38 protein-coding genes and 1 pseudogene (2 of these 39 only partly in view) are annotated in these 57,671 nt (G+C 51.4%); 10 read left to right on the top strand and 29 right to left on the bottom strand.

Annotation, left to right across the window (positions count from 1 at the left end):
* From OH144_RS01200 to OH144_RS01115, 18 genes are all read right to left on the bottom strand, one after another.
* Positions 1 to 1,230: the 5' end (the start) of a hypothetical protein gene (locus OH144_RS01200; protein ID WP_266204465.1), read on the bottom strand. The gene continues 2,259 nt to the left of window position 1, outside the view; only the first 1,230 of its 3,489 coding nucleotides appear in the window; it begins with the start codon at positions 1,228 to 1,230; its stop codon lies off the left edge, out of view.
* On the bottom strand, positions 1,220 to 4,924 hold the full coding sequence (locus OH144_RS01195) for a sensor histidine kinase (protein ID WP_266204464.1): 3,705 nt from the start codon (positions 4,922 to 4,924) through the stop codon (positions 1,220 to 1,222). The genes OH144_RS01200 and OH144_RS01195 overlap by 11 nt, the downstream gene beginning before the upstream one ends.
* Positions 4,925 to 5,151: 227 nt before the next feature.
* Entirely contained in the window at positions 5,152 to 5,418 is a 267-nt protein-coding gene (locus tag OH144_RS01190) for a hypothetical protein (protein WP_266204463.1), read from the bottom strand.
* A gap of 29 nt (positions 5,419 to 5,447) precedes the next feature.
* Positions 5,448 to 6,002, bottom strand: a complete 555-nt coding sequence (locus OH144_RS01185) for a DUF420 domain-containing protein (protein ID WP_266204462.1) — start codon at positions 6,000 to 6,002, stop codon at positions 5,448 to 5,450.
* Entirely contained in the window at positions 5,980 to 6,597 is a 618-nt protein-coding gene (locus OH144_RS01180) for an SCO family protein (RefSeq protein WP_266204461.1), read from the bottom strand. The genes OH144_RS01185 and OH144_RS01180 overlap by 23 nt, the downstream gene beginning before the upstream one ends.
* Positions 6,598 to 6,652: 55 nt before the next feature.
* The gene (locus tag OH144_RS01175) at positions 6,653 to 6,994 is read right to left on the bottom strand and encodes a cytochrome C oxidase subunit IV family protein (RefSeq protein WP_266204460.1); all 342 of its coding nucleotides are present in this window, start codon (positions 6,992 to 6,994) and stop codon (positions 6,653 to 6,655) included.
* A gap of 74 nt (positions 6,995 to 7,068) precedes the next feature.
* Positions 7,069 to 7,815, bottom strand: a complete 747-nt coding sequence (locus tag OH144_RS01170; protein ID WP_266204459.1) for a cytochrome c oxidase subunit 3 — start codon at positions 7,813 to 7,815, stop codon at positions 7,069 to 7,071.
* Positions 7,816 to 7,838: 23 nt separating this feature from the next.
* Positions 7,839 to 8,429: a cytochrome c oxidase subunit 3 gene (locus tag OH144_RS01165; protein ID WP_266204458.1), complete on the bottom strand. Its 591-nt coding sequence runs from the start codon at positions 8,427 to 8,429 to the stop codon at positions 7,839 to 7,841.
* A 2-nt stretch (positions 8,430 to 8,431) separates the two neighbouring features.
* Positions 8,432 to 9,286: a heme o synthase gene (gene cyoE / locus OH144_RS01160; protein WP_266204457.1), complete on the bottom strand. Its 855-nt coding sequence runs from the start codon at positions 9,284 to 9,286 to the stop codon at positions 8,432 to 8,434.
* Positions 9,287 to 9,327: 41 nt separating this feature from the next.
* The gene (locus tag OH144_RS01155; protein ID WP_266204456.1) at positions 9,328 to 10,404 is read right to left on the bottom strand and encodes a COX15/CtaA family protein; all 1,077 of its coding nucleotides are present in this window, start codon (positions 10,402 to 10,404) and stop codon (positions 9,328 to 9,330) included.
* 9 nt (positions 10,405 to 10,413) lie between these two features.
* Positions 10,414 to 12,240 (bottom strand): cytochrome c oxidase subunit I, encoded by a 1,827-nt coding sequence (locus OH144_RS01150; RefSeq protein ID WP_266204454.1) that lies wholly within the window; start codon positions 12,238 to 12,240, stop codon positions 10,414 to 10,416.
* A gap of 32 nt (positions 12,241 to 12,272) precedes the next feature.
* Complete coding sequence (locus OH144_RS01145; protein WP_266204453.1) at positions 12,273 to 13,322, bottom strand: cytochrome c oxidase subunit II; 1,050 nt, start codon at positions 13,320 to 13,322, stop codon at positions 12,273 to 12,275.
* Positions 13,323 to 13,346: 24 nt separating this feature from the next.
* The gene (locus OH144_RS01140; RefSeq protein WP_266204452.1) at positions 13,347 to 14,615 is read right to left on the bottom strand and encodes a quinol:cytochrome C oxidoreductase; all 1,269 of its coding nucleotides are present in this window, start codon (positions 14,613 to 14,615) and stop codon (positions 13,347 to 13,349) included.
* A gap of 25 nt (positions 14,616 to 14,640) precedes the next feature.
* On the bottom strand, positions 14,641 to 15,306 hold the full coding sequence (locus OH144_RS01135) for a c-type cytochrome (RefSeq protein ID WP_266204451.1): 666 nt from the start codon (positions 15,304 to 15,306) through the stop codon (positions 14,641 to 14,643).
* On the bottom strand, positions 15,306 to 15,830 hold the full coding sequence (locus tag OH144_RS01130) for a DUF3341 domain-containing protein (RefSeq protein ID WP_266204450.1): 525 nt from the start codon (positions 15,828 to 15,830) through the stop codon (positions 15,306 to 15,308). The genes OH144_RS01135 and OH144_RS01130 overlap by 1 nt, the downstream gene beginning before the upstream one ends.
* On the bottom strand, positions 15,823 to 17,253 hold the full coding sequence (gene nrfD, locus OH144_RS01125; protein WP_266204449.1) for an NrfD/PsrC family molybdoenzyme membrane anchor subunit: 1,431 nt from the start codon (positions 17,251 to 17,253) through the stop codon (positions 15,823 to 15,825). Before nrfD ends, OH144_RS01130 begins: the two co-directional genes overlap by 8 nt.
* A 20-nt stretch (positions 17,254 to 17,273) precedes the next feature.
* The gene (locus tag OH144_RS01120) at positions 17,274 to 20,261 is read right to left on the bottom strand and encodes a TAT-variant-translocated molybdopterin oxidoreductase (protein WP_266204448.1); all 2,988 of its coding nucleotides are present in this window, start codon (positions 20,259 to 20,261) and stop codon (positions 17,274 to 17,276) included.
* Between the two features lie 44 nt (positions 20,262 to 20,305).
* Entirely contained in the window at positions 20,306 to 21,583 is a 1,278-nt protein-coding gene (locus OH144_RS01115) for a cytochrome c3 family protein (protein WP_323134767.1), read from the bottom strand.
* A gap of 575 nt (positions 21,584 to 22,158) precedes the next feature.
* On the opposite strand from OH144_RS01115, the gene rpsF reads away from it, so the two are divergent.
* The 6 genes from rpsF to OH144_RS01085 all read left to right on the top strand — a co-directional run bounded on the left by rpsF (position 22,159) and on the right by OH144_RS01085 (position 30,220).
* Positions 22,159 to 22,527: a 30S ribosomal protein S6 gene (gene rpsF / locus OH144_RS01110; RefSeq protein ID WP_266204447.1), complete on the top strand. Its 369-nt coding sequence runs from the start codon at positions 22,159 to 22,161 to the stop codon at positions 22,525 to 22,527.
* Positions 22,527 to 22,778, top strand: a complete 252-nt coding sequence (gene rpsR, locus OH144_RS01105) for a 30S ribosomal protein S18 (RefSeq protein ID WP_073853377.1) — start codon at positions 22,527 to 22,529, stop codon at positions 22,776 to 22,778. The genes rpsF and rpsR overlap by 1 nt, the downstream gene beginning before the upstream one ends.
* Before the next feature lie 12 nt (positions 22,779 to 22,790).
* Positions 22,791 to 23,234, top strand: coding sequence for a 50S ribosomal protein L9 (rplI, locus tag OH144_RS01100; RefSeq protein WP_266204446.1), 444 nt, complete (start codon positions 22,791 to 22,793; stop codon positions 23,232 to 23,234).
* Positions 23,235 to 23,486: 252 nt separating this feature from the next.
* Positions 23,487 to 24,467 carry a GSCFA domain-containing protein gene (locus tag OH144_RS01095; RefSeq protein ID WP_266204445.1) on the top strand — a complete coding sequence of 327 codons (981 nt, stop codon included), beginning with the start codon at positions 23,487 to 23,489 and terminating at the stop codon, positions 24,465 to 24,467.
* 158 nt (positions 24,468 to 24,625) lie between these two features.
* Entirely contained in the window at positions 24,626 to 26,692 is a 2,067-nt protein-coding gene (locus OH144_RS01090; RefSeq protein WP_266204444.1) for a thioredoxin domain-containing protein, read from the top strand.
* A gap of 225 nt (positions 26,693 to 26,917) precedes the next feature.
* Positions 26,918 to 30,220 (top strand): amidohydrolase family protein, encoded by a 3,303-nt coding sequence (locus OH144_RS01085; protein WP_266204443.1) that lies wholly within the window; start codon positions 26,918 to 26,920, stop codon positions 30,218 to 30,220.
* Between the two features lie 101 nt (positions 30,221 to 30,321).
* On the opposite strand, the gene OH144_RS01080 is transcribed toward OH144_RS01085, so the two are convergent.
* Positions 30,322 to 31,212: a hypothetical protein gene (locus tag OH144_RS01080; RefSeq protein WP_266204442.1), complete on the bottom strand. Its 891-nt coding sequence runs from the start codon at positions 31,210 to 31,212 to the stop codon at positions 30,322 to 30,324.
* 25 nt (positions 31,213 to 31,237) lie between these two features.
* Positions 31,238 to 32,416 (bottom strand): serine hydrolase domain-containing protein, encoded by a 1,179-nt coding sequence (locus OH144_RS01075; RefSeq protein ID WP_266204441.1) that lies wholly within the window; start codon positions 32,414 to 32,416, stop codon positions 31,238 to 31,240.
* Between the two features lie 108 nt (positions 32,417 to 32,524).
* Between OH144_RS01075 and OH144_RS01070 the strand changes: the two genes are divergently transcribed.
* Positions 32,525 to 33,124, top strand: a complete 600-nt coding sequence (locus tag OH144_RS01070) for a DsbA family oxidoreductase (RefSeq protein WP_266204440.1) — start codon at positions 32,525 to 32,527, stop codon at positions 33,122 to 33,124.
* 73 nt (positions 33,125 to 33,197) lie between these two features.
* On the opposite strand, the gene OH144_RS01065 is transcribed toward OH144_RS01070, so the two are convergent.
* The 4 genes from OH144_RS01065 to OH144_RS01050 form a co-directional block, all read right to left on the bottom strand.
* Positions 33,198 to 33,992, bottom strand: coding sequence for a tellurite resistance TerB family protein (locus tag OH144_RS01065; RefSeq protein ID WP_266204439.1), 795 nt, complete (start codon positions 33,990 to 33,992; stop codon positions 33,198 to 33,200).
* Positions 33,993 to 34,077: 85 nt separating this feature from the next.
* Positions 34,078 to 34,266: a hypothetical protein gene (locus OH144_RS01060; protein ID WP_266204438.1), complete on the bottom strand. Its 189-nt coding sequence runs from the start codon at positions 34,264 to 34,266 to the stop codon at positions 34,078 to 34,080.
* Positions 34,241 to 34,399: a hypothetical protein gene (locus OH144_RS01055; RefSeq protein WP_266204437.1), complete on the bottom strand. Its 159-nt coding sequence runs from the start codon at positions 34,397 to 34,399 to the stop codon at positions 34,241 to 34,243. The genes OH144_RS01060 and OH144_RS01055 overlap by 26 nt, the downstream gene beginning before the upstream one ends.
* Before the next feature lie 150 nt (positions 34,400 to 34,549).
* Entirely contained in the window at positions 34,550 to 34,798 is a 249-nt protein-coding gene (locus OH144_RS01050) for a hypothetical protein (RefSeq protein WP_266204436.1), read from the bottom strand.
* A 187-nt stretch (positions 34,799 to 34,985) separates the two neighbouring features.
* On the opposite strand from OH144_RS01050, the gene OH144_RS01045 reads away from it, so the two are divergent.
* Entirely contained in the window at positions 34,986 to 36,875 is a 1,890-nt protein-coding gene (locus tag OH144_RS01045; RefSeq protein WP_266204435.1) for a CocE/NonD family hydrolase, read from the top strand.
* Between the two features lie 445 nt (positions 36,876 to 37,320).
* Here OH144_RS01045 and OH144_RS01040 read toward each other — a convergent pair whose 3' ends face one another.
* The 3 genes and pseudogenes from OH144_RS01040 to OH144_RS21605 form a co-directional block, all read right to left on the bottom strand.
* Positions 37,321 to 39,621 carry an Ig-like domain-containing protein gene (locus OH144_RS01040; protein ID WP_266204434.1) on the bottom strand — a complete coding sequence of 767 codons (2,301 nt, stop codon included), beginning with the start codon at positions 39,619 to 39,621 and terminating at the stop codon, positions 37,321 to 37,323.
* A gap of 554 nt (positions 39,622 to 40,175) precedes the next feature.
* Positions 40,176 to 46,481: an Ig-like domain-containing protein gene (locus OH144_RS01035; RefSeq protein ID WP_266204433.1), complete on the bottom strand. Its 6,306-nt coding sequence runs from the start codon at positions 46,479 to 46,481 to the stop codon at positions 40,176 to 40,178.
* Between the two features lie 174 nt (positions 46,482 to 46,655).
* A pseudogene (locus OH144_RS21605) lies at positions 46,656 to 48,050 on the bottom strand (IPT/TIG domain-containing protein); the annotation flags it as partial.
* A 905-nt stretch (positions 48,051 to 48,955) separates the two neighbouring features.
* Between OH144_RS21605 and OH144_RS01030 the strand changes: the two are divergent.
* On the top strand, positions 48,956 to 51,544 hold the full coding sequence (locus OH144_RS01030) for a M14 metallopeptidase family protein (RefSeq protein ID WP_266204432.1): 2,589 nt from the start codon (positions 48,956 to 48,958) through the stop codon (positions 51,542 to 51,544).
* A gap of 285 nt (positions 51,545 to 51,829) precedes the next feature.
* Entirely contained in the window at positions 51,830 to 53,014 is a 1,185-nt protein-coding gene (locus OH144_RS01025; protein WP_266203304.1) for an IS4 family transposase, read from the top strand.
* A gap of 848 nt (positions 53,015 to 53,862) precedes the next feature.
* Here the strand turns inward: OH144_RS01025 and OH144_RS01020 are convergent.
* A complete protein-coding gene (locus OH144_RS01020) occupies positions 53,863 to 54,807 on the bottom strand; it encodes a PorP/SprF family type IX secretion system membrane protein (protein ID WP_266204431.1) in 945 nt (314 codons plus the stop codon).
* 27 nt (positions 54,808 to 54,834) lie between these two features.
* A protein-coding gene (locus tag OH144_RS01015; RefSeq protein ID WP_266204430.1) for a T9SS type B sorting domain-containing protein crosses the window boundary here: on the bottom strand, positions 54,835 to 57,671 show its final stretch. It continues 7,267 nt past the right edge of the window; only the last 2,837 of its 10,104 coding nucleotides appear in the window; its start codon lies beyond the right edge, outside the window — the gene reads right to left on this strand; it ends in the stop codon at positions 54,835 to 54,837.

The raw sequence follows: 57,671 nt of genomic DNA, 5'->3' as shown, positions 1-57,671 counted from the left end.
CAGGCTGTCGCCTATACTTGCCAGCAGGCGTTTCTGCTCCGTGTTCAGGTTCAGGTTCAGCAGACTGTTTGGGTTATCGCTCTCGTTGTAGTAATTGCCGTATACTTTCAGCTTGCCCAGGTTCTGGTAGTGGTTCAGGTGGTAGATGCCCCGGCTGTAGTTCTGGTCCGAGTACTCAAAGTCTACCCGGAGCCTTGAGTTCTTGGTGATGACGTGGCGGGTGGTGAAGGTAATCTCCGCCTGGTTGTAGTCGATCACATAGTCGTAGTCATAGCCCCGCTGCAGCAGCACTCCATCCAGGAACACCCGCTCCGAATTGGCCAGCACAATAATAAACAGTTCATTGTTTGGGCCCCGCAGGCGGTAGGGGCCCAGCACGCCCTCCTGCGGCTTAATGGTCTGGGAGGCAAACTTTCCCTTCGACACGGAGGCGGCCACGGTTGTTACACCCTGCCGCTCCGGGCTCTTCCCGGTGATATAGCTAAAAGCCCCGCCCTGCACGTTTTTGTAGAACTGCATGAAGTAGGAAGGCTTGCTTTTGAGTACCACATCGCCGGCGGTAAGCTGCCACAGCCGGTGCTGCAGCGTGATGTATACTTTATCGAACTCCTGCAGCTGCTGTGTGTTGCCCTCCGGCTGAAACGGGATGTTCTGGTCCGTGATAGCCGCCGTTATACTGATGTCGTCGGTCAGTTTTCCGTCCAGCTGCAGGTTAAGGGCAGAGTTCACAAACACGTTCTGCGTGTTGCCAAAGGATACTCCCCTGGAAATGCTACCTGTCTTGTTGAGGCCCGGTGTCCGGAAAATCTCTTCTTTGGTGCTGATGTCCTCCTGGTAAAAGTTATCCCGCGAAGATTTAAGCTCCAGCTTGGCTATGTCGCGCTTGAAGGCCGGCTGCGTCAGATTCAGAGGCATTACCCGAAAGCAGATGAGCACCGAATCCGATAGGGCCTGCATAGTGCCCAGCGAATCCAGGGCCACCGAATCGGGAGCCGGAAAACTGGTGAGGGTAAGCTCGTTAGAAGTGTAATTGTAGTCGTAGCGGAACTGCTCCTTTTTAGGGTGCTGCAGCGTAATGGAACTGGGCATCAGCGTGAGCGTATCGAGCTGCTGCGGCATGTCGGTAACGGGAATCCATTTACAGCGCTTGTTGCTGAGCGGCACCTGTGCAAGCAGCGGCAGGCCCAGCAGCCAAAGCAGCAGCCCTATGCCCAGGCCTTTAGTGCTCATCGGCCAGCGGTAACTGGATGTAGAACGTGGTACCTTCCCCCTCCTGCGACTCGAACCAAATCCTCCCCCCAGCGTTCTCGATGCCGCGCTTGGCCACGGCAAGCCCGATACCCGAGCCAGTATACTTGGTACTGAAGTTCGGGATAAACACCTTACCCTGTATCTCTTTCGGAATGCCGCTACCATTGTCTCTGATCGAGATCAACACCTGCCTGTTGCCCTGCAGTTCCAACCCTACCTGTATCTGTGGCCGGCGGCTCGTAGGCACCGCCTGAATAGCGTTAAGCAGCAGGTTGTTGAAGGTGCGCACCATCAGGCTTTCATCCGCTTTCACGATCACTTCGCCCTCCGGAATCTGCCTGGTAAGAATGGCCGTGGCCGGGTCGTTGTGCAGATCGGTGGCTTTCTGCAGCGCGGCGGCAACATCCATGGGCTCGGCCTTCGGTTCGGGCATGGACGTAAAGCTGGAGAACGAGGAGGCGATATCGTTGAGGATGTTGATCTGCGTGATGAGCGTATGCGAGATCTTGTCGATGAGTTGCTCGGTGTTCGGGCGTTTTTCGGCAATCGCCTTTTGCAGGTACTGCAGCGAAAGCTTCATGGGCGTGAGCGGGTTCTTGATCTCGTGGGCCACCTGCCTTGCCATCTCGCGCCAGGCGGCCTCTTTCTCCTGCATTGCCAGCTCCTGCTTGTTCTGCTCCAGCGTCAGCAGCATACGGTTATACTCGTTCACCAACATGCCGATCTCATCAGCCCCCTTATAGGCCAGCATCTCATTCTTACCCGTCAGGGAGGTGCGCTTCAGCTTGTCGGCCAGCATGCGCAACGGCACGGTAAGGGCTCGGGAGGCGAAGAAGGTAAGCACCATAAAGGTGATAAACATCACCGAGAAGATATTCATGGTCGTGGTGATCAACTCGATGAGCTTCTGGTCCAGCTCTCTTTCAGAGTCAAAGAACGGAATGCCGATAAAGCCTGCCAACTCTGCCGGGTGCTCCTCGTCGCGCAGCGGCAGGTAGATGGAGTTAAAGCTAAGGTTGCCCGCCTGCTCCTCCAGCAGTACCCGCAGCGCCTGCCGCTCCGCTATGGCCGCGAAAGCCTCCGGGTTCACCAGTTTCGAAAGAAGCCCCGCCTCGAAGATTAGCGGCTGGCTGGTTACCAGCAGCTGCCCGTTGCGGTTGTATATATTCACGTCTGCCTCGGCGATGGCGGCAATCTCGTTTATACTTCGCTGCAGTTGCCGCTGCCGCTGCAGCAGCCTTCTGCTCAGCTGTTGGGAGAGATGCTCCTGTATGGCCTCGCCCCGCTGCTCATACCGGATCATCAGGTCTTTTTTGTAGGAGCCTGTCACCAGGCTGGCCGTAGCAATGCTGACCAGCAGCATTGGCAAGAGTATTCCGAAGTTCAGGAACAGCTGTATCTTGGTGCTGAAGTTAGGGCTGAACTCCCGCAGCCGGTGGCGCTGCAGCAACAGGTAAAGCAAGCCGCAGAAGAGCAGGCCGCCAATAAAGACTAGGAACAGGAACGAGAAATTAGACAGCACCTCGCGGCCGCCATACTTGTCGGTGGTGATGATCAGCGTCTGTCCGTTGTTGCCCTGCACGCCATAGTGGTGGGAGTCGTCCTGGGGCAGGCCTTGCCGGTATAACTCCGGGCGCCTGAGCAGGCTGAAGTCAAAGTTGGTGGCATAGTCATATTCGCCCTCGCTGTAACGCAGTTTGTTGCCGCTGTAGATGGCATAGCTCAGCATATCGAGCCTGAATGGCTGGTTTTGCTTCTGCTCCACCAGCAGTTCGGGCACCACACTGTTCGGTAGCAGCCGTTTCAGGGTTAACTGCAGGGCAATGGTGCCTTGCTGCACACTGCTGATCGGCACCCGGATCAGCTTCAGGTAGGTGCGGGCGTTGAAGCGTGCCGGGTCCTTTAACAGGAAAAGCTCTTTATGCTCTGTGCGGGTCTGCGGCCGATCGTACTGCCGCCGCAGTTCCTGCAGGGTGGCGACGGTCGTGTCCACGGCTTCCAGCGTCCGCCCCTGCCCGTCAAAAAGCATGATGCTTATTTCATACTTGTCAAAGTAATCGCTCAGGTACTGGCGGGTAATCTTTCGCTTGATGAAGGAAGCATCCACATAAGGCCCCATCATCTTCATTTTTATCAGCTCATCAGAGGCGATCTGCGCCGCCACCTGGTTGAGTTGATACTCCCCAAGAACGTCATTATCCTGCATGATGTTAAAGGCAAGGTTCTGCTTATAGGTCTTCAGGTCGTTGTGGTAGTGCGCGTATTGCGCTACCGCACCGGTCAGGGCACTCACGATCATCACCAGGAAGAACAGAAGGTAAGTTCGGTAGGCCAGGCTTACAGCATGGTGGTGCTGCGCGGCAAGTATAATGATCGCCCAGAAAATAACCCCCAGGAGCGCCACCGCGAAAAGCTCTACGGCAAATACGGCCGTAAAAAGCAGCAGCAGGGCTGCCACCACCAGCAGTGTTTTATAGGGCCACGACTTCTGCTCCTTCGGCACCAGCACCGACACCACCGTAGCCAGGATGTAGGTGAACATGCACAACGCTACGGTGTGCACCAGCATGATGCCGTAGAGCACCATTTTATACTTGGTAAAGGCAAGCGACTGCGTTACATCCAGAACCAGCGGGGAGTTATGGTAGATGCTGTAATAGAACTTGAAAAGCAGTAAAAGTAGAAAAAAGAAGACCAGCCAACTAAAGATCAGCAGCGTGCGGCCCTTCTCCTGGGGCAGCGCCAGCAGTTGCGTCGCCACCCGGTTCCTGCGGAAAAGGTAAATGCCCGCCCCCGCAACGGTTGCCAGCAGCAGCACATTCAGCAACAAATCACCTACCGACGGCGACCAGAACGAGGCGGCATACAGTTTCGGGTCAAACAGCTCCACCTCGATAACGGCAAAGGGCAGGTTCAGGAGCAGGAGCGCCACGCGCATGCCCCCCAAGAGCAGCAACAGCAGCAGTACCCCCTGGCTGTAGGCGCGCCGCTGGATGAAATAACGGCTGACACCGACCGCAAAAAGTATAAAAAAGAGCAAGCCAAGTATAAACACCGCCAGTTGAACCCTTACATAGCCGATAGTTTTATGGGTTTCCTCAAAGTTGAGCGCAAACAGGAACTGGCCATCGCTGGCATATACCTGCGGCAGGGATGCCTCCGGTTGAAGTATAAGCTGCAGGTTCGCCTGCTGAAAAACTTCTTCATCAAGCTTGGGGGTCAGGTACGCGTTTTTGATGCGGTAATCCACCTGAAGGGGAATGTAGACATCGATGGTGTAGCGCTGCCTTTGCTGGCGAACCACCACAAACCTGCCGTACTCGTTTTCTATGGCAAGTATGGCATCCCGTCCCTCCGGGATATCAGGTTGTGGCGCTATCGTATGGTCTGACCAGAACACCAGTTTCCCGGACCTGTAAATGAACACGGGGTATTCGGCATTTTGCAGCAGGCTGGAGAAAGAAACGGTATTTTCGCCTAAGGTAGCAGCTAGCTTATCGGCCTGGTGCTTGGCTTTTTCTATGCAATGCTGCACACGCCTGGTTATTTCCGCCGCCTCCTTCTGATGGTCCTGCCGTTGGGAGGATAGCACATCAAAATGCAGCGCCGCCATGGCCAAAAAGCACAAGGCCGAGGCGAGTAAGAGGAATAACAGAGCGAGCTTCCGGTTCAAAATTGAGCAGTTTATCTACGAATGTAAGCAAAACGAAGGATAACCGCCAGCACCTCAAGAACCGTGCTAACGTTTTGGCACGCTGCCTTTGTTTAGGTCTGGCTCCGGTAATGATCTCCTGAAGTATGATTAGACTCTAGCTGCATGCCGCTAACGCATAAATGCCTTTGCACAGCGGCTATGGCAGCGGTGCAAAGGCATTTATACTTTGAGAGGGGAGGCTCCCCTTAGGCTTTGTTTGTGTTCTTGCGGCTATTCTTATACCACAAGAAACCGACGGTTCCTATCAGCAGGTAGGGCACCACCATCAGGTAAAGAATCCCCATGTTCAGGCCACTTCCAACCTCATTGCCGGACTCGTCACTGCCCGTTCCAACGTTTGACTCCACGGTGGCGCGGCACATGGCGCACTGGCTGTAGGCATCTGTGGTGGCAAACATAAGTATAAAGGCGAGTGCCACTGCCGTTACGATTCTGTTCAGTTTCTGTCTCATCACGCTAGGTTGTAATAGTAATAAGTTATTTATGCATAGTAGGGTGATATCAGCAAGTACACCAGCACGCCTGTTATGGCCACGTATAACCAAACGGGGAATGTCCATTTAGAGATACGGCGGTGGCGCCTGAGTTGATTCGTAATGCCAAAGTACACGGAGAGCAGCACCAGCGGCACTATCACGACCGCCAGCACGATGTGTGTCAGAAGGATGAAGTAGTAAATGTACTTCAAAAGCCCCTCCCCGCCATAAATGGTACGCTGCCCCAGAAAATGGTATGTTACGTATGATACCAGAAAAATAGCCGACAGGCCAAAGGCCACCAGCATCGCCGTGCGATGAGCCCTGGTGTTTCCGCGCCGCACATTCACGTAACCTATCACAAGCGTAACAGCGGTCAGGGAGTTAAGGGTGGCGTGAAAGCCAGGCAGGTAAGAAACATCCACATCCGCAGCCCCTGACTTGGGCATGAAGAAAAGCAGGGCCACCACCACCGGGATAATCACGGAAAGGACCGCGATCAGCGTCAGAAATTTGCGGTCGTGCGCACTCGTCAGGTTACTTTCTTTTACTGTACTCATCCAGCAATACGTTTATTTCAAGTATAAGTCGGTCCACGTCCTCGGGGTCTGTGCCCTCGTACACGCCGCGGATCATCTTCTCTTTATCCACCAGCACCAGGCGGCCACTGGCCGCCACCTCTCCGTTCTGCTGCTTCGCCGCCGCATGGAACCCCTCTGTCAGAGAACCGGCTTGGGCCTTATCGGCGGCCAACAGGTACCATTTATCTTCCTGCACCTTATATTCCCGGGCTATACGCTGCAGGGCCAGCATGCTGTCCGGGGCAGCATCCACTCCAAAGGAAACAAGCGTAAGCTGCGGATTGTTTGCAAATGCCTCCTGCACGCGCACCAGTTGCGAGAAAACCCTCTGACAGGAGTCTGCGCAGGGCAGGTTAAAGAAGCCGGCCACGTAGATGCTCTCGTCCAGGGCCTCCTGCGATAAGCTGTCGCCTGTATGGGTACCTAGTTTAAAGTAAGGCACCTGCTGAAAAATGGTGTCACCGGCGGAATTGTACACGATCTCCCCCGCGTCGTCTACTTTTGGATAGTAGGTTTTAAGGGAGAAGTGGTGCGTGCCGAAGACACTGATAAATATAAAAATAAGAATAGGCACTAATAATAGGAGTCCTAGTATTAGTGCCTTAATTGGATTCATCAAGAAGGTATACTTATTTAAAGTAATTGGTGATGGACTCGTAGTAGTAGCTTCCCTCTGCCAGCAACGCTACCATCAGCCAGATAACGAGGGCCAAGGGGATAATGATGGACCAGATCAGCGACTTGGTTTCGTGCTTCAGGTGCATGAACTCCGCCACGATGTAGAATGCCTTGAAAAGCGTCAGGATGATAAAGATGGCGTTTCTGGCCGTCCCGGCATCCATGGTGAAGGCAAAGAGGAATTCAAGCGCGGTAAGTCCTACAAGTATAAAAAACGTTTTCCAGATAGCCTTTGTCTGCGGCTTAGGAATCTCGCCGGTGTGATGAAAATCGTTTTCTGTATGATGTGCCATAATCCAATGATATGTTTTGTATAGCGGCACCGCTCGCTTAAACCTTGCGGTGCCGCTATGTTATTTCTTAATTTTTAGATCAGATAGAAGAAAGTGAACACGAATACCCACACAAGGTCCACAAAGTGCCAGTACAAACCGATCTTCTCCACCATTTCATAATGGCCACGTTTGTGATACACCCCGTTCACCGTACTGATAAAGGCGACAAGTAAGAGTATCCATCCGATGGTTACGTGCGTACCGTGGAATCCTGTTATAAAGAAGAACAGGTCTGCGAACAAGGGCGGGCCATACTGGTTAACCGTCAGGTTAGCGCCGAATATACGCGTGCCGTCAGCCAGGATCATGCCTTCTTCCGTACCAGCTATAAAGTGCGACCACTCCCATGCCTGGCAACCAAGGAAGGTAGCACCAAACAGAATCGTCCAAAGCAGCCACTTCTCCACGTCTTTCTTGTCCATGCGGTGCCCCGCCTCTACTGCCAGTACCATGGTAACAGAGCTGAGGATCAGGATCATCGTCATCAATGCAACGAATGCCAGCGGCAGGTCTACCCCATGAAAGCCAGGGAAGGCATTGAATACTTTTTCAGGTATCGGCCACCACTCCGTAGAGAAGGTGAAAGCCTCTGGCTCACCTGTATAAGGCATGTGCGCATGGCGGGCCAGGCCGTAAACAATAAGAAAGGCACCAAAAGTAAACGCATCTGAGAGCAGGAAAAACCACATCATGAGTTTACCATAGCTCGCTTTCATTGGTTCGTTACCACCGTCCCATGTACCTGTATTAGGTGCTTCCAGCGTAGTTGAAGTAGACATAGTTTATGTATTGAAAAACGTGTTTAGTGATTTATTCTTAAGAATATATACAAATATAGCCAAAGTCCTCCTAAAAAGTGCCAGTACACCGTGCACAATTGTATCCGCAGCAGGCTTTTGGAATGCACCTTATACTTCAGGCTGCTCACGAAAACGATCAGCACAAAAATCAGCCCCGTGATCAGGTGAAAACCGTGTACCCCTGTAAGCACATACAGAAAAGAGCCGGAAGGGTTACTTCCCGTTCCTCCAAAGTATATATTGTTTTGCACCAGGTCTACCCAGCCATACCACTGCCCTATCAGGAAAGCCACACCCAGGCCCAGGGTCAACAGCAGCAGCAACTTTACCCGGCTGATGTTGTCCTGCTTAGCCGAGTTATACGATAACTGCATCGTAACAGAGCTCAGCAAGATCAGAACAGTGTTGATCAGAAGGATGTTGGGCAGATCGAACTCAAGCCAGTTTCCTTCCTCCCTTCTTACGATGTAGGCGCTCGTAAAAGCTGCAAACATCATGATAATACTTATAATAATCAACCACAGCGAGAACTTTAATGGATGCACTCCACCACGGCTGTTACGCTCATCTATTGGGAAATTAGCCATTGCCATACCTAAATTTTATCTAATACAAAGGCTATCTGCACGATAGGCAGATATAAAAACGAACCAAACATAATGCTCATGGCGGCTTTCTTAGAGCAGGTGCGCATCAGGTAAAATGTCTGGGCAAGAAACAACACGCCGCATACTACGGCAATCATCGCCGAAGTAATCCCGGCCATCCCGAACTGCAGCGGCAGCAGGCTCAACGGGATCAGCACCAGTGTATAACTCATGATCTGAATCGCGGTCTTCAGGTTCTTTCCCCCCGCCATAGGCAGCATCTTAAAGCCGGCCTTTTTGTAGTCATCATCCAGCACCCAGGCAATGGCCCAGAAGTGCGGGAACTGCCAGAAGAACTGTATGCCAAATAGGATGATGGCTTCTACCTCGATGGCCCCGCTAGCCGCCACCCAGCCAATAAGCGGAGGCATGGCCCCCGGAATGGCCCCTACAAACACACAAATCGGGCTGATGCGCTTCAGTGGCGTATAGATAAACCCATACAGCACCAACGACAACAGCGACAAGGCGGCAGCCAGGGGATTAAAGTATAGAGCAAGCAGCAACGTTCCTGCCAGTGCCAACAAAAAGCAGTAGATGGCAGCCTCTGTTACAGTTAACGCTCCGGTAGGGAGCGGCCGTTTGGAGGTGCGCTTCATCAGTTTATCCAGGTCCTTCTCCAGAATCTGGTTTATAATATTGGCAGCGCCAGTTACCAGCATTCCCCCAAGCATCACCAGTGCTATGTCATACCATCTGGCGTTAGGGTATCCAAGTATAAAACCGATGGCACTAGAGAAAGCAACAGTTAAACTTAAGCGAAACTTTAATAGCTGAAAATATGCCGTTGCTTTGTTAGCCATGGTAGAAGCTTGCAGTAGTGTCTTGGTATTGCTCGTGTACATTAGTTATGAACAACTACTTGCGGAGTTTTCGCCTTGCGAGAGGCGTAATAATAAACGATCAAAAGCTGAAACTGCACCCCGAATAGCAGGGCAGCAAACGTAAGATGCAGTGGTTGAAGCACCGGAGGAATGGCAAAATAGGCCATGATGATTCCGATGACAATCTCTGCCCCGACTAGCGCCAGCATTACGTGCGTCAGTATCCTTATCTGACGGTTCTGTAAGCGATAGAGCAGCAGGGCCACGTAAATATGCAAGGCCGCCAACAGTATGGAGAACGACCGGTGGATATAGAAACTAGTTCCGAGGTTATCTACCCAGGAAGCTCTTTCAGCTCCACCCATTGTAAAGGAGATCAGATCCACTTCCTCCCGCACCTGGGTTCCTATCAGGATCTGCCCGAAGGTTAGAAGCGCTAAGCTCCACAAGAGCAGGTTAAGCTTAGGGGAGAAACTGTACCCGGTAAGCACCTGGTCCTTATTGGCACGGGCAACGGCGTACTGCAGCATCGCTACAATAACCAGCGCCAGCGCCATATGTATGGTAATGGTAACGGGCAGCAGGTTGGTCGAGACCACGATGGAGCCCAGCCACCCCTGAAACCCTACCAGCAGAAAGCTGATTAGGGACAGGTAAAATACTGGCTTGTCTTCCTTCAGGTAAGGTATGGAATACACCACCGTCAGAAAAATAAAGATGCCTATCAGCGCCCCCACCAAACGGTTTATGTACTCAATCCAGGTCTTCGTGACGTTGAACTCTGTCTCGATGTACTGACTCGGATGGGAAAAAATAGTGGCAGAAACTTTCTCGAAACCTAACCCATCCAGATAACCGGCCAGCTTCTGATTCTTCTCTATCCGCTGTTGCTTGTATACTTCCAGGTAATCATCCGGAAGTTGGCTAACATCAGTCGGGGGAACCCAACTACCGAAGCACTTTGGCCAGTCCGGACACCCCATGCCTGACCCCGTGCTGCGAACGATTCCCCCGACTAATATCAGGAAGTAGACAGCAAAAACTGTCAATACCCCAATATTTCTAAATCTTTTATACTGAAAAGATTTGATAGCCATTAATACGCTTTATTCGAAATCCTTCTCGTTGGGCAGGTTAGAAGACTGCGTCTGCGAGTAAGGTACTGTTTGTAGAATGTAATCTTCAGCAGCGCCTGGCTTGCTATAGTCATAAGGCCATCTGTAAACAGTTGGTATCTCACCTGGCCAGTTTCCATGGCCTGGAAGAACTGGTGTCGTCCACTCCAGCGTATTAGAATGCCAAGGGTTCTCGGTGGCTCTTCTTCCGCGGAAGATGCTGTAGATGAAGTTGAACAGGAAGATGAACTGTGCTGTAAAGCCGAGGATAGCGGCAATACTGATGAACGTGTTCATATCCGTGAAGATGTTGAACGTCTCAAAGCCTGTCCAGTTGTAGTATCTTCTTGGGAAGCCGGCGATGCCGATGTAGTGCATTGGCATGAACACCAGGTAAACAGAGACAAATGTGAACCAGAAGTGAACGAAGCCCAGCTTCTCATCCATCATGCGGCCAAACATCTTCGGGAACCAGTGGTACACACCGCAGAACATACCAAAGAAAGCCGCTGCACCCATCACCAGGTGGAAGTGCGCCACCACGAAGTAGGTATCGTGCAACTGGATGTCCAGGGCAGAGTTACCCAGGATGATGCCCGTCAGACCACCGGAGATGAAGAGCGACACGAATCCGATGGCAAACATCATTGCCGTTGTAAAGCGTATGTTACCTCTCCAGAGCGTGGCGATCCAGTTAAACACCTTCACAGCGGATGGTACGGCGATGATCAGCGTCAGGAACATGAACACCGAGCCCAGGAACGGGTTCATCCCGGTCACGAACATGTGGTGCGCCCAAACTACGAAAGAAAGGACAGCGATACCGAACATGGAGCCGATCATGGCGCGGTAGCCGAAGATGGGCTTACGTGCGTTTGTGGCAATTACCTCTGATACGAGTCCCATGGCAGGCAGAATCACGATGTACACCTCCGGATGGCCCAGGAACCAGAACAAGTGCTGGAACAGGATAGCGCTACCACCAGTGTTTGTTAGTGCCTGTCCTGCGATGTAGATGTCGGAAAGGAAGAAGCTGGTGCCGAAGCTACGGTCAAAGATGAGCAGCAGGGCTGCAGAAAGCAGCACCGGGAAAGCCAGAAGGCCCAGCACTGCTGTCAGAAGGAACGCCCAGATCGTCAGCGGAAGCTTCGTCATGGACATACCTTTTGTACGCAGGTTAATCACGGTCGTGATATAGTTGATGCCACCCAGCAACTGCGATGCAATAAACAGGGCCATAGAGATCAACCACATCGTCATACCGTCGCCAGACCCTTGGATAGCCTCAGGAAGCGCACTCAACGGCGGATACACCGTCCAGCCACCGGCAGCAGGTCCTGTCTCGATGAAGAGCGACCAGAACATGATAACGCTGGCGATGAAGAAGATCCAGAACGAGAGCATGTTCATAAAGCCAGAGGCCATGTCACGGGCACCCACCTGCAGCGGGATCAGGAAGTTACTGAACGTGCCGCTCAGGCCCGCCGTCAGCACAAAGAATACCATGATGGTACCGTGCATGGTCACCAGGGCCAGGTAGAACTCCGGGTTCAACTTGCCATTCTCGATCCAGCCGCCCAGGATAGGCTCCAGGAAGGTGAATGTGGCCTCCGGCCAGCCCAGCTGCAATCGGAAAAGGATCGATAAAAAGCCGCCTATAAATGCCCAGAAAATACCCATGAACAGGTACTGCTTAGCAATTACCTTATGGTCGAGGCTAAAGATATACTTTTCAAAGAAGTTCTGATCGTGATGATGCTCATGCTCCTCGTGAGCGTGATGCACATCCCTGTTAATCGTTATATCTGTACTAGACATTCTTATGTGAGAATTAAAATGCTACAAATCAGTTATTCTACTTCTGCCTTAGCCTCCGCTACAAATTCAGTAGCGCTTTCTTTCTGGAATTTAGCCAGCACCTGAGGGTTTTGCTCCACAAACGGCTTTTGGCTAGCTAACCAGGCCTCATACTCCTCTGGTTCATCGACCACGATTACAAAGCGCATGGCGAAGTGGCCTCTTCCGCAAATTTCCGTACAAGCTAACTCATACTTGAAGTCTGGGTTTCCGGTCTCGTTAGCCATTTCGTTCGTAGTCTTTGTCGGAACAAACCAGAACTTCGTAGGCATACCTGGCACAGCGTCCATCTTTAGGCGAAAATGCGGCATGAACACACTGTGGATCACATCTCTGGATCTGATCTTCAGTAGCACCGGCTTGCCCTTAGGCACATGGATCTGAAGCGGGTTGATGATGTCGTCCTGCGCGTTTGGATCACTGAAGTCAACACCAATCTCATTTGTTGCGTCGATGAGCGTGGTTTTGGCAACGCCAAGCTTGCCATCAGCTCCTGGGTAACGCACCAGCCAGTTAAACTGCTTACCGACAATCTCCACTACCACGGCATCCTCTGGGGCAGCACTAGTGATCTTGGTCCAGGTTTGCCAGCCACCGAATACAAGCACCGCCATCACCACAGCAGGAATCATCGTCCAGACAATCTCCAGCTTGTTGTTGTGGGGGTAGTAGTATGCCCGCTTATCATCTTTGTGCTGATACTTATAGGAATAGAGGAACAGCAGAACCTGCGTGATCACAAACACGATTCCGATGATGATCATCGTTGTCCAGAACAGGTTGTCTGTCCACTCCCCGTGCAGCGAGCCTAGCGGCAGGTTCATCTCATCCCATGCATCCGCAAAAGACCAGGCAAAAGCCGCTCCGCCCAGTACCAGGAAGAGCAGTAGCAGTGTTCCGTTTACACGGTTGCTAACATGAGTAGTACCGGCAGCACGCTCTGAAGAACCCCGGAAGATTGACGTCAGCGTGCCGATCCTGAAAAGCAGGAACAGGATGACCAGTAATAGAAGAATGGATAAACCAATGGCGAAAGTAATCATTATATAACGCTTTTAGTATAGTCTCTAAACATGATGGTGAACACTCTCCTCTAGGAACGGGTGGTTTACTGGCACCAGGGATGCTTTGGAGAGTCCTTTGGTGAAAGCCAGCAGGAACACGCCTAAGAAGATTAGAGCGGTACCGATTTCGATGAACCCTATACCGGCGTCTGTACGCAAGGTACCTGGCATCATCATCAGGTAGAAGTCAAACCAATGCCCTATCAGGATGGCGATTGTAACGATCTTCAGCATGATCATCTGGCGCTTCGCGTCTCTTGTCATCAGAACAAGGAAGGGCAGCACAAAGTTTATGATCAGGTTAAAGAAGAAGATCCATTTGAAATGGCCTCCGTTACCACCCAGTCGCTCAATGAAGTAGATAGCTTCTTCCGGCATATTCGCATACCAGTAAAGCAGGAACTGCGAGAACCAGATATAGGTCCAGAAGATAGAGAAGGCAAACACGAACTTGCCCAGGTCATGCAGGTGGTTGGCGTTAACCATCTTCAGGTAACCGTTCTGCTTCAGGATAATCACCGTTAGTGTGATGGCAGCAAGGCCAGACACCCACCAGCTGGCGAATACATACCAGCCGAACATGGTTGAGAACCAGTGTGTGTCGATGGAAAGCACCCAATCCCACGCAGCGGTAGAAGAAGTGATGCCGAAGATTACCAGGAATACGGCAGAAATACGGATGCTCTTGTGGTAGTAGTTCGTACCACCGTTCAGGTCCTCATTGATGGACTCCTTTCTCAGCCACATGGAAAACCATATCCACAGTGCGAAGTAGATCACCATACGGATAAGGAAAAACGCCGTGTTCAGGTAGGGCGACTTGCCTGCGATGATCGGGTCATACCGCTCATCGTTGATATCATACAAGTACTCGTGTGTCCAGTGGAAGATGTCATGTCCACCGAAAAGGAAAACCAGCAGCATGAGAGCTCCCCCTATTGGCAGGAAGTAGCTCAGTGCAAGAGCAATCCTCTTAATCAATACTGACCAACCGGCATACGCCACATACTGTACCGCCACGAAGAAGGTACCGATCAGGGCTATACCCGTAAAGTATACGTTGTTCAGCCAAAGGTTCACGAACAAGCGCTTTGTCCATGAAGCAGCCTCATGACCTGCCGCCGCAGCCTCACCGTGTCCCTCACCGTGATCTGCTCCTCCGCCTGCGGCCATAAAAATGATGCCTGCTATAAGTAGAACTACACCTACAGCTATCATTAAGAAAAACTTGTTATTCGTTTTTCTGGAAATGATGAGTCTTTCTTCTGTCATTATCCCTTTATTTTATGCCTTAGTCTTAGTTATTAGGGGTTCCGGTTACAGGGTTTGCGGTTCCGGTCTCAGCGGCTTCCTGTGCGGCCTCTTCCGAAGCATCATCAGAAACGGCTGTGCCTGTCTCTCCCTTTTGTAGCTGCTGTACATACATAACTATCTTCCAGCGCTCCTCCGGGTCAACCTGTGAACCGTGAGGCAACATACGCCCTCTGCCGTAGGTGATAACGTGGTAAATGTGTCCTCCCGGAAGTTCCGCAACGCGGCCCGCCGTATAGGATGGCACACCTTTGAACTTCTGCCCCACCAGTCCCTGGCCATCGCCTTCAGCACCGTGGCAAGGCGAGCAGAAGCGGGTATACAGGACCTTTCCTTCTGCCAGGTTTTCTGAGTTTCTGGCAAGCGGGTTTTTCAGCTCTGCTCCTGCCGTCTCGGCGTTGTCTTCTGTCAGGTATGTGTTATACCCTTGCTTTCCACGTGCAACAGTGCCCTTAACCGGCTCACGCATGTTCATGCCGGCCGGGTTAAACTTGTTCTCTTTTATCTGAGAATAGGGATCAAGAGGAACAGAGTGGTACATGTCCGGGGCAAACTCGAGCCCTGGGTCTTGCTCATTGCTGCAGGAAAAGAGAACTGCAGCAGAGAAAAGTATAGCTGAGGCTGTGAAGCCCGTGTTTATAATTCTCTTCATTATTTTACTACCTCCTTCTCATTAACTTCTATTGCACCGTTAGAGCGAAGAAGGTTATTCAGAGCCTCCATATCGGTTGCTCCTTCTTTCACTTCTATAGCCATTACGAATTTGTCGTCTGTAGAGCGTTTATCAAACACGTTCACCTTCAGCGACGGCTTCAGATTAGACACGATAAAGAACGTGATCACCATGCTGAAGGCACTGAAAAGCACCGTTAGCTCGAACGTTACCGGGATAAAGGAAGGAAGCGCGATATGGGGCTTACCACCAATGATCATCGGCCAGTCAAAGCCCATCATCCAGATCTGCATCCAAAGCGCGAAGGACATTCCCGTTAATCCTCCAAAGAAGGCTACGATCGGAAGTCTTGAGCGCTTAATACCTAACACATCGTCAATACCGTGTACCGGATAAGGGGAAAACACGTCATAAATCTTGGTTCCGGCGGCGCGGATATTCTCGATGGCTGTCAGCAGCACATCTTCATCATCATAAATACCTAGAACAAACTTCTTATTCATTGCGATGTGTATTAGAGTTCGAATCCTTGTCAGTAGCATGCATGGTAGCAGCTTTGCTATGGCTGTGCGTTACTTCTGAAGAAGACTTCAGGATCGCTTTCACCTCGGCCATGTTCACTACCGGGAAAAACTTCGCAAACAGCAGGAACAGTGTAAAGAAAAGTCCAATGGTTCCAACGTAAACACCAATATCGATGATGGTTGGAGAGAACATTGCCCATGAAGAAGGCAGATAATCTCTGTGCAACGAGGTTACGATGATCACGAAACGCTCGAACCACATACCAATGTTCACGAAGATGGAAATGATAAAAGTGGCGGTGAGGCTTCTTCTGATCTTTCTGAACCAGAAAAGCTGCGGGGTGATCACGTTACAGGTCATCATGGACCAGTAGGCCCACCAGTAAGGACCAAAGGCACGGTTAATAAAGGCGTACTGCTCGTACTCCACTCCTGAATACCAGGCGATGAAGAACTCGGTAGTATAGGCGATACCCACGATAGAGCCGGTCAGGATGATTACCTTGTTCATCGACTCCACGTGCTCCAAGGTGATGTAGTCTTCCAGGAAGAATACTTTTCTGGTGATAATCATCAGGGTAAGCACCATGGCGAAGCCTGAGAAGATCGCACCTGCCACAAAGTATGGAGGGAAGATAGTGGTGTGCCAACCAGGAATCACTGATGTTGCAAAGTCCATGGATACGATCGTGTGTACCGAAAGCACCAGTGGCGTGGCAAGACCAGCCAAGATCAGGGAAACGGTCTCATAGCGAGACCATGCTTTTGCAGAACCAGTCCAACCGAATGAAAGAACTGCATATGCTCTTCTGGCAATAGGGCCTACTGCTCTGTCACGGATTGTAGCGAAATCTGGTATAAGACCAATGTACCAGAATACTAGGGATACCGAGAAGTAAGTAGAGATCGCGAACACGTCCCAAAGGAGTGGCGAGTTGAAGTTAACCCAAAGTGACCCAAAGGTGTTCGGCAGTGGAAGTACCCAGTAGGCCAGCCACGGACGGCCCATGTGCAGCACCGGGAACATCGCCGCGCAGATTACGGCGAAGATCGTCATCGCCTCCGCTGCACGGTTGATGGAGGTTCTCCACTTCTGACGGAACAGGAGGAGAATAGCGGAGATCAGCGTACCAGCGTGGCCGATACCTACCCACCACACAAAGTTGGTGATATCCCATGCCCATCCAACTGTTTTGTTAAGCCCCCACTCCCCTATACCGTACCATAAGGTGCGGTATACAGAGTAGATAAATATAGCTAAGCCTACCAGTGCAACGGCAAGGGCAGCGGCCCAACGCACGTTGGGCTTCGCCTCCACTTGTCTGCAGACATCTTCGGTGATGTCGTGGTATGTTTTACCCCCCGTTACCAGAGGCTCTCTTATCGGAGATACATGCTGCATAAAGCTCTCAGTATTTAAAGTTAAGCTAAGTTTCTAATTTTAGTCAGGTAAGTCACGTTAGGCTGAACGTTAAGCTCTTCCAGGACGTGGAACGCGCGCTCACCCTGCTGGCGTGAAAGGATCTTGGAGATGCGGCTCTCCGGATCTTTCATGTCACCGAAAACGATCGCCTCGGTAGGGCAAGACTGTGCACAAGCCGTCACGATTTCACCGTCTTTCGGTCTTCTGTTCTCGCGCTTGGCCTCCAGCTTACCTAACTGCACACGCTGTACGCAGAAGGAGCATTTCTCCATCACACCTCTGCCCCGAACGGTCACATCCGGGTTCAGCACCATTTTACCAAGATCGTTGTTCATTGGCTCATTGAAGCCGAACTTATCGTTGTTGGCGTAAGCGAACCAGTTGAAGCGACGCACCTTGTAAGGGCAGTTGTTGGCGCAGTAACGTGTACCTACGCAGCGGTTGTAGGCCATCTGGTTGATACCTTCCGAGCTGTGCATGGTAGCGGCTACCGGGCAAACAGTCTCGCATGGCGCGTGGTTACAGTGCTGGCAAAGCATTGGCTGGAAGATAACCGATGGGTTATCTGCAGGGTGCTCCATCTCAGCGTAGTCTTTTGCCTCATGCTCCTTGGCACTGTAGTACCTGTCAATACGCATCCAGTGCATTTCGCGGCGCATCAGCACCTCGGCTTTTCCTACCACCGGAATGTTATTCTCCACGTTACAGCTCATGGTACAGGCACCGCAACCAATGCAGGAGTTCAGGTCGATGACCATGCCCCAATGGTGGTTCTTGTACTCATAATCATCCCAAAGAGAGATAGTAGCCGGTTTTACAGGTCCCTCGTGCGTAGCAATGCGAACGTATGTTGTTACCTCATTTGGAGTCTCCTTATACTTAGCCAGGGTGTTCTCCTGCACCACAATGCGGTCCATGATCGTATGGTGCGTCTGTGTTTGTGCAATCGGAGAGGTAGCATTTGTTTTCTCAAGCTTAACTCCGCTGGTATACAATACCACGTTGTCGTTCACCGTTGCTATAGGAAAGGCGTTCGCGCCCAAACCTTTCGCAACTGGCATCGCCTCCAGGTCTCGGCCATACCCCATGGCAATGGCCACCGTTCCGTTGGCCTGACCAGGTTGAACGAGCGCCGGCAACTCAATGCTCTCATTGTTGGCGAAGGTTACCTTCAGCACGTCTCCCTGTACTACGCCCATCTCCTCTGACATCAGGCGAGGCATGGCAACATAGTTACCCCAGGTTGCCTTCGACACCGGATCAGGAAGCTCCTGCAGCCAAGGGTTATTGGTGAACTCACCGGTGCCAATGCTTACTTTTTCATACACTACAGCCTCAATAGCAGCCGGCTGTACTTTCCTTACAGCAGTAGGGGCAGCCGCGGCAGTTGTCTTTACCCGCAGCAGGCTTGTGCCGTTCTCCAACACGCCGTCATGCACTGCCTTCTCCCAAGCCTGGTCAAAGTTACCGCCTACAACCGATCTCCAGTTATTGCGCAGGTACTCATAGAAGTCCGTCTTCTGGTCGCTCCACGCCAGCAGGCTGTCTTGCATCTGGCGGGTTGTGAACACCGGGCTGATTGCCGGCTGTGCTAAGCTCAGGAAGCCTCTTCTCGGCTCAAAGTCGTTCCAGGACTCCAGATAATGATGATCTGGTGTCACGAAGTCCGCAAATTTGGCAGTTTCCTCCACCCTGTCGGCAAAGGTAACCTTCAAGCCCACTTTCTTTAGGCCACTCGCTACTCTGGCAGCAAGCGGATGGTCGTATACTGGGTTTGCGTTGTAGAAGAACACGGCACCTACAGAGCCAGCGTTCATTTCCTCTATCAGGCGGATCATGTCCGCATCGTTGCCCTGCTTAGTGAAGAATGGTGCCTCTGTGTTGATGGTAGAGCCTTCAGCGCCCAAGGCATTATTGATGGCTCTCACCATTGCCTGTACACCTGGATCATTGGAGCCAGATACTACCAATGCTCTGCCTCTGTTAGCCTGCAGGTCTTTTACAGCAGCTGCCAGGATTTTGGCATCTACAACTGAGCTAGAAGCACCCTGCCCTGTGATGGCGTTGTGCAGAGCCGTAACCACGGCAGCCTCGTCAGAAGGCTTGATAGGCACACGAACGTCGGCATTGGAACCAGTCAGCGACAGAATTGTCTCGAACTGGTAGTGGCGCGACATCGTTGGGTTATCAGGATTAAGCTTCCTTGTCTGGATATACTGCTTAGCGAAAGGAATCGGAGCTACCCATGTTCCCAGGAAGTCAGCATTTATACTTACAATGATGTTGGCCTTGCTGAAGTCATAACCAGGTATAACCCCTCCATTGGCCTGAAGCAGACCTGAGGCGGAGTTAGCGTCATAGGTTACATGCTCGAAATTGGCAAAGCGAGCACCAAACTCGTTGATCAGTTTCTGTGTGGTCGGGCTGATGATGGTAGAGGAGACAAAAGCCACTTTGCCATTTACGTTGGCAAGGCGAGACTTAATTTGCTTATCTACCTCCTCCCACTTTGCTTCTTTCCCGGCAATCAACGGAAAACGCAGGCGGTTCACATCATACAGACCGAGAAGAGACCCCTGCGCTTTCGGGCTTGTGCCTAGTGGCGTCAGCCCTGAGCTTGGGTTTGGCTCTATTTTGATCGGACGGCCCTCGCGGGTTTTTACAAGAATGCTGTTGTAGTCGCCGCCTTGGTAGAAAGTGGAGGCATACCAGTTGGCTACACCTGGCTCCACGTCCACCGGCTTGTTCAGGTATGGAATTGCCTTGCGCACCGGCGCCTCGCAAGAAGCCAGCGACACGGCTGCCATGCTAAAACCTAGTAGTTTCAGGAAGTCGCGGCGGCGCGTCTTACCGTTCAAAGCAGACTCTCCCCCCTCCACTTCGTTAATCGGCAGGAATTCTGGAAACTCGTTATGAGCATGCTTCTCGAATTCCGGAGCATTTTCCAGCTCCTCAATTCCTTTCCAGTATTTTATTCTGTCTTGCATATTATATCTAGAAAACTCGAATACTTAATTGAAATAGAGATTGATTAATAGTGGCACTTAGAGCACTCCGCACCACCGTTTGAGGACACTGTGAAAGCACCTTTCGAAGAAGCCTCGTGCAGTTCCACCAAGTTATCGTAGTATCCATTGCCTTCTGTGTTCAATGGTGTTTCGCGGTGGCAATCTATACACCAGCCCATGGTAAGAGGAGAATACTGGTAAACCACTTCCATTTCCTGAATCGGGCCGTGGCAGGTCTGGCATTCTACACCGCCCACCTGCGTATGCTGCGAGTGGTTAAAGTACGCCAGGTCCGGCAGGTTGTGGATGCGCACCCACTGGATAGGCTCGTTGCGCTCAATGGCTTTGTATATCTTCTGAATCTCAGCCGACTCTGTCTTGATCTGGCTATGGCAGTTCATACAGATGTTTGCTGATGGAATGCTGGCACTCTTGCTTTCGTACACGGTTGTGTGGCAGTAGTTACAGTCAATCTGGTGCTCGCCGGCGTGCAGTTTATGCGAGAAGGCAATTGGCTGCTTAGGCGCATAGCCCTGCTGTATGCCAATACCCATTACTTTATCTATTGTTAGGTCGAGCAGCACCACCACGAAGATCAGCACCACCAGGGTACGAACAGCCTTGGACTTGTATATCTTAGAGAAGTCAAAGCGCTGGTTTACCACCTCAGCGTCATACTCGTTCAGCTGTCGATTCTTGTTCAGGTAGTTCTTCAGTAGCGATGTGATCAGCAACAGCGTTACCACCAGCACGATCAGCACGATGATCAACACCACCAGCACAATATCCAGGTAACCTCCGATGGCTCCGGCAGAACCGATAGCATCCGTACCTACGTTCTCACCTGCTGTGGCGCCAGGCACTCCCGCTGCCGGAGCAGAAGCAACACCCTTACCAGACGCTATATAAGCAAGGATAGACTTCACCTCATCATCAGAGAAAGCGAAAGAAGGCATCGCCTGCTTATTAAATTGGTTGTAAATGGCAATTGCATCCGCATCGCCAGACTGGATAAGCGCCTGAGAGTTCTTCGTCCAGCTAATCAGCCATGACTCACTGCGTCTGTCTGTCACACCCTGCAGGCCAGGTCCCACAATAACGTCGCTGCCGGCAGAATGACAAACGGCGCAGTTGTTCTTAAACAAGGCCTCTCCTGCCGATATAACCGCTGGGTCCCCGGTAGACACTTCCGCACCTTCGGTAGCACCCGGCTCAACACCTTTTTGGGCTACCTCTGCCTGCTCACTCTCCTGAGCGAAAGCACCGAATGAAACCACCAGGGCTAACAGGAAGGTGTACAAAATTTTAGATTGAGTTTTAAGTATACAGCTAACCATAGCCAAGATCACTTGTGTTTAGTATATGATATGGTGAATTTACTTTATGGGCACAAATCTACTATGCGAATTCCATTAATCAAACATAATAGGTTTATTATTTGGCCTCAGCGACTTCACCCCCTCATTACCACTACACTTGCGATCAAAAACCGTTTTACGGTACTTTCTGAGCCATTTTATTTATAACAATTCTAAATAAGAGCATTCTCGATACTCCAAAACAGCATCAGAAATTTCATATATTTTCAAAAATAAACAACAGTGAAGATTGCACTGTTTTGTTCTCACTTTTATTTGTGTTTAACAATGTTGGAATTGCATTGTATACATTATGGCTCGCGTCATAACATGACCCAAGCCCCGGGACCTAGAGTAAATTCATACTATATATATCATCAAGGAATAGAGGCCGCATAGCCTGTGCCCCTGCTCACCTACTAAGTGCTGTGCTTTACTTATTTATAGCGGCAACTATTGCTAATTATATTTTAGCATCTTACCTTTGCAGGCTAAATTTATAACCATATATCGAACCGATGGAATTGAGAAATTACGAAACTGTCTTCATCCTGACTCCGTTGCTTAACGAGACTCAGATGCAGGAAACGGTCGAGAAGTTCAGAGAGGTGCTAAAGGAAAATGGCGCCGAAGTTATCCACGAAGAAAACTGGGGTCTTCGCAAACTGGCTTATCCAATCCAGAAGAAGTCTACAGGTTTCTATCACCTGATCGAATTCAAAGCGCCTACTAACGTAGTGGACGCATTGGAGCTGGTTTATCGTCGTGATGAAAAAGTAGTTCGTTTCTTGACAACCGCCCTTGACAAGCACGCTGTGGCTTACAACGAGCGCAGAAGAAACGGCGAGTTCAAATCACAAGCTAAAAAAGAGGAGGTTAAAGGATAATGAGCTTAGTTAACGAAAGAGTACACAAACAAGAGAATCGTGAGAAATACTGCCGTTTCAAGAAGAGCGGTATTAAGTATATCGATTACAAGGATGGCAACTTCCTGCTGAAGTTCGTGAACGAGCAGGGCAAGATCCTCCCAAGAAGACTGACAGGCACCAGCCTTAAGTTTCAGCGCAAAGTGTCTCAGGCAGTTGCCAGAGCAAGACATCTTGCCATTTTACCTTATGTAACGGATTCTTTAAAATAAGGAGGTCGAACGATGGAAGTAATACTTAAAGACGACGTTAAAGGCCTCGGCTACAAGAACGACATTGTTGAAGTAAAGCCAGGATACGGCCGTAACTACCTTATCCCACAGGGTCTGGCAGTTATCGCTGACAAATCAAGCAGAAAAGTTGTGGCTGAAAACATCCGTCAGGCTGCGCACAAAGCTGAGAAAATCAAGAACGATGCGCAGGAGCTGGCCAACAGCATCGGCGATGTGACGCTTGAGCTTCCTGCTAAAGTGGGTGAGACTGGTAAGATTTTCGGCTCTGTGACGACCAACCAGCTTTCAGAAGCCCTGAAGGCAAAAGGATATGATGTGGACCGCAAGCGTATCTCTTTTGACCAGGACGTGAAAACGGCCGGTGAGTACACAGCCACGCTGAGCCTGCACAAAGAGGTGAAGCACCAGGTTAAATTCAACGTAGTTGCTGAATAAGCCTACCTGAAAATACTGTAATGAAAGCGTCCTGCCCCACCGGCAGGACGCTTTTTGTTTACCTGCATCTGGTTGGTGGGGTTAGGAAAATACAGGATGTTGCCGGAGATGAGGAAAAATACTTTGTACCTCCTAGCCAAAAAAATCCAACACTTCTATCCTACTCTAAGCCTTGCCCGTTTCATAATATCAAAAAGTCTTTTGTCCTTTGTCAAAAGTTCGTTTGTCTAACTTTCTATATCAGAATAAAGTATGTTCCGGACCGAAGTACAGGTATCTCACTCTTGCCTCGACCTGGCTCTGCAGCACAAGGTGCTTACCGTTGGCTCCTGCTTTGCCGAGGTGATCGGCAGCAAGCTGCAGCAGCACAAGGTGGATGTGCTAGTAAACCCTTTCGGTACGATCTTCAACCCCATCTCCGTGAGCCTGCTGCTGAAGGCTGCCGCTGACCAGGCTTATGCATTTGAGGAGCACCTGGTGCAACAGAACGGCATCTGGTACGCCTACAACCTCCACTCTTCCCTGGCCAGCGCCAGCAAAGAAGAGCTGCTGCAAACCATACAGGAGCGGCTGCACCAAACAGGCCAGCAACTACAAAACACCTCCCTCCTGGTCGTGACGTTGGGTACAGCCATTGCTTACCGCCTGCAGGGGAGCGGCAAGCTGGTAGCCAACTGCCATAAGCTGCCTGCCAAAAACTTTACCCGTGTGCTGCTGACGGTGGAGGAAATGCGAACTGCCTTTGAGGAGATGCTGGCGCAGCTGAAACGGGTACACCCAGGTATAAAAGTGCTGCTGACGGTGAGCCCGGTACGCCACTTGAAGGAAACCATTGAGATGAACAGCGTAAGCAAGGCCAGCCTGCGCGTGCTGTGCCACCACCTGCAGGAGGCACACCCGGAGGTGCTATACTTCCCCGCTTACGAAATCATGATGGACGACCTGCGGGACTACCGTTTCTACAAAGAGGATATGCTGCACCCTACCCCACTGGCCGAGGAATACATCTGGCGGAAGTTTGTGGAGGCATTCTACAGTTTGAACTTCCGACAGTTTTTAGGGCAATGGGAGAAAATACAGCGGGCGGTGGCGCACAGGCCCTTTCAGCCGCAATCGGAGGCGCACCAGAAGTTCCTGCGGAGCACGCTGCAACAACTAGAGGGCCTGGCGCAGCAGTATAAAATCGACGTCAGCAGCGAAACCGAGGCGCTTCAGAAACAGCTCCTGGCTTAGCCATCCCTTCCTGCAGAACACTTTTGCCTGCCTTGTGCGTAGAAATAGCTTTGAGACTTTAAGCGACACACGTAGCACGTATCAAGTAGCACGACTAACATATTAACCTTCATTCATGTAACGTCTTGTGTCTTGATACTTGTGTCGAAAAATAAACTATGGCAGGAGACAAGAAACCCAACAGACTCATACACGAGAGCAGCCCTTACCTCTTGCAGCACGCCTATAATCCCGTGGACTGGTTCCCATGGGGAGAGGAGGCGCTGCAGAAAGCGCGCGAGGAAGACAAGCCGATTCTGGTAAGCATTGGCTACGCCGCCTGCCACTGGTGCCACGTCATGGAGCGGGAGGCCTTTGAGCAGAAAAGTATAGCCGAGGTGATGAACAGGCACTTTGTATGCATAAAGGTAGACCGCGAGGAGCGCCCCGACGTGGACGCGGTCTACATAGATGCGCTGCAGGCCATGGGCTTGCAGGGCGGCTGGCCGCTGAACGTGTTTCTGAACGCCGAGGCCAAGCCGTTTTACGGTGGCACTTACTTCCCGCCCAAACAATGGAAGGCGCTCCTCACTAACATAGCCGAGGCCTATGAAAAGAACCGTGACGAGCTGAACGAATCGGCGGAGCAGCTTGCGCAGTACCTGACCCGCAACGAGTTGGAGAAGTATGGCCTGGAGCAGCAGAACTACCATGTGCGGGAGGATGATTTCAAGCTCATAGGCCATAACCTGAGCAGGCGGTTTGATAAAAAGTACGGGGGCATGGGCGATGCCCCCAAATTTCCGATGCCGGCAAATTACCTCTTCCTGCTCCGCTATCACCACCACACCAGCGACCAGACCATCCTGAACCACCTGCACCTGACGCTACGCGAAATGGCCTACGGTGGCCTTTACGACCAGCTTGGCGGCGGCTTTGCCCGCTATTCTGTGGATGCCGAGTGGCTGGTGCCGCACTTCGAGAAGATGCTCTATGACAACGCTCAGCTCGTAAGCCTTTACGCGGAGGCGTACCAGGCCACGCACGAATCGCTCTACCACGACGTGGTGTACGAGACCATTGCCTTTGCAGAGCGGGAGCTGCTGAGCCCCGAGGGCGGGTTCTACTCCTCGCTGGATGCTGACAGCGAGGGCGAGGAGGGAAAGTTTTATACCTTCACAAAGCAGGAGCTGCAGGATATCCTGGGGGATGAGGAGCCGATCTTCTCCAAGTATTACCACGCCACCGCCTCCGGCAACTTCGAGCATGGCCGTAACATCCTGCACCGCCGCATCCCGGACGAGAAGTTTGCGAAGGAAAACGAGCTGGAGATGGACGTGCTGGAGGAGATCGTGCAGAACTGGAAGCAAAAGCTGATGGACGTACGTGCCAACCGCATCCGCCCGGGGCTGGATGACAAGGTTCTGACCTCTTGGAACGCGCTGATGCTCAAAGGCCTTGCCGATGCCTACTATACTTTCGGGCACAAGCCTTTCCTGGAACTGGCGCTCAAAAATGCACGCTTTATACTTGATAACCTGAAAAAGGGCGACAAGCTCTACCACAACTACAAGGCGGGCAAGGCATCCACCGATGGTTTTCTGGATGACTATGCCTTTCTTATCCGCGCCCTCACCCGCCTCTACGAAGTAACATTTGACGAGCAGTGGCTGCTGGAGGCAAAGCGGCTGACGGATTATACCTTGGAGAACTTCTTTGATGAAAAGGAGAGCCTGTTCTTCTTCACCGACCAAAACGCAGAGCGGCTCATTGCCCGCAAGAAAGAGATCCTCGACAACGTGATCCCCTCCTCCAACTCCGTGATGGCCACAAACCTGCACTTCCTGGGTTTATACTTTGAAGACGAACGCTACGCCTCCCTCTCCGACGAGATGCTGGCACGGGTAAAAGACCTGGTGCTGAAGGAGCCGTCGCACCTGGGTAACTGGGCTGCTTTATACTTCCACAAGCTCACGCCTACCGCCGAGATCGCCATAGTGGGCCCCGAGGCACCGGAGATGCGCGCTGAACTTACCTCTTTTTATCTGCCTAACGTTATACTTGCAGGCGCCACCGAAGCTAGCGGCAGCAAGTTGCCATTGCTGGAGGACAGAACCGCGCTCAACGGAAAAACCACGGTGTATGTGTGCTATAACAAAACCTGCCAGATGCCGGTGCATACCGCCGCCGAGGCGCTGAAACAGCTGAAGGGAGCGGAGCAGTTGCCAAAGTTTCCAACGTTATAGACCTCGTTTTCAATGGCCTTATACGTTGGGAGTGGCTGGTGTAGGCTGCATGCTCAGGCTAGCCATTACATAAAGATTATCAATCCGAAAATTCCCACAGAAGTCATTATGTCTTAAATCCTCCACTCTTCAGCTATATCTGTTGTAACTTCGTCTGAGTAGCTTTTGTCTGTGCGGGCAAATGTGTAAATTAGAGGCTCAAACTAATTAATCTCCAATCTACTGATGACCAAACGTACCTATCTGAGCGTGGTACTAGCTGCGGCGCTTGCTCTCCCTTTCGGCGCGGCACATGCTCAGGACAAAAAGAAAGAAGACGCTAAATGGCAGGTTGACGCCGAACACGGCCCCCAGAAAGAGATCTCCTTCACCACCAACGAAGGCACCTGGATGAGCGTGGACGTAAGCCCGGATGGCAAAGAGATCGTATTCGACATGCTCGGCGATATCTACATCATGCCCATCTCCGGCGGCAAAGCCAAACTCTTGAGAACCGGCCGCCCTTACGAGGTGCAGCCGCGCTTCAGCCCCGACGGCACGTATATTTCCTTCACCTCTGATGCAGGTGGCGGCGACAACATCTGGGTAATGAAGCGCGACGGCTCCGAGGCCAAGCAGATCACCAACGAGAACTTCCGCCTGCTCAACAATGCTGTCTGGACACCGGACGGGGAGTACATCATCGCGCGCAAGCACTTTACAAACACCCGCTCTTTAGGGGCCGGCGAGATGTGGATGTACCACCGCACAGGCGGCACTGGTATCCAGCTGACCAAGCGTAAAAATGACCAGCAGGATGCCGGCGAGCCCTTTGCCTCGCCCGACGGCAAGTACGTATACTTCTCGGAGGACATGAGCGGCGGCTCTAACTTTGAGTATAACAAAGACCCGAACGGCCAGATTTATGTGATCCGCCGCGTGGACCGCCATACAGGTGAGGTCGAGAACGTGGTGTCTGGAAACGGGGGGGCTGTTCGTCCTGTGGTTTCCAGGGATGGCAAGCAGGTGGCCTTTGTGCGCCGCGTGCGTACCAAGTCGGTGCTGTTTGTGCACGACCTGAAGACCGGCGAAGAGTGGCCGATCTACGATAAGCTGAGCCACGACCAGCAGGAGGCCTGGGCTATCTTCGGCGTGTATCCTTACTTCTCCTGGACGCCGGATAACAAATCTATTGTGTTCTGGGCCGATGGCAAGATCAATAAAGTGGATGTGGCTACCAAGCAGGTGGCGAACATTCCGTTTGAGGCCACTGCTACCCACTACCTGGCCGATGCCGTACGCCACGACCACAGCAAGAACGGCGGCGTGTCGCCTGATAAGTTTACAGCCAAGGCTATCCGCCATGCCGTAACCTCGCCGGATGGCAAAACACTGGTGTTCAACGCAGCAGGTTATATCTACAAGAAAGAACTGCCAAACGGCAAGCCGGAGCGCATTACCAAAGGCCAGGATTTCGAATTCTACCCCTCCTTCTCCCCGGATGGCAAGCACCTTGTGTATGCTACCTGGAACGATGATAACTTCGGAGGCTTATACAAGCTCGACATCCGCAGGAAAAACGGCAAGCCAACCAAACTGACCACAGAGAAAGGCTTTTATACTTCGCCGCAGTTCTCGCCGAACGGTAAGTTTATACTTTACAGCAAAGAGGGCGGCAACAGCCACATGGGTTATGCACATGGCAAGGAGAAAGGTATTTTCTACATACCAGCCGATGGCGGTAAAGCTACTTTGGTACAGGAGCGCGGTGCTAACCCGCAGTTCAACGCCACATCCGACCGCATTTTCTTTACCGGCCGCGAGGGCGACAAGTTTGCGTTCAAGAGCGTGGACCTGAGTGGCAAGAACGAGCAGACGCATTATACTTCTAAGTATACCGATCAGTTTTACCCAAGCCCTGACAACAAGTGGATCGGCTTTGTGGAGCTGTTCAATGGCTACATCGCACCATTCACGGCCAACGGCTCCGGCCTCGACCTGAGCGCCGACACCAAGGCCGTTCCGGTGGCCCGCTTCACCCGCGACGCCGGCACCAGCATCCACTGGTCAGCTGACAGCAAGAAAATCAACTGGGTACTGGGGGATGAGTACTTCTCCAACGACCTGAAAAACCGCTTCAACTTTGTAGCCGGAGCACCGGAAGAACTGCCAGCCATTGACACGACAGGTACAAAGATCGGGCTGGAGCTGAAGACGGATATTCCGGAAGGTAAAGTTGCCTTCACGAACGCCCGCATCATCACCATGAAAGGCGATGAAGTGATTGAGGGCGGTACGCTTGTAGTAGACGGTAACCGTATTGTGGCCGTTGGCAAAGACGTGAATGTACCGAAAGACGCGAAAGTGATCGATGCTGCCGGCAAAACCATTATGCCAGGTATTGTGGATGTGCATGCGCACCTGGGCACTTTCCGCCTGGGCATGAGTCCGCAGAAGCAGTGGTCATACTATGCCAACCTGGCCTATGGCGTCACCACCACCCACGACCCTTCCTCCACTACCGAGATGGTGTTCAGCCAGTCGGAGGCGGTGAAGTCGGGCGCCATGGTAGGTCCGCGTATCTACTCTACGGGTACCATTCTATACGGTGCTGATGGCAACTTCAAAGCCGTGATCAACAGCCTGGACGATGCCCGCTCGCACCTGCGCCGCATCAAGGCTGTAGGAGGCTTCTCGGTGAAAAGCTACAACCAGCCGCGTCGTGAGCAGCGCCAGCAGGTAATCCAAGCAGCCCGCGAACTGGACATGAGCGTGTACCCGGAGGGCGGCTCTACCTTCTTCCACAACATGACCATGATCTTGGACGGCCACACCGGCGTGGAGCACAACATTCCGGTAGCGCCGCTTTACAAAGACGTGCTGGAAGTATGGAAAGCCTCTAATGTGGGCTATACGCCTACCCTGATCGTGAACTACGGTGCCACGAACGGCGAGTACTACTGGTACCAGAAAACGAATGTGTGGGAGAAGGATCGTCTGCTGAAGTTCACACCGCGTTCTATCATCGATGGCCGTTCCCGCTTTGTGACACAGGTGCCGGACGAAGAGTACGAAAACGGCTACATGGCCACCTCGAGAGCGGCCAAAGCCCTGACGGACAATGGCGTGAAGGTGAACCTGGGAGCACACGGCCAGTTGCAAGGCCTGGGCGCGCACTGGGAATTGTGGATGCTGCAGCAAGGTGGCATGACGAACCACGAAGCGCTACGGGCAGCTACCCTGAATGGCGCTGAGTACATCGGTATGGGCCACGACATAGGCTCACTGGAAGCCGGCAAGCTGGCCGACCTGATCGTGCTGGACCAGAACCCGCTGGAGAACATCCAGAACTCGGAGCACGTGAAGTATACCATGGTCAACGGCCGCCTGTACGATGCCGCCACGATGGCTGAGATCGGCAACACGAACAAGCAGCCGGGCAAGTTCTGGTGGGAAAGCGACAAATATGCCACCGCTTTCGACTGGCATGAAGGCACCGACACCCGCTTTGAGGGCATTGCCGGCGAGCACTGCACCTGCCGCCATTAAGAAGTATAAGCACAACGTATAAAAAAGCGGCTGCTCCAAATGGGGCAGCCGCTTTTTATACTTTATAGTCTTTCAATTTTTAAACTCCTGTCAGCAGTACGTTAGTGATTGTTCTGCAACAGCAATAACTTCCTCTTTAGCATTGCTAAGAAATTTTGAGGCTTAGAGAAGTATAACAGCTTGTCTTTAGTTGAGGGGTAATATATTCTATATTGATTCATCTTTAGAACTTGCTTTTCTACACCTTCACCCTCCGTGTCTTTTAGAAGCTTAGTAATCTGCTTGTCCATTTTGTCTTTCCCATCATTCCAGCAATAATGGAAGATTTCATTATGGCACTCTTTTACGTTAGCGTTTTGGTTGAGAACTATAGAAAAAGCTAACTGCTCTACTAATAGTAAATCAGCTATTCCCAACAGCTGATCATTCAGGTCAAGCACATCATCAAGGAGATGTCGTTTTTCTGAGGGTAAGCCAATGACTCCTGCATTCCACATGTAATAATTTTCTTTCACATGTATCTTGCTACCAGATTTCAATACAAAATGCTTATTACAGAAATTCTCACAGTAGGTAGCGAACCCCTCCGTTGAGAGTGCTGCTTCCTTTGTATGTAATAAGCATTTACCTGAGTTAAGAGCTAAAAGAAGTTTATCAGGTCGCTTATAAAATATGACATCCGTATCGACGTAAACTATATTTCCCTTCAGCTTTTCCGTTATCTCCTGCAGAAGCATTATTTTAGTTCTAAATAGCTGGTTGTGCTTCCCCTTCCAAGTTTTGAACTTCTTGTCATTTAAATAAACCGTTTCTAGAGGCATGACAGCCTGCAGCTGCAGGAACAGGTCAGGCACATCGGTATAAACTATAACATGCAGAGAGGCAGGCAAACGCATGCGATATACTTTCAGCAAGGATAGTAAAGCATATACAGCCTGCCTGGCATACATATCACCCATTGCCAAGAAAACCATATTATTCAGTGCACTCATACAGAAAACAGCTTACAACCAACAATTACCTCACCGCCTCCAGCACGCGCTTAAACAACTCGTTCTGCTTGCCATCGTGCCAGCGCCATACTATAACGATATCGTGCTCGGGATCTACCCACACCGTGTTTTGGCCGGCGCCTAAGGCGGCGTAACTGGTGGCAGGCGCATCAGGCCAGGCCTTGCCTTCCGGGTTAAGCCACCACAGGTAGCCGTAGTCAGCTTTTACGGGGCCTGGCGTAGTGGCCTCTTTCACCCACTCCGCTGAAATCAGTTGCCTGTCTTCCCAGCGGCCGTTGCGCAGGAACAGGTATCCGAAGCGGGCCTCATCGCGGGTACTGATCCAAAGGCCGCCGCCCCAGCGCGTGCCCCCGCTCACCGATGGCATCTGCTGCCCTTTTATCTCAACTATAGAATTGCGGTAAGGCACCCACTTCCAGGTTTGGGAGGCGCCAATAGGGTCCATGACCTCATCTTTCAATACCTGCGGCAACGGTTTCTCCCACACCCGTAGCAATGACAAAGCAAAGCGGTTAATGCGGGTATCGTTATACTCGTAAAAGGTGCCTGGCTCCTGCAGCGCACGCGGTTTGCGCTCTCCTCGGCCAAAGGCTTCCTCCCCAATAAAATCGTGCTTTTTACCCCACATCTCCCCTTCCCACTCGCTGGTTTGGTGGGCATGGTGCGCCCAGGTTACTTTGCTGTTATGCTCCGAGTCATATCCTCCGTCCTGCACATACTTCGCCACCGGCTCGTTTATGCCTTGGATCTTGCCTCTATCAAGCGTAATCCCAAGAATAGTAGACAGGAAGCTTTTGGCTACGCTGTAAGTCGGGTCTGTCGCTTTGGTATCGCCCCACTCTGCCACAATGTACCCATCCTTAAGTATGATGCCATTGGTATTGGCTCTGCTGGCGGGCAGTGGCCCCAGCGGCTCCCCGAAAATCTCTTTCTGCGTAGAGAAATCCTTCTCTATCTGGGTGGTTTCCTGCTGCTTTGCCCAAGCCACGGCCTCCTGCAGTTTGGCGGCATCCATGCCTACCTCCTCCGGGTTTTTCCGTTCCCAGTCATCTCCCGGACCCGGATAATAGTATAAAGTTTTGCTTTGCTGCTGAACTGGAGTAGTGGCAGTAGGAGTACTTTGAGGCTGACAGGCGGAAAAGCCCAAAGCCACCAACAGCGCGAGGTAAGTATATTTCAGCATTTCTAAGTATGGATATACCACACAATCTACTAAAATTCTTAAAGCTCGCTACAACGAAAGAAACATAAACACCAGTTTGGCAGTTGATAGACCTAACCAAAGTATAAAATGATGCTACAGATACAGGTATACTCCGACTACGTGTGCCCTTTCTGCTTTTTTGGAGAAGTGGTGCTGGAGCGGGCGCTAAAGGGACTGCAGGATAAAGTGCAGGTGGAGTGGATGCCGTTTGAGCTTCGGCCGGAACCTACCCCCACCTTGAAGCCTGCGGAAGATTACCTGCAAACTACCTGGGCCAACGCTGTTTACCCCATGGGCGAGCAACTGCAGGTTCCCATTGTACTGCCCAAAGTTTCGCCGCAGCCTTACACGCACCTGGCTTTCGAGGGCTACCAGTTTGCAAAGGAGCAAGGAAAAGGAGAGGCTTACACGCACCGCATGTTCACGGCTTTTTTCCAGGAGGAGCAGGATATCGGTAAGGTGGAGGTGCTGGTAAGGCTGGCCGGTGAAGTGGGGCTGGATGAACAGGATTTCAGGGAAGCACTGGAGACACGCAAGTATGAGGAGGCGCACCAGCGGGAGCTCAGGAAAGCATACGAGGAAGTAGGCGTTACGGCAGTGCCTACCTTCATCATCGGGGATAAGAAAGTACGGGGCTTGCTGCGGGAAGAGGACCTGCGCCGGCTGATACAACTGGAGCTACAGTAAGTTGAAAGTATAAAAGGCATGATTTTCTTTAAAACCCATGCCTTTTATACTTTCGGTTCTCCACATCAGAAGCTTACCAGCCACCGCGACGTTTGCCACCGCCCAGAATTCCTCCCAGCAGTCCGCCCAGGCCACCGGAGCCCATGCTGCTGTAGCCTCTGCGGCCATTCAGCCCGCCAAGTATGGATACCATGGAGCCCAGGCCACCGGATGATCGTCTGCCCATCATGCCTCCGCCCATCATTCCGCCACCAAGCAAGCCGCCTAACAAGCCACCCATCATACCACCGCCATAGCGCTTGCTCCGCCGGCCACCCATCATCTTGGCAATCACAATAGGGGCGAGTATGCCCAGCATGCCCTGCACCATCTGCGGCGAAATGCCGGCATTCTTTAACGTATCCCCAAAGCCGTTCTTGTTCAGGAAACGCTGCGAGGTCGGGTCCTCGCCCTGCTGCTGCGCTTCACCCGCCTTGTTTACGTACTCCTCCAGCAAGCTGTACTGCTTGTGGTCCACGCCCAGGTAGGTGGCCATTTCTTCAATGCGCTGCTGCTCTTCCTGCGTATACTGCCCGTCTGATTTAGCGAAGCTGATGATGTCGGTGATGAGCGAGAACCGAAGCGGACTGCTTTTCAGCGTATCCAGGCACTTTTGCAGGCTTATCTGCGAGGGGTTCTTCGCCACCTGCTCCACCTCCTGCCGCAGGTTCTCAGGTAGCTCTGCCGCCTCGCCCATCATGTCCAGAAACTCCAGTTCCTCGTCAGAGGCATGCCCGTCGGCGGAGGCCATGGTGGCTAGGGCGCAAAAGTAGGCGCCTTTCTCCTGTATCGAATAGTCTTTTAATAAAGTGGTTGGTTCTTGTTCCATTTGATTTCATGCTTGGTATGCTTTGCTTTAACGGCTAAGTATAAAGCTATGTTAGCACCCCGGCACAGGAAGCTCGGTTTATACTTTACTTAGCCTGCTCATACTGATAGGGCTTACCTGCCTGGGCATCCTTAAAGCCCCGTACCAGATCATCCCAACCGGAAATAACATATACTGCTATGGCCACGGCGGCACCTATCAGCAGGTAGCGCAGGTTCGTTTTCTTCTTTGCTTTCATGTTGCTGTCTTCAAAGTATAATTCCTTCGTCTTCACTCGCCAACTCGTAGCCTTCCAAGAACGCCTGCTTATGCGCCTCCCAATTAAAGGCTACCTCAAGGGCAAACAATGTGAATACTCCTAACAGGAAGAACTTTACATCACGTGCAGTTACATTAAGCTTTTTCATATGCTATTGTAGATTAAATTCACCTCAGAGTCCCTGCTTTTATGTCTGGCCCGCTTTCTAAAAAGCGGCCATTAGTATAAAGCTAAGCGCAAAGTATAAGACCTGACTCAGGTGAGGCTCCAAATTTTCTGTGTGGCTAGATAATAAAGGTTACGCGTGCTTTTGCTTACGTTTCTGGGTGAAACGATAAGCCGTGTACAGCAGCAACAGTGCAACTATAGGAATCGATAAGTAGCCAAGGCTGTAGCCAACGTTGTAGCCTATGTCGCCAATATCGGTCGCCGTTTTCATGCCGGCCAGGAAATGCCCGAAATCTTTGCCGACAAAGTAGATGAATACCAGTGCGGCAGCTGCCAAAACAGCCAGGATAAGGTTAGGATGTATACTTTTTGTTTTCATAGATGATAACTTTATAAGTTTAGCATCCCCCAATATAACAAAATCAGCATAAAAGGCATATAGGTTATACTATATAAGCACAGTTTTATACTTCCGTTTATACTTGCCGCCGCAGCCATACCATTTAAAGTATAGATTGTTTACCTTCAGGGCTTAATCCATACTTCATCACCTGTAAAACTAACCTATGATCAGAACAAAAGACCTGCCAAGGCCACTTTTGCTGCTGCTGGCGGTTTGCCTATTTGCCGCCCAAAGTATGGCGCAGCGGGTAAACCAAGACTCGCTCTACATCCGGCAGCACTACGAGAAAGCGGAGTACCAGATCCCGATGCGCGACGGTAAGAAGTTGTTCACGGTAGTATACTCGCCGAAGGATAAGAGCAAAAAATACCCGATCCTGATGAACCGCACGCCTTACTCGGTTGGCCCTTACGGCGAAGGCTACAAGACCAGTCTTGGCCCCAGCCCTATCCTGCTGCGCGAAGGTTATATTTTTGTGTACCAGGACGTGCGCGGCACCTACATGTCGGAGGGCGAGTTTGTGAATATGACCCCGCACCTCGCCAAAAAGAAAGGCAAAAAGGACGTGGACGAGAGCACCGACACCTACGACACTGTGGACTGGCTCGTGAAGAAGCTCGATAACGACAACGGCCGCGTGGGCCAGTGGGGCATCTCCTACCCCGGCTTCTACGCCGCCGCCGGCCTCATGAGCAACCACCCTGCCCTCAAGGCCGTGTCGCCGCAGGCCCCTATCGCCGATTGGTTCTGGGACGATTTTCACCATAACGGTGCCTTTTTCCTGCCACACGCTTTTAACTTTTTGGCCAGCTTTGGACTGCCACGCCCCGAGCCTACCACCGAGCGCAACCCGCGCTTCGACCACGGCACCCCAGATGGCTACGAGTTCTTTATGCGCCTGGGCCCGCTGAAGAATGCGAACGAGAAGTATTTGAAGGGCAACGTGGCCTTCTGGGATGAGATGGCAGCGCACCCCAACTACGACGAGTTCTGGCAGGCGCGCAACATACTTCCGCACCTCAAAAATATAAAAGGCCCAGCCGTGATGACAGTGGGCGGCTGGTACGATGCCGAGGACCTGTACGGCCCGCTCAAGATTTACCAAACCATCGAAAAGAACAACCCGAAGCTCACGAATATGCTGGTGATGGGGCCTTGGGTACACGGCGGCTGGGCCCGCACCGACGGCTCCAATATAGGGAACGTATACTTTGGGGAAGGCAATTCGGATTGGTACCTAAAGGAAGTGGAGGCCAAGTTCTTTAACCATTACCTGAAGAATAAGGCAAAGCAGCCGGTAAAACTGCCGGAGGCGATCGTGTTTGAAGGCGGCAACAATAAATGGCGCGAGTTTGAAGTATGGCCGCCCAAGCAGGCGCAGGAGCGCAATTTATACTTGCATGCCAACGGCAAACTCAGCTTCGAGGCGCCAAAGGCAGGAGAAACAGAGGCCAGCGAATTCATCTCAGACCCGGCCAAACCGGTACCTTTTTCAGAAGCCATCACGGTTGGTATGACGCGCGAGTACATGACCGACGACCAGCGCTTCGCCAGCCGCCGCCCGGACGTACTGACCTTCCAAACGGATGTACTGACGGAGGACCTGACTTTGGCAGGCGAGATACTGGCACAATTGAAAGTAGCCACCACCGGCTCCGACGCTGACTGGGTAGTGAAGCTGATTGATGTATACCCTGATACCGCCCAAGCTAACCCACATCAGCCTAAAAAAGCTATGGGTGGCTATCAGGCTATGGTGCGCAGCGAGGTGTTCCGCGGCCGTTTCCGCAACAGCTTCGAGAAGCCGGAGCCTTTTACGCCAAACCAGGTAACTCCCGTTAACGTGGAGCTGCAGGACGTGCTGTATACGTTTAAGAAAGGGCACCGCCTGATGGTACAGATCCAGAGCACCTGGTTCCCGCTCGTGGACCGCAACCCGCAGAAGTACGTGGACAACATCTTTGAAGCTAATGAGGAGGATTTCATAAAGGCCACCCACAAAGTATACCACTCGCCGCAGCAGCCCACCAACCTGAAGGTGAAGGTGCTGTAAAGTATAATTGAGGAAGTAAAAGTATGAGCCCGCTGCATTAAAGTGCAGTGGGCTCTTTGTTATTAAGTATAAACCTGAGGCATTTACCTGTAGGGGCAGGTTGCGGCCTGTCCGCACAATGGCGTCAGCTTCGAAACTTATACTTTGGCAAAGAAAAAAGTAGAGAGTCCCCTTTTGTAGGGGAAGGGCAGTTAGGTTCTAAAACTTCTGCCGCGAATCTCCAGATTCGTGACTAACAGTTAATGTTGAGTCTCTGACTCAACTGGCCTAGAGGGCCAGGAAATAGCAGGACACGAGGGAGGACGCCCGCGCCATCAGTCGAGAGCTAATTTTGTTTCAGCCAGTCGCTCGGACAGGTCGCGACCTGTCCCTACAACTCACCTATCCCTATAAATGTAAAAAGCCGGGCTAATAACCCGGCTCTTTTTCTTTAAACCCTATTACTCTATTTCTTCAAAAGCTTGAAATTGTTGGCGATGCCATTCATCTCGGTTCGTACGAAATAGATACCTTTCGGCAGCGACTGCCATAATGTTAGTTTCTCCACAGAGCGACCTTTGCTCACCACATACTGCTCTGCCAGCACCGCTCTGCCCATAGCGTCTAGTACCTGCACGTTCAGCTTGCCGGCCTGGTCTGCGTTCAGTTCCAGGCTTACCTCGCTCTCAAACGGGTTCGGGAAAGCTTTCAGGCTGTAGCTGCCCACTTCGCCAAAGCTAACAGCCTTGGTAGTGAAGTACTCAAATTTACCATCCATGTCTATCTGCTTCAGGCGATAATAGCGCGTGCCATACTTGCCATTTTCAGTATCCTTGTAAGTATAAACCTGTTTGATGACTGTGTTGCCATTCTTGGTCAGCACGAAGTCCAGCTTGCGGAAGTTAAACCCATCCTGCGATACCTGCACCTCAAAGCCGGTATTGTCCTGCTCCATGGCTGTAGCCCACTCAAGCAGCACGTTATTGCCCTGCTTGGCCGCCGTGAAGTAGATGATCTCTACTGGGAGGGGGGTGATCGGAGTTGTCTCTATTCGTAGCGGTGTCGGATCATAGCACAATCCAGACATTGGGGTAATATCACATCTGAGGTAAAACTCCTCATTAGGCACACTTGGGATGTTTAATATTTCTGAATTCCCCCCTACCACTGTTTCCGACCCATTTCGAATCATATACCATTTGTAAGATAATGCATGGTTTCTATTCTGCATATCGGAGAATACCTGATAAGTAGCAGATTTTCCCGGCTCTACTGTTGTCTGCCCCACCAAATTTATTGACCCGTTAGACGTTAAGACCTCCTGCAACACCATATTTACCGGATTAGATGTTGTGCTACAGCCATCCGTATTTGTGACCTTAATTGTGTAGGCACCTGTTTCAGCTGGTGTGTGGTTAAACCTGGTAGCGCCGGGAATTGCCACGTCATTATTGTACCATTGATAAGTATAGCCTTCAGCTGTTGCTACAGACAAGTTAGTTTTGGTAGCCGTTGTAGCCGGGCAGTAGGACGTGGGACCATTAACTGATATGATGGCCGGAGGAAGAGGGTTAACTGTAACTTGCATACTTGTCCTGGAGGAACTATAGCAACCTTGAGCACTTACAGCTGCTACCGAAACCTGACCAGACTGTGCAGTATTACTAAAGTCAACAGTAATAGTATTAGTATTTGCTCCACCAACTATGCTTGCGCCAGTCGGAACAATCCAGTTGTAGGTTACACCTGTTACCTGAGGAACGGAATAAACAACACCCTGTGTGCCAGCACAAACCGCTGAACTGCCTGTAATAGAACCAGGAGTTGCCGGAAGTTGATTTATGGTGAGATTAACTGATCTTGGACTACTCTCGCAACCTGCTGCAGTAGCAATAGTGGTATAGTATGTTGCCGTTTCGCTAAGTGAAGAAATAGTTAACGAAGCCCCTGTTTGTCCTGGGATATGCACTCCATTATTATAATCTGCTTGCGACTTGTACCATCTGTAAGTATCTTCGGCAGTTGTATTTGCTCCGGAGGCATTCAGAACAACTTGTCCTGGACCACAGGCAGGAGGAGGTGTAGTGATGTTAACAGTAGGAATAGGAATATTGGTTGGGCAGGCCTCTTCTGTGATGACAATGTCATCAACATACATCCAGGCTTTATTTTGAGAAGGGTTGTGTAATCGAAATCCAACATATAATGTCTGGGAAGCCGAGTTTAAAATACTGCTACTGAATTGGAAATTCTTAGTCTCATACAATCTAGGACTTGAAGCTGGAGAACCCCATGTACTTACACTTACGTGTGGTGTAGTACCAGTCATTGAATTGAAATTCGGATCAGGACTAGTCACAAGTGTAATAGTCCCAGACGCTGTACCATCACCTTGGCCTGCATCATTACCACTTTTAGCTTTTAAGGTAGCTTTATATATATACCCTTTCCTAAATACAATACCACTAGTAATCTTAATTAAACCATTGTACTGTCCTTCTCCATTAGTTTTTAGCCCAGGTGAAGCCAATATATAAGCAGATGCTCCTGTTACTCCGCCTGCACGGGTATCAAAAGTGGGTGTATTATCATAAGTAGTGGGACTATTTACATCAGGTAGCTTATGAAGTTGATAGCCTGCTGAATTACTATCAAATGTAACCGAAACTGGGCTCATTGTCTGCCCAGCCGCAGTTCCACCACTAAAAACAGCGATGAACAGCACAGCCCAGAACAAACAGGCAAATCGAGTAGAAATTTGTTTCATAAAAAGGGGGTTTAAAGGGTTTGGATAAAATGGTTCGGTTATACTTCGCACTTCTGCATCTTTACTTTTTAGGCAATAGAAATCCACCCACGCCTTATGGCGTGCTATTTTTAACCCGGATATTACCAGCTTTAAAGTCTACTTGGCTGGGAGGACTTGTAAAGTCGCCCCTCTCTTTTTTGCAACCGTTTGCTACTGCTGGCAACACCTGTTTGCCTAAAATTTTTACTTATTTTCTACAGGAATAATCTATTTATCAAGGCAAGTATAAAGCAAAAAAGTGAGAGGGAGTATATAGAAAAGATTAAATTTTAAACTATAAGAACCATTAATTGCACTATAAATGATAGATACAAAACAAAATACTTTCAAAGTAACAATATAACTTTACCAACTATTTCCACAGCAAAACAATATAGTTTGTATAAAATATACCTAAAGCCATATATATTTACGCCTTGTGTTAGATTGCACCAAAATATTTTAAAATAAATGCAAAAGAGCCAGGTAAAATACCCGGCTCTTTCAGCTTTAAACCCTATTAAATTTTGTTGTTACTCTTTTAGCATCTTGAGCTGGTGCATCTTGCCGTCCAGGTAAACCCGGATGAAGTATACCCCGTGCGGCAGATCACCATTCATGTCGAGGTTGATCGTATTGAAGCCTTCTTCCACTTTAATGGTACGTTCCATCATATGGCGGCCTATGGCATTCGACATGCTTACCTGCACCTCTCCACTTTGCTCAGCAGCAATATCCAACGTCAGCTTGCTCGAGAATGGGTTCGGGAAGGCCTTCACCTTGCTGGCCACCTCTGTAAAGGTTACTGCCTTGGTGGTAAAGTACTCAAACCTGCCATCCTCATCTAGCTGCTTCAGGCGATAGTAGCGGGTGCCGCGCTTGCCGTTCTCCTTGTCGGTATACTGGTACACCTGTTTGATGACCGTGTTGCCGTTCTTGGTCGGTACAAAGTCCAGCTTACGGAAGTTGAAGCCGTCCTGCGATACCTGCACCTCGAAGCCGGTATTGCTCTCTTCAGAGGCTGTGGCCCACTCCAGCAGCACGTTATGCCCTTGCTTGGCCGCCGTGAAGTAGATGATCTCTACCGGGAGCGGAACAACTGGGGTAGTGGAGTAATCTCCCACGAACTCCGTATAACAAGCGGTTTCATCAGCTGTAACTACCACTCTTACTGCGAAGTCGCCACCTGGGATAGATTGTATGGTTAGTACAGGCCCGTTAACATCAGGCACAACCTCCCAGCCTGTATCAGTGCCATCACCAATATACCAAGTATAGGTTTCAGCAGTACGGTCATCTTCAAACGTATTATCAGCTATAAACCTGGCATACTGACCAGTCTTAAGTTCCTGTTCAGTAATTACCTCACCACTTTCATTGGTGACAATAATATCCCCTAGTGGCTCTACTCGTTCTGTCTCTGTTACAGTTGCCTGGCCTACAATGTTGGTACAACCGGTTGTGCCATTTGTCGCACGGATCGTGTAGTCACCAGCATTAACAGGGCCGAGTGTTATAGTACTTCCGTTTCCAGCAACCGCACTGCCTACTGGCTGGCCTGCTGCGTTCAGCAACTGATAAGATACGCCGTTCTGTGTACCACCCACTGTAATTGTAGCACCAGGAACAGATGCACCGTCCAAGCCTTCGCAGTAGCTACCGCCAGTGGCCGTAATGGCTATTGGCAGTGGATCCGCAGTGATAGTAACTGTGTTCAGCATGCTCTGCGGGCAATTCGCCACAGTTGGCTGTGTACCAGTAGGTGTGGCTGTTACAGAGTACGTACCTGCTGTAAAGCTTCCTGGGAAAGTAAATGCTCCAGGTGCAGTTCTGTTCACAGTTTCTACTGGCGCAGTAGTACCACTTCTATACAGGCTGTAAGTAACTCCTGCCTGAGAGTTCGCCATTCCAATAGGCACTCCTGCTCCTCCTGCACAGTATGAAGCACCAGAAACCGGAGTCACATTGTATGCTATCGGTCTAGGAGTAATGACTACTTCTACTGGGCCATAAACCGGAGAGCAGGCTCCGTTAGCAGATATTGGCTGTACTGTGTAAGTACCGGCTATGGTCTGGTTTCCGAAATTAATTGCACTTCCAGTGCCAGATCTTGGTGAGCCAACAGCTTCTGTGGTAGAGCCAACCGTACGCAGCAACTGATATGTAACTCCCTGCTGTGAACTTGTAATACTTACCGGAACACCGGTACCGCCTGCGCAGTAAGCACCACCTCCTGCCATAGTCTGCGGAATAACCACCACCATTGTTATAGGGGTACTGGTTGCGACAGGCTGACACTTGTTTTCCTCAGATGTAAAGTTCAAGCTGACAACATCACCATTATTGAGAGAATTGGAGGTGAATGTTCTACTTGCGTTCATGGGAGTGCTAGCGACAATAGTACCTGCACTGTTTCTTACAATCCACTCCATGGTGAGGTTTACATAATCCGCGTTAGGTGTGGCCGTGAAGGTTACACGCGTGCCCTGGCAAATAGAACCCTCGGGCACCCTGCTTATGGTTACATCATAGTTGCTTGGCTGGCCCAGGTAAATCCTGTTAGAGAACAGCACGTTGCCTTTGTTATCATTAGGCGTTAACTCTGGCTGGTTTACATAGCTAATGCAGCTTATGTTGAAATTAGAGTTTGGTCTGGCCCTTACCGTAAAATAATCTGTAGATGAAAGACCTGCCTGACTTACTGTTCTGCCTGTCTGCCCTTCCTGGTTATCCACATTGTCGTTTTTCCACCAGTCGAAAATGAACATACTAGATACATCTGTTCCCCCCTCCCAGGTAATTTCTTCATACCTTGGGTTAGCCGGATAATTTACAGCCGTAGCATTAGCTATAACAGTAGCTGTATACGTCGTCTGCTGGCCTGGGCACACCGGGAATGGGCTGGCTTTAAGAACTAGCGTAAGTGTAGTAGTAGGTGTTACAAGTACACGTACAGCAGTACTGATATTAGAACAGCCTCCTGAGGTAACCACCCTTCGGAACCAAGTAGTTTGAGTTAAAGCTCCTGGGCTGTAGTTTCTACCACTATTCGTTCCTGCTGCTGCGCTAAAGCCAGCAGTAGCAGAAGTTGTGCTACTCTCCCATAGGTAAGTATAAGACCCGGATCCACCAGTTGGTGCACTACCGGTGAGTTGGCTAGGGGCTACACCCGCGCATACTGTCTGTGCTCCAGAAATAGTGTTGCTAGCTATTGCTGGGCTGAATGTTACAGACACTGCATTGCTGACACTTGAGCATTGACCTCCATTAACAACTCGCTTGTAGTAAACTGTTGTTGCAGAAGTAACTGTTCGGGTTGCTGGAGTATAGGTTGCAGTGGTCGCTCCAGTTCCTCCAGTAACGTTAGTATACGTTCCGTTCAAAGTAGTGCTGCTCTGCCACTGGTAAGTATACGGCGTGCTACCACCACTCAAACTGGTACCATTTGCCTGTCCCAGCGGTGCTACTGTTCCTCCGGAGCAAACGGTTTGGGTACCGGAAATCTGATTGCCTGCAATTGGAGCGTTCACCGTGACGGCAACCACATTACTGGTGCTCGAGCATTCCCCAGAGGTTACCACACGTCTGTAGTGCAAGGTGCCGGCAGCGGTGGTAAGCGGCGTGTAGCTCGCCAGGTTGCTCGTACCTGTCGCGGTGGTCCATTGGTCGGTGCCGTTCGGGCTCTGCTGCCATAGGTAAGTTTTAGACTCCAGACCACCTGAAACTGTTCCTCCCAAGGCAGAGGCCGTGGCGTTCTGGCAATAAGTGGTCGTGCCCGAGATCGAGTTGGCCGTGATAGCCGGCGTTACCGTGACAGCAACCACATTACTGGTGCTCGAGCATTCCCCAGAGGTTACCACACGTCTGTAGTGCATGGTGCCGGCAGTGGTGGTAGGCGGCGTGTAGCTCGCCAGGTTGCTCGTACCTGTCGCGGTGGTCCATTGGTCGGTGCCGTTCGGGCTCTGCTGCCATAGGTAAGTTTTAGACTCCAGACCACCTGAAACTGTTCCTCCCAAGGCAGAGGCCGTGGCGTTCTGGCAATAAGTGGTCGTGCCCGAGATCGAGTTGGCCGTGATAGCCGGCGTTACCGTGACAGCAACCACATTACTGGTGCTCGAGCATTCCCCAGAGGTTACCACACGTCTGTAGTGCATGGTGCCGGCAGCGGTGGTAAGCGGCGTGTAGCTCGCCAGGTTGCTCGTACCTGTCGCGGTGGTCCATTGGTCGGTGCCGTTCGGGCTCTGCTGCCATAGGTAAGTTTTAGACTCCAGACCACCTGAAACTGTTCCTCCCAAGGCAGAGGCCGTGGCGTTCTGGCAATAAGTGGTCGTGCCCGAGATCGAGTTGGCCGTGATAGCCGGTGTTACCGTGACAGCAATTACATTACTAACATTGTTTGCACACTCTCCCGAAGAAACTAAACGACGGTAGTATATTGTGCCTCCAGTTGCTGTAGATGGCATATACGCATCTTCCGTTGCGCCAGGAATATTATCAAATGTACCTGTTGCACTTGAACTGCTCTGCCACTGGTAAGTATAGCTTCCTGTACCACCCGCAACCGCACCACCTAGTGCTGTAGCAGGCTCATCCTCGCAGTAGCTCTGTGTGCCTGTAATGGTGTTGGTTGTGATGCTTGGGGTAACCGTTACAGCAAAAGCTGCACTGGTGTTAGAGCACTCACCAGAGTTAACCACACGCCTGTAGTAAGTGGTACCACCTGTTGCTGTAGATGGCATATATGCATCCTCCGTTGCGCCAGGAATATTATCAAATGTACCTGTTGCACTTGAACTGCTCTGCCACTGGTAAGTATAACTGCCATTCCCACCGCTGAGCGTGCCGGAGCTTAGCGCTGTGGCTGCAGCATTCTGGCAGTACTCGGAGGTGCCTGTAATGGTGTTTCCTGCAATCAGCGGCTGCACTGTCAGCGTAACCTGATCACTTGCCGGATCACAGGCTGAAGTTGTATTAGTTGTTGTAAGTGTTACAACTGTACTTGTTATACTTGTTACAGAGGACGGTGCTGTTACAGTGGCTGTAGAGGTAGTAACACCGTCTACCGTAGAGCTTGAGCTTTCGGCAACACTAAATCCATTCGTAGCACTCCAAACACCTGTACCTCCAGAATAGGTACCTGTCACCGTAAAGGTGGTGGCACCACTTTCAGCACGGCATTGTGTTTCACTGCTTGATGTAATATCTGCCGTTGGCTGAGCCAGTACTGTTACCTGTACAGCTTCTGATATCTTCGTACACTGCTCCGTATCTTCATCGGCCTCCACTGTATTGCTTACTAGTACTCTGTAGTAACCTGTCGCTTCCGCTTCATAGGTTCTAGACTCTTCGCCGACAATCGTTGTGAAGTTCACACCATCAGTACTTTGCTCCCACTCATATACATAAGATTGTCCGGACGGTGCCTGGTTAGCACCGAAGAGCACCGAGCCTCCCTCACAGAAAGTAGTAGCTCCAGTAGTAGTGATGGTAGCTACGGTTGGCACATTGGCCACTTTAACAGCTATTGTTTCCGATGTAAGCGTACAGCCTCTATCGGTGGTAATGGTTACATAGTAGCTGCCTGTTTCGGTAGCCTGGTAAGAGCTTGCTGAGCCCACTGAAGTGCTGTTATCGGTCCTAAACCAAGCATAAGTATAAGTAGAACTCTCAACGGCACGGAGTTCTACATAATTCTCAGGGCAGAACTCCGTTGGGCCGGTTGGTGTGATGGTTACATCCGGGAGTGGACTAACGGTAATGGTAACGGTTTGCGCCACTGACTCACAGCCATTGGTTGTGCCGTATACAGTATAGGTAGTTGTAGATGTTGGGGTGGCGGTTACGGATGCTCCCGTAGTAGCGCTTAGGCCAGCAGCTGGCTCCCAACGGTAGGTTGTGGCTCCGCTGGCAGTTAACGTGATACTCTCTCCTGAGCATATTTCCGAGTCTGGCGTTACAGCTACCACCGGTTGCGGCTTAACCGTAATAGTTCGGGTGGCTGTATCAGTACAGCCATTTCCATTCGTGTATGTATAGGTAATGGTATAGGTACCATCACCTCCCGCAGCTACAGGATCAAACACGCCGTCTGTAACACCTGGGCCTGAGTAGGTTCCACCTGTCGGCAAACCTCCGGTTAGGGTGAATGGTGCATCGCTCTCGCATATATCGCCGAATGGAGCCAGCGTAACATTCGGCAAAGGATCCACTGTCAGCACCACATCGTCAAATGCCTGACACCCCTCAGGAGTCTCAGCGGTAAATCTCAGTGTAGCGCTGGCGCTGGTAACACTTACTTCGGTTTCAAGCGATGTTGGGGAGGCGATAGTGGCAGTACCTTCTACCACACTCCAAACACCAACCGCGCCGGCAGATGGTGTACCTGTTACTGTAAATGAGGTAGAAGCACCTTGCGTACACAGGCGTTGATCCTGACCAGCACTGGCAGTGGGCAGTGGTGCTATGTCAACCTCCACTTCTGCTGTAGCCTGGCAGCCTTGCTGGTTTGTAACCACTACAGTGTAAGTACCTTCATTATCTTCTGTGGCATTGGGAATAACAGGGTTTTGCTCTGAAGAGGTGAACCCATCAGGACCGGTCCAGGCGTAAGTATAGCTTGGGTCTCCTGTTACTCTTAATTCAATACTGCCGCCAACGCAAACCGGATCTACATCATCAGCTGCTATGATCAGTGCTGGATAAACTGTTACAGTTATCTGGTCAGTCACGGCACACTCGGCCTCGCCATTTGTTACTGTTAAGGTATAAGTATAAAACTCGGCGGTGGTTCCTGTATTTGTTAGGGTAATGGTTGGGTTTGGAACCGTTGGATCGGACAAGCCCGCTGCTGGTGACCACAAATAAGTATAGCCAGTAACAGCCGGTTCTCCAGAGCCTAGTGTGGCTGATTCACCTGTACAGAAAAATATTCCTTCTGCTGGACCTGCGCTTATACCTGTAGGGTATGGTGTCACGGCAACATCTATATCAGAAACTGGGCCTGCAACTCCACAGGCATTTAAGGCCTGCACAGAGATGTTCACCGTAGGGGTTGAATTGCCAACAAACCTAACTTCAATGGTATTGGTTGTTCCACCAGAAACTATGGTCGCACCAGGGCCAACCTGCCAGTTAAAGGTCGCGCCCGCTATATTCTCAACAGAATAAATTACTTCCTGTGCACCTTCACAAACCTCCGTATCGCCTGCTATTTCCCCTGCCTGATAAATTGGATGGATTACGAAATCTACCTCATTTGAGGAGCCGCCGGCTGGTGTTGGGTTAAAAACAGTTAACTTGAGCGTCTGTGCGGTATTGATATCTTCAGGGAGTAAAGTAGCCGAAATAGATGTGGAACTCACAAAAGTCGTAACTCTACTAGCCCCATTTATTCTAACCACAGAGCCTCGCACGAAACCTGTTCCTGTAACATCTACCGTATTTTGCCCATCACCTACCGTTATACATGGCAGTGCACTTGAAACGGTTGGGGTGAGATTATTTACTGTGAAGGTGTTACTTGTAGCCTGCGCACTAGAGTTTCCAGAGTAAGTAGCAAGCAACTGAAAATCCCCCCCCTCATCTATTCTGATGTTGTTAAAAACAGCTACTCCATTTACAAGAGAAGCTGTGGCACCAGAGGAAGGATCTATTAGCGCTGAGGTAGGAGTACCTCTAAGTGCCAGACCAATGGAGCCAGTATTGATGCTTGTGACAGTGTTGCCAAACTGATCTACTACAGCTGCACTAGGCGCTGGCGATATGGCTGCACCAACGTCAGCTGTAGAGGGCTCTTGTCTGAAGGCTAAACCCCTAATGGCACCTGGTCTTTGAGACAGGGCCTTGCTTAAAGTAGTGGGTAAGCCACTAACTGCCGCACCATTAGCCACTCCGATGGAGATGCTTCCTGTACCAGGTATGTTGCTACCATTTAAGGCCTGTACAGCTATACCAGTTATTGAAATTTGTTCAAACCTATCTGTTGTATGATTTGTAATTGGTATAGTAATCTGTAAGCCATTTTCAGCAACAGTAGCTGGCCCAGCAGCAATTCTTACATTTCCTCTGTTTTCACCAGGAGCCGCGCCAGCACTTACTAGTACCTGAGATACTTGAAATCTCCATCCTGACGGAGGAGTAATGATTATATTTCCCGTGGATGAGATATCATCGGCCAGTTGCTCTGTGATAGTGATAGTTCCCACCGATGTATAACCAGGCGTAGACTGCGTTGCATCAGCCGCCAAGTCAGCCGAAATAGGGAAAGTTCCTCCGCCAGTTACAGACACACCTACAGCGGCATAAACATAAACAGCAGCAGCCAATATCGCGACTACTGCCAAGGATGAGATGAGCACACGCCGGGCCTGAGATGCCTGCGCAATCAAGTGAGTAAAACGTTGTTTCATAAATTTAGGGGATAATGCGTGGGTTTAAGGCTGTGTCGCTTTGGCCTTGGTTGATTAAATGGTCAGGTGGATCGAAAGCTCGGATACTTTACAGTAGGGCAAAACATGGCTGGGCAATAGGTTTAACAGCTATTTTTAATAGCTAAAACCCTATTGCAGGTGGGTTAAATCACATTAACCGATGTCGTAAGGCTGAAGGAGCGCGTAAAAAGAATGTTCCTAAGGGCTACTTCACGTCAGCTGGAGCCTCAAGGAGCCCCGCGCTTGTAGTGAAAGGCAGAGTCAGCAGTCATACATGTCCTATTTCTATAGTTTATTTTACTATTTAAAGAACTTATACCTTACCTTCTATATTTTGTTGCAGCTAAAACCTACTATTTATTACATAAATTATATATAAAGTATTAAAATTGCACATATTTATAAGGCTACAATCTCCTGAAGTTTAATTGCATAGGGTGTTTTGCACACCACAGCCTTGTAGTTGAATAAATGGCCACCTGAAAATTGCATTGGAATTTCATCCAGTTTCATTTATATTTTTCAACCCAGGGAGCACGGAATATGATCTTATACTGAACTATACCGGAGGCATGCTGTAGCTTTTGCGCTCTGGCAGCGGCAACTTTTAGAAGTATAACTACTCCGTAGAAGGGTGAAAGAAAGTATGGAAAGGGCAAACAGGAAAGACCGGAATCACACTTATTATTGGTAGTCAATACTTTAACAAGCGAAATATAACTACAACAGAACCTACAGCACCACAAAGGCCTTGTACTATTTAGCGTGTCGCTAAACCTAAAGCTGCTGCACCAATTCAGGGCTTTTTATACTTGCAAAAAGCTCCGTAAAACAGGAAATTGCAGGTATAACCAAACATCTAACCTTATACTTCACCCTTACTCATGAAAAACCTACGCGTACTTGCTGTGGCAGCCATGCTGGGGCTTGGCCCGGTGGCAGTGGCACAGCAGGCTGAAACTCCACTCTCCTACTACCTGCCTGCTGCGGCCTCGTACAACAGCAGTATTCCCACACCTAAAGACATCCTGGGCTATAATGTGGGCGAGTGGCATGCCAGCCACGACCAGCTGGTGATGTTCATGCGCCAGATGGCCAGCCTCTCGGACCGCATCAGCATCACAGAGTATGGCCGCACCCACGAGAATCGGCCACTGTACCTGCTTACCATCACCTCGCCCAAGAACCACCAGAACCTTGAGAAAATAAAGGAGCAGCACCGCCAGCTGACAGACCCGGAAAAGTCCGGCAGCTTGAACATAAAGGACATGCCAGCGGTGGTATGGATGGGCTATAGCGTGCACGGCAACGAACCGAGTGGCAGCAATGCCTCGCTGCTGGCCGTGTACCACCTGGCCGCCGCACAGGGACCAGAGATCGAGAAGCTATTGGACGAGACCATTATCCTCATCGACCCTTCCATTAACCCGGACGGCATGAACCGCTTTGCCAGCTGGGTAAACTCGCACCGCAGCAAAAACCTGGTAACCGACCCCAACAGCGCCGAGTTTAGTGAGGCCTGGCCCCGTGGCCGTACCAACCACTACTGGTTCGACCTGAACCGCGACTGGTTGCCGCTGCAGCACCCGGAGTCCAGGGGCAGGCTGGCCAAGTTCCACGAGTGGAAGCCGAACGTGCTGACCGACCACCACGAAATGGGCACCAACTCTACGTTCTTCTTTCAACCCGGCATTCCAAGCCGTAACAACCCGCTCACCCCGGAGAGCAACTATAAGCTCACGCAGAAAATAGGCACCTACCACGCCAAGGCTTTAGATAAGATCGGCTCTTTTTATTATACCGAGGAAAGCTTCGACGACTTCTACTTCGGCAAGGGCTCTACGTACCCGGATATCCACGGAGCAGTGGGTATACTTTTCGAACAGGCCAGCTCCCGCGGACACGCCCAGGAGAGCGTAAACGGTGTACTGACCTTCCCTTTCACTATCCGCAACCAGTTTACCACCACCCTCTCCACCTTAGAGGCAGCGCAGGCCATGCGCGAGGAGCTGCTGGTACACCAGCGCGATTTCTACAAAGACGCCCTGAGCGATGCGAAGAAAGCCAGCACGAAGGCCTATGTTTTTGGCTCGGAGATGGACAAGGCCCGCGCCTATCACCTGGCCGAGATCATCCGACAGCACCAGATTGCCGTGTACCGTCCGAAGGAAAGCTTTAAGATCAATGATGTAGAATACACGCCGGAGAACGCTTACATTGTGCCCACGGAGCAGCCGCAGTATAAGCTCATCGAGGCGATGTTCGAGAAACGAACGACGTTTAAGGACAGCCTGTTCTACGACATCTCTGCCTGGACCTTCCCGCTCGCTTTCGACCTGGAACACGCGGCCCTCTCTTCCCGCAACTTTAAGAAGAGCCAGCTGGGCCAGAAGGTAGAAGAGCTACGTTTACCGACAGGCGAAGTGATAGGCGGCAAAAGCGACTACGCCTATGCCTTTGAGTGGCACGGCTACTACGCTCCCCGCGCGCTGAACCAGCTCATGGACCGCGGCATCAGCGCCCGCGTGGCCACTGATAAATTTACCGCCACTGACGGTAAGCAGTTCGACTATGGCACCATCCTGATACCTGTAGCGGGACAAAATATAAATGCCGATCAACTGCACCAGGTACTACAGGAGTTAGCCCAGCAAAACGCCCTACAGGTATACGCCATGAACACCGGCTTCACGCCGCAAGGTATAAAACTGGGCAGCCCGATGGTGCGCAGCCTGGAGCAACCCAAGATCATGATGCTGATTGGCGACGGGGTGAACAGCTACGACGCCGGTGAGGCCTGGCACCTGATGGACGACCGCTTCGGGATGCGCCCTGCACTTGTAAAAACCAATGACTTTAACCGGACTGACCTGAACAAGTATAACGTGCTGGTGATGGCAGAAGGCTCCTACAACAACATCTCCAAGGATAAACTGCGTGCCTGGGTGCAGCAGGGAGGCACAGTGGTAGGTATGGGCGGCGCAGCCAAGTGGCTCGCCGACAACGGCATCGGTAACATTACCTTCAAGAAAGCAGAACCCGATACCATTGCCCAAAGAGCCTATGCTGACCTGGAAAATGCGGAAGGCGCACACGTCATCGGAGGGGCTATTTTTGAGACGAAGCTAGACCTGACGCACCCGCTGGCCTACGGCTATACCGATGCGAGGCTGCCGATCTTCCGCAGCAATACCCTGTTTATGGAACGCTCCAAGAGCCCTTACGCTAACCCGGTGATGTACACCTCGGAGCCGCTGATGGCAGGCTACATCTCCAAGCCAAACCTGCAGCGGATAAAAAATACTGCTGCTGTGGATGTGTCAACCGTGGGTGCCGGCAAGGTGATCGCGATGCCGGATAACCCGAACTTCCGGGCCTTCTGGTATGGTACCAACAAGCTGTTCCTCAACAGCATCTTCTTTGGCCAGATCATCAGCGGCAGCTCCGCCCGCGCCGAGGAAGCGGCACACTAAGGAAGTTTAGCAACCGCAAAAATGCCCCTCTCCTTGTTTTAGGAGAGAGGCATTTTTTGTTTTGGGGTAATGGGCCCAACCACCCCTACCCCTCCTTGTCCAAGGAGGGGAGCCTGTCATACTTCTGTTAAAGTATGAACTCCGTTTCTGTTGGTATTGCGCGGACAGGTCGCGACCTGTCCCTACAAAGTATGGAACCCACCCATTCCTGCTCTTTCGGATTTGCAATTAGGAGTGTTCGGAAGAGTTATGGAATCGTAAAAGAAAGGATAATGCATAAAAGTTATGGCCGCTATTATATCCTCTACCAAAGTAAGTGTGGAATCCTTACTGCAGTATATTCCCGAGGAGAGCTTTTCTGCTCTTGCCCATCAGACGAGAGTTGATTACAAGGTGCATAAGTTGTATGGGCGCAGCATGTTTTACCTGCTGCTCTACGGTCTGATAAGTGATGAGAGAATAGGGCAGCGGAGCCTAGCAGATTATTTCAACACAGCCAAGTTCCGGGCGTTTGCCAAGCTCGATGCCTCTTCCCAGATCAGCCACAGCTCCCTCTCCGACAGGCTGGCCACCATGCCAGTGAGCTTTTTTGAGCAGGCCTATCAGCAGGTCTATCACCTCTTCTCGCGCCACTACGGGGAGCAGCAGGCAGCAGGCCACTCCATTACCCGGGTTGACTCGACCATGGTTTGCGAGCAGGCCAACAAATTGGAGGCCGGTATGCGTGTGGGGCGCAAGAAGGACGGCAAAAAACAGATCAAGTACACGCTGGCCCTGCAGGACCTGTTTCCCTCCTCCGTGGAGCTGTTTTCCAAACAATCCGAGTTGAGCGAGGACAAGACCATTGCCAGGCTTATCCTGGGCCAGGTAGCAGCCGAGGACAACGTGGTTGTCTTCGACAGGGGCGTGCAGCAGCGCAGGAGCTTTTGCCGGATAGATGCAAAGCAGCTTTGGTTTATCACCCGGCTCAAGAAGAATGCCCGCTGCCAAACCGGCACTTGTTTCTCGACGGCGGCTGGAGAGCGGGTAGGCAACGTGCGCATCCTCAGCGATGAGTTGTGTTGGCTCTACTCCCATGGCAAGCAGGTCGAGGTGCCTTTTCGCCTCATCAAAGCTGTGACCGACAAAGGCAAAGTGATTCCCTTGCTCACCAACCGCTTTGACGTATCGGCTAAGGCCATTGCCAGGCTCTACCGCAGGCGCTGGGACATAGAGGTCTTCTTCCGCTTTCTCAAGCAGGAGCTCAACCTCTCCCATCTGCTCACGGTCAGCCTCAACGGTATCAAAATCATCCTTTACATGACGCTGATACTGGCCATGATGCTGTTGGTCTACAGGAAAGTAAATGAGCTGGGATACAAAACCGCCAAAAGAAGATTTGCCATGGAGCTTGATGAACGTATCACGGCCTTGCTTATCGTCATAGCAGGAGGAAAACCAGAGATTGTCTTTGCCAATATGAAAACGTAAACAACTTCCGAACACTCCTAATTTGCAATCCGAAGGCAGCTTAGCCGCGGATTTGTAATCCGCCATAGCAAAGGCAGTAGCTACGGACAGAAAAGCGGATTGCAAATCCGCAGGTAACAGCGTTCCGGATTACAAATCCGGAACAGCAGGACTACAAAGTATGAAACCCACCCCTAGCCCCTCCGAGGAGGGGAATTTCACCCCACCCCAGCCCTCCCCTAAGAACAGGAGAGGGAGCTATACTTACTCCTTTCCCTGTCATCTCGAGTACTCTTGAGGCGGGAGCCGAGGAGAGCCAGCGTAGCTGTGAGAGATCTATCCGGAATTCCATATAGATCTCTCACTACGTTCGAGATGACAAGTAGCGGTGGCTATCGATTCTGATCCCAGTCCTTGGGTTGAGCGCCTTGTAGATTTCCGGTGCCGCCTTGGCGGCATTGCGACCGAAGGGTAGCAAAGGAAATGTACACCGCGCGATGCCAAAGGACGAGCCCTCTCGGGCTGGAGAGCATCAAAGCCAGAGATGAAAAGAGCAGGTTATTAAGCCGTGGATCAGCAGCAGCTAGCAAGGATAGCTTGTGTCATACTGCGGGAAGCAGCGGCTATGGAAGTATAGCCAAAGCACGTATGATCTATATAAAGACACGGGCTGCAAGCCCGCGCCAGCGGAAGTATGGGCAAAGTATAGCTAAAGTGTAAAGTATAAAAAGGCACAAGCGGACGCTTGCACAAGGGAGGCTATAGGAGCAGCAAGTATAAATCAACAAGTATAAAGTATAGCCAAAGTATAAACAGGAATGGCCGGAGCAAATACCCCGGCCATTCCTGTTTATACTTTCAAGCTCCTGTTACGGCATCCTGAACCCAAGCACAATCTCATGCGAGCCGGCGCTGTGGTGGCGCATGGGCGATACGGTGATGTCATAGGTATAGCTGAGGCGGTATTGCTCCTTAAACTGCACCCCGATCAGACCCACCACGGCATCCTGCGTTCTGTAGGAAATACCGGCCCACACCATGTCATCGTATACGGTTTTGCGGCGCTTGGTAAAGTGGTACTCGCCGCGCACGTTGATGTCGGCCTGAATCGGGGCCGGGCTCACGTACTTGAGCAGCACCGAGGGCGTTACAGTGATCTCACGGTTCACATCAAAGTGATACCCGCCCGAGACGAACAGGTGGCGCGAGAGGCGGGCCGGGTCCTCGATCTCCTTGTTCTTATTGATCTTGTTGCCCAGCGCCTGAAACAATGAGGCTCCCACAAAAAACTCCTCCGAATGCAGGTAAGTGCCCACACTCAGGTCGGGCATAAAGGCATTTATACTTCCCTGCTGCGTTACCGGGTCGCGCTCATTTGAGCCATCCGCCAGGTGGATCTTGTTCTCATCAAACTTATACTGCTGCACTCCTGCAAATACGCCCGACGAGAGGTAGATGCTCTTGTTAATGGGCACGTGGTAGGCGTAAGAGAGCAGCAAACCCGTCTGTGAGATCGGCCCCGTCTGGTCTTTGTAGATGTAGCCGCCAGCACCGTGGTAAGGTTTGGCCCTACGGCCAATGCTGCGCTTAAACAGGGCTGTCTCGGCGCTCAGGTAAAAGGTCTGGGGTGCTCCGTCAAAACCTGTCCATTGGTTGCGGTAGCCGGCTTTTATGTTCCAGTCCTTCTCCACCCCGGCCACGGCCGGGTTCAGGAGAAAGTAATTGGTCATGTACTGGCTGTACAGCGCCTTCTGCTGCGCCACAGCTACCGAACCAACGAGCAGAAAGCAAAATATGAGAAGGTAATTTTTCATAACACGTCTTGTTTGGTAAATGGGCAATTAGCGCATAATGGTCACTGATGTTTTGATTGGGGCCGTTCCGTCGCCGAACTCGATGATGCAGTAGTAAGTACCATCCGGCAGGCGCTTGCCCTTGTAGGTGCCATCCCAAGGGCGCTTATACCCTTTCGACGAGAACACCTCGCTACCCCAGCGGTTGTACACCGTCACCTGGTTGTCCGGATACAGATTCGGCAGGTTCTTGAGCACCCAGGTATCGTTCAGTCCATCGCCGTTTGGCGTAAAGCCGTTCGGGATGTCGATGTCGCCGAGGCCCTCGATCACAAAGGTTTCGGTCTGTAAGCAGCCTCTGCTGTCTTTCACGGTCACAGTGTACTCACGGGCGCTCAGGTTGGTGAATACAGAGTCGGAAGAGAAGCTGCCGCCATCCAGCGAGTACGTGTAAGGCCCCACCCCGCCGGTAATCTTCGTTACGGCCGCACTGCCTGTTTTCTCGAAACCTACCGCTTTGGTGAGTGCGGTAACCTCTACCATCATCTCTTCTGCCTCCTTCACCTCCACAGTGCCCACGTTAATAATGCACGCTTCGGAGAATTTGGTCATGAGTTGGTAGGTGCCTTTGGCCAGGCTCTTGAACACCGGACTCTTCTGGAAGGTCTTGCCGCCGTCGATACTGTATTGGGTCTGCGCATCGGCGCCTGTTGCAGCTAAAGCGATCTCGCCGGTGTTGCCGCCGGAGCAGGCCAGGTGATGCACATAATCCAGCTTGCTGCTCACGCCCTCGGCTACCTGTACTTCTATACTATAAGTACAGCCCGCCGCGTCTTTCACCGTTAAAGTATAGGTGCCTGGCGCTACATCAGCCAGTGTGGCAGAAGCTGTGAAGTTGGTACCATCTAACGAATAAGTATAAGGAGCCGTACCGCCGATTACTTCGCTGATCGTTACCTGGCCAGTTGGTTGGTCGCAGGTTGGGGCTGCTACGGTCGCTTTCAGGTCCGTGATAGGAGGCGTGTTGCTGATGGTCACAGCCTCGAAGTTCATGCAGCCGGCAGCATCTTTCACCGCTACCTGGTATACTCCTCCGGCCAGGCCGGTAAACTCCGGTGCGTTCTGGAAGGTGGTACCGTCTATGCTGTAGGTATAAGGGTTCACGCCTCCGCTCACATTGCTGATGATGACGCGGCCATTGGCAGCGCCACAGCTGGCATTGGTGCCTGTTGCCGTGAAGGTGGCGGCTCCGCTGTTGCTTACCTGCTGGGTTACCTCCAGCACACATCCCTCAGCATCCTTGATGGTGATGGTATACACACCCGCCGCCAAGTTGCCAAAAGTAGCCGAAGTCTGGAAGCTTTTGCCGTCTATACTATAAGCCAGCGGTTTGGTCCCCTCCTTCACAGCAGTAACCGTGATCGAGCCGTTCTGCTCTCCGCAGGTAGCATCTTTGGCAGCCAGGGAAGCCTCTTTCGGACCTTTCAGGCCTACCGTTACTATCACCGTGGCGCTGCAGCCGTTAGCATCCTTCACAAATACATCGTACTCTCCTGCCGCCAGCGCACCAAAGGTCGCCGTAGCCTGGTAAGCTTTACCGTCGAGGGAGTACGTATAAGGCGCTTTGCCACCGGTTACGCCGCTCACGGTAATAGTACCGTTGTTGGCTGTGCAGGCAGTGGGTGTAGTAGCGGCCACGATCTCAGAAGGACCAGCAATATCCGTTACTACCACTTTCTTCTCCAGGATACAGCCGTTGGCGTCTTTCACCCGGATGGTATGCTCGCCGGCCGCTACGTCTGCAAAGGTAGCCGCAGCCTGGAAGTTGCCTTCGTTCAGGGCGTAGGTATAAGGAGCCGTGCCACCCGTTACGTTGCTTGCCGTGATAGAACCGTTGGCAGCGCCGCAGGTAGTAGCCACAGTAGCCAGGTCATAGTTGGCAGGTCCGGCAATGTTCTCGATAACTATTTGCTTGGAGAAGGTACAGCCGTTGGCATCTTTTACCGTGATGGTATGCGTGCCGGCAACTAGTCCCGTCAGCGTAGGCTCCGGCTGGAAGCTCGTGCCATCCTTGCTGTAGGTATAAGGAGCCTTGCCACCGACCACGGCACTTACCGTAGCCTGGCCATTAGCGCCGCCGCAGGTAGCGGCTTTGCCTGTCACCGTAAATCCTTCCGGACCTGACTGGTTCGTGATCGTTACTGCTTTTACTACGATACAGCCGTTGGCGTCTTTTACCGTCACCTGGTACTCGCCGGCGGCAAGTCCTGTGATGGTGGCAGAAGCCTGGAAGTTCACGCCATCCACACTATAGGTATAAGGCGCTGTTCCGCCGGTTACCTCCGAGATGCTGATCTGGCCGTTGCTGTTGCCACAGGTGGTGGTGGTAGCGGAGGCCGTCAGGTCTGAAGGACCCTCCATGTTGCTTACTTCCACCTCCTGGGTATAGGTACAGCCGTTGGCGTCTTTTACCGTAATGGTGTGGGAGCCGGCCAGAAGCGAGGTGAAGACCGCTGAGTTCTGGAAACTGCCGCCGTTTATACTATAGGTGTAAGGCACCGCGCCCCCCTCCACAGACACAACCGAGATGCGGCCGTTTTCGGCACCGCAGGTAGAAGCGGCAGTGGAGCTGGCAAAGCTTGCCGGGCCATCCTTACTCACCTTCACTTTGTCGGAGAACTCGCAGCCGTTGGCATCTTTTACCGTGATGGTATACTCTCCGGAAGCAAGGCCTGTAAAGCTGGCCGCACTTTGGAAGTTCTTCCCGTCGATAGCGTAAGTATAGGCTGAGGTACCGCCGGTTACGCGGGTTACCGTAATGCTGCCGTCATTGTCGGCACAGCTGGCCGCTTTGGTAGCTGCCGTTATAGCGCTAGGTCCGGCAA

Origin of the sequence: Pontibacter kalidii (assembly GCF_026278245.1) — a bacterium.
GTDB classification, from domain to species: Bacteria; Bacteroidota; Bacteroidia; order Cytophagales; family Hymenobacteraceae; genus Pontibacter; species Pontibacter kalidii.
The sequence above is the reverse complement of the archived record's forward strand: the minus strand, read 5'-3'. Positions and strand labels throughout refer to the sequence as shown.

Coding starts and splice junctions, on each gene's coding strand:
- OH144_RS01190 (WP_266204463.1), bottom strand. CDS start 5,418: ATGAGACAGAAACTGAACAGAATCGTAACGGCAGTGGCACTCGCCTTT.
- OH144_RS01185 (WP_266204462.1), bottom strand. CDS start 6,002: ATGAGTACAGTAAAAGAAAGTAACCTGACGAGTGCGCACGACCGCAAA.
- OH144_RS01175 (WP_266204460.1), bottom strand. CDS start 6,994: ATGGCACATCATACAGAAAACGATTTTCATCACACCGGCGAGATTCCT.
- OH144_RS01170 (WP_266204459.1), bottom strand. CDS start 7,815: ATGTCTACTTCAACTACGCTGGAAGCACCTAATACAGGTACATGGGAC.
- OH144_RS01165 (WP_266204458.1), bottom strand. CDS start 8,429: ATGGCAATGGCTAATTTCCCAATAGATGAGCGTAACAGCCGTGGTGGA.
- cyoE (WP_266204457.1), bottom strand. CDS start 9,286: ATGGCTAACAAAGCAACGGCATATTTTCAGCTATTAAAGTTTCGCTTA.
- OH144_RS01155 (WP_266204456.1), bottom strand. CDS start 10,404: ATGGCTATCAAATCTTTTCAGTATAAAAGATTTAGAAATATTGGGGTA.
- OH144_RS01150 (WP_266204454.1), bottom strand. CDS start 12,240: ATGTCTAGTACAGATATAACGATTAACAGGGATGTGCATCACGCTCAC.
- OH144_RS01145 (WP_266204453.1), bottom strand. CDS start 13,322: ATGATTACTTTCGCCATTGGTTTATCCATTCTTCTATTACTGGTCATC.
- OH144_RS01140 (WP_266204452.1), bottom strand. CDS start 14,615: ATGACAGAAGAAAGACTCATCATTTCCAGAAAAACGAATAACAAGTTT.
- OH144_RS01135 (WP_266204451.1), bottom strand. CDS start 15,306: ATGAAGAGAATTATAAACACGGGCTTCACAGCCTCAGCTATACTTTTC.
- OH144_RS01130 (WP_266204450.1), bottom strand. CDS start 15,830: ATGAATAAGAAGTTTGTTCTAGGTATTTATGATGATGAAGATGTGCTG.
- nrfD (WP_266204449.1), bottom strand. CDS start 17,253: ATGCAGCATGTATCTCCGATAAGAGAGCCTCTGGTAACGGGGGGTAAA.
- OH144_RS01120 (WP_266204448.1), bottom strand. CDS start 20,261: ATGCAAGACAGAATAAAATACTGGAAAGGAATTGAGGAGCTGGAAAAT.
- rpsF (WP_266204447.1), top strand. CDS start 22,159: ATGGAATTGAGAAATTACGAAACTGTCTTCATCCTGACTCCGTTGCTT.
- rpsR (WP_073853377.1), top strand. CDS start 22,527: ATGAGCTTAGTTAACGAAAGAGTACACAAACAAGAGAATCGTGAGAAA.
- rplI (WP_266204446.1), top strand. CDS start 22,791: ATGGAAGTAATACTTAAAGACGACGTTAAAGGCCTCGGCTACAAGAAC.
- OH144_RS01095 (WP_266204445.1), top strand. CDS start 23,487: ATGTTCCGGACCGAAGTACAGGTATCTCACTCTTGCCTCGACCTGGCT.
- OH144_RS01090 (WP_266204444.1), top strand. CDS start 24,626: ATGGCAGGAGACAAGAAACCCAACAGACTCATACACGAGAGCAGCCCT.
- OH144_RS01085 (WP_266204443.1), top strand. CDS start 26,918: ATGACCAAACGTACCTATCTGAGCGTGGTACTAGCTGCGGCGCTTGCT.
- OH144_RS01080 (WP_266204442.1), bottom strand. CDS start 31,212: ATGAGTGCACTGAATAATATGGTTTTCTTGGCAATGGGTGATATGTAT.
- OH144_RS01075 (WP_266204441.1), bottom strand. CDS start 32,416: ATGCTGAAATATACTTACCTCGCGCTGTTGGTGGCTTTGGGCTTTTCC.
- OH144_RS01070 (WP_266204440.1), top strand. CDS start 32,525: ATGATGCTACAGATACAGGTATACTCCGACTACGTGTGCCCTTTCTGC.
- OH144_RS01065 (WP_266204439.1), bottom strand. CDS start 33,992: ATGGAACAAGAACCAACCACTTTATTAAAAGACTATTCGATACAGGAG.
- OH144_RS01055 (WP_266204437.1), bottom strand. CDS start 34,399: ATGAAAAAGCTTAATGTAACTGCACGTGATGTAAAGTTCTTCCTGTTA.
- OH144_RS01050 (WP_266204436.1), bottom strand. CDS start 34,798: ATGAAAACAAAAAGTATACATCCTAACCTTATCCTGGCTGTTTTGGCA.
- OH144_RS01045 (WP_266204435.1), top strand. CDS start 34,986: ATGATCAGAACAAAAGACCTGCCAAGGCCACTTTTGCTGCTGCTGGCG.
- OH144_RS01040 (WP_266204434.1), bottom strand. CDS start 39,621: ATGAAACAAATTTCTACTCGATTTGCCTGTTTGTTCTGGGCTGTGCTG.
- OH144_RS01030 (WP_266204432.1), top strand. CDS start 48,956: ATGAAAAACCTACGCGTACTTGCTGTGGCAGCCATGCTGGGGCTTGGC.
- OH144_RS01025 (WP_266203304.1), top strand. CDS start 51,830: ATGGCCGCTATTATATCCTCTACCAAAGTAAGTGTGGAATCCTTACTG.
- OH144_RS01020 (WP_266204431.1), bottom strand. CDS start 54,807: ATGAAAAATTACCTTCTCATATTTTGCTTTCTGCTCGTTGGTTCGGTA.